General features: G+C 70.6%; 55 protein-coding genes (1 of these 55 only partly in view). 39 read left to right on the plus strand and 16 right to left on the minus strand.

Going from position 1 to position 55,986, the window contains the following annotated elements:
- Positions 1–227 precede the first annotated feature (227 nt).
- The 4 genes from aroC to aroQ are packed head-to-tail and all read left to right on the plus strand — an operon-like array spanning position 228 to position 3,463.
- On the plus strand, positions 228–1,433 hold the full coding sequence (gene aroC, locus A5705_RS04115; protein WP_067881046.1) for a chorismate synthase: 1,206 nt from the start codon (positions 228–230) through the stop codon (positions 1,431–1,433).
- Positions 1,433–1,957: a shikimate kinase gene (locus A5705_RS04120; protein ID WP_068275609.1), complete on the plus strand. Its 525-nt coding sequence runs from the start codon at positions 1,433–1,435 to the stop codon at positions 1,955–1,957. The genes aroC and A5705_RS04120 overlap by 1 nt, the downstream gene beginning before the upstream one ends.
- Positions 1,954–3,042: a 3-dehydroquinate synthase gene (aroB, locus tag A5705_RS04125; RefSeq protein WP_068275612.1), complete on the plus strand. Its 1,089-nt coding sequence runs from the start codon at positions 1,954–1,956 to the stop codon at positions 3,040–3,042. The genes A5705_RS04120 and aroB overlap by 4 nt, the downstream gene beginning before the upstream one ends.
- The gene (gene aroQ / locus A5705_RS04130) at positions 3,035–3,463 is read left to right on the plus strand and encodes a type II 3-dehydroquinate dehydratase (RefSeq protein ID WP_068275616.1); all 429 of its coding nucleotides are present in this window, start codon (positions 3,035–3,037) and stop codon (positions 3,461–3,463) included. The genes aroB and aroQ overlap by 8 nt, the downstream gene beginning before the upstream one ends.
- Here the strand turns inward: aroQ and A5705_RS04135 are convergent.
- Positions 3,460–4,182 carry a B-4DMT family transporter gene (locus tag A5705_RS04135; RefSeq protein WP_197521234.1) on the minus strand — a complete coding sequence of 241 codons (723 nt, stop codon included), beginning with the start codon at positions 4,180–4,182 and terminating at the stop codon, positions 3,460–3,462. The two genes, aroQ and A5705_RS04135, sit on opposite strands and share 4 nt — an antisense overlap.
- 33 nt (positions 4,183–4,215) lie before the next feature.
- Between A5705_RS04135 and A5705_RS04140 the strand changes: the two genes are divergently transcribed.
- The 6 genes from A5705_RS04140 to A5705_RS04165 all read left to right on the plus strand — a co-directional run bounded on the left by A5705_RS04140 (position 4,216) and on the right by A5705_RS04165 (position 10,338).
- Positions 4,216–5,316 carry a Xaa-Pro peptidase family protein gene (locus A5705_RS04140; RefSeq protein WP_068275618.1) on the plus strand — a complete coding sequence of 367 codons (1,101 nt, stop codon included), beginning with the start codon at positions 4,216–4,218 and terminating at the stop codon, positions 5,314–5,316.
- A 120-nt stretch (positions 5,317–5,436) separates the two neighbouring features.
- Positions 5,437–5,958 (plus strand): PE family protein, encoded by a 522-nt coding sequence (locus A5705_RS28945; protein WP_197516995.1) that lies wholly within the window; start codon positions 5,437–5,439, stop codon positions 5,956–5,958.
- A gap of 120 nt (positions 5,959–6,078) precedes the next feature.
- Positions 6,079–6,642, plus strand: coding sequence for an elongation factor P (gene efp / locus A5705_RS04150; RefSeq protein ID WP_067880650.1), 564 nt, complete (start codon positions 6,079–6,081; stop codon positions 6,640–6,642).
- A complete protein-coding gene (nusB, locus tag A5705_RS04155) occupies positions 6,639–7,103 on the plus strand; it encodes a transcription antitermination factor NusB (protein WP_067880652.1) in 465 nt (154 codons plus the stop codon). The genes efp and nusB overlap by 4 nt, the downstream gene beginning before the upstream one ends.
- Positions 7,100–7,498: an antitermination protein NusB gene (locus A5705_RS04160; RefSeq protein ID WP_068275620.1), complete on the plus strand. Its 399-nt coding sequence runs from the start codon at positions 7,100–7,102 to the stop codon at positions 7,496–7,498. The genes nusB and A5705_RS04160 overlap by 4 nt, the downstream gene beginning before the upstream one ends.
- A gap of 5 nt (positions 7,499–7,503) precedes the next feature.
- Positions 7,504–10,338, plus strand: a complete 2,835-nt coding sequence (locus A5705_RS04165) for an aminotransferase class I/II-fold pyridoxal phosphate-dependent enzyme (protein ID WP_068275623.1) — start codon at positions 7,504–7,506, stop codon at positions 10,336–10,338.
- A 5-nt stretch (positions 10,339–10,343) separates the two neighbouring features.
- Here A5705_RS04165 and A5705_RS04170 read toward each other — a convergent pair whose 3' ends face one another.
- Both A5705_RS04170 and A5705_RS04175 read right to left on the minus strand, forming a co-directional pair.
- Positions 10,344–10,550: a hypothetical protein gene (locus A5705_RS04170; protein ID WP_067881048.1), complete on the minus strand. Its 207-nt coding sequence runs from the start codon at positions 10,548–10,550 to the stop codon at positions 10,344–10,346.
- A gap of 17 nt (positions 10,551–10,567) precedes the next feature.
- Positions 10,568–10,876, minus strand: a complete 309-nt coding sequence (locus A5705_RS04175) for a hypothetical protein (protein ID WP_068275626.1) — start codon at positions 10,874–10,876, stop codon at positions 10,568–10,570.
- Between the two features lie 99 nt (positions 10,877–10,975).
- On the opposite strand from A5705_RS04175, the gene A5705_RS04180 reads away from it, so the two are divergent.
- A complete protein-coding gene (locus A5705_RS04180; protein WP_231982361.1) occupies positions 10,976–12,361 on the plus strand; it encodes an ATP-binding protein in 1,386 nt (461 codons plus the stop codon).
- Here A5705_RS04180 and A5705_RS04185 read toward each other — a convergent pair.
- Both A5705_RS04185 and A5705_RS04190 read right to left on the minus strand, forming a co-directional pair.
- On the minus strand, positions 12,343–13,011 hold the full coding sequence (locus A5705_RS04185; protein ID WP_068275630.1) for a response regulator transcription factor: 669 nt from the start codon (positions 13,009–13,011) through the stop codon (positions 12,343–12,345). The genes A5705_RS04180 and A5705_RS04185 overlap by 19 nt on opposite strands.
- A gap of 4 nt (positions 13,012–13,015) precedes the next feature.
- Entirely contained in the window at positions 13,016–13,822 is an 807-nt protein-coding gene (locus A5705_RS04190) for a hypothetical protein (protein WP_068275635.1), read from the minus strand.
- A gap of 346 nt (positions 13,823–14,168) precedes the next feature.
- Here A5705_RS04190 and A5705_RS04195 point away from each other — a divergent pair, with 346 nt between their 5' ends.
- The 7 genes from A5705_RS04195 (at position 14,169) to A5705_RS04225 (ending at position 22,184) form a co-directional block, all read left to right on the plus strand.
- Entirely contained in the window at positions 14,169–15,407 is a 1,239-nt protein-coding gene (locus tag A5705_RS04195; RefSeq protein ID WP_068275813.1) for an MFS transporter, read from the plus strand.
- A gap of 123 nt (positions 15,408–15,530) precedes the next feature.
- Positions 15,531–16,280, plus strand: a complete 750-nt coding sequence (locus tag A5705_RS04200) for a GntR family transcriptional regulator (RefSeq protein WP_067880677.1) — start codon at positions 15,531–15,533, stop codon at positions 16,278–16,280.
- A complete protein-coding gene (locus A5705_RS04205; RefSeq protein WP_066972033.1) occupies positions 16,277–16,504 on the plus strand; it encodes a ferredoxin family protein in 228 nt (75 codons plus the stop codon). The genes A5705_RS04200 and A5705_RS04205 overlap by 4 nt, the downstream gene beginning before the upstream one ends.
- 16 nt (positions 16,505–16,520) lie before the next feature.
- Entirely contained in the window at positions 16,521–17,909 is a 1,389-nt protein-coding gene (locus A5705_RS04210; RefSeq protein WP_067880680.1) for an ABC transporter substrate-binding protein, read from the plus strand.
- Positions 17,906–18,772 (plus strand): ABC transporter permease, encoded by an 867-nt coding sequence (locus tag A5705_RS04215; protein ID WP_067880683.1) that lies wholly within the window; start codon positions 17,906–17,908, stop codon positions 18,770–18,772. The genes A5705_RS04210 and A5705_RS04215 overlap by 4 nt, the downstream gene beginning before the upstream one ends.
- Positions 18,769–19,509: an ABC transporter ATP-binding protein gene (locus A5705_RS04220; RefSeq protein WP_067880687.1), complete on the plus strand. Its 741-nt coding sequence runs from the start codon at positions 18,769–18,771 to the stop codon at positions 19,507–19,509. The genes A5705_RS04215 and A5705_RS04220 overlap by 4 nt, the downstream gene beginning before the upstream one ends.
- Positions 19,506–22,184: a fumarate reductase/succinate dehydrogenase flavoprotein subunit gene (locus A5705_RS04225; RefSeq protein WP_067880690.1), complete on the plus strand. Its 2,679-nt coding sequence runs from the start codon at positions 19,506–19,508 to the stop codon at positions 22,182–22,184. The genes A5705_RS04220 and A5705_RS04225 overlap by 4 nt, the downstream gene beginning before the upstream one ends.
- Positions 22,185–22,190: 6 nt before the next feature.
- Here the strand turns inward: A5705_RS04225 and A5705_RS04230 are convergent, their stop codons facing one another.
- Entirely contained in the window at positions 22,191–22,730 is a 540-nt protein-coding gene (locus A5705_RS04230) for a GNAT family N-acetyltransferase (protein WP_067880693.1), read from the minus strand.
- A gap of 4 nt (positions 22,731–22,734) precedes the next feature.
- Positions 22,735–23,940 carry a serine hydrolase gene (locus A5705_RS04235; RefSeq protein WP_068275638.1) on the minus strand — a complete coding sequence of 402 codons (1,206 nt, stop codon included), beginning with the start codon at positions 23,938–23,940 and terminating at the stop codon, positions 22,735–22,737.
- Between the two features lie 311 nt (positions 23,941–24,251).
- Between A5705_RS04235 and A5705_RS04240 the strand changes: the two genes are divergently transcribed.
- Positions 24,252–24,680, plus strand: a complete 429-nt coding sequence (locus tag A5705_RS04240) for a cellulose-binding domain-containing protein (RefSeq protein WP_068275640.1) — start codon at positions 24,252–24,254, stop codon at positions 24,678–24,680.
- 21 nt (positions 24,681–24,701) lie between these two features.
- Here the strand turns inward: A5705_RS04240 and A5705_RS04245 are convergent, their stop codons facing one another.
- Entirely contained in the window at positions 24,702–25,958 is a 1,257-nt protein-coding gene (locus A5705_RS04245; protein ID WP_068275645.1) for a DUF222 domain-containing protein, read from the minus strand.
- 134 nt (positions 25,959–26,092) lie between these two features.
- On the opposite strand from A5705_RS04245, the gene pyrR reads away from it, so the two are divergent.
- From pyrR to pyrF, 7 genes are all read left to right on the plus strand, one after another.
- Positions 26,093–26,650 (plus strand): bifunctional pyr operon transcriptional regulator/uracil phosphoribosyltransferase PyrR, encoded by a 558-nt coding sequence (pyrR, locus tag A5705_RS04250; RefSeq protein WP_067880702.1) that lies wholly within the window; start codon positions 26,093–26,095, stop codon positions 26,648–26,650.
- Entirely contained in the window at positions 26,647–27,606 is a 960-nt protein-coding gene (locus A5705_RS04255) for an aspartate carbamoyltransferase catalytic subunit (RefSeq protein WP_067880705.1), read from the plus strand. Before pyrR ends, A5705_RS04255 begins: the two co-directional genes overlap by 4 nt.
- Entirely contained in the window at positions 27,603–28,895 is a 1,293-nt protein-coding gene (locus tag A5705_RS04260; RefSeq protein ID WP_067880709.1) for a dihydroorotase, read from the plus strand. The genes A5705_RS04255 and A5705_RS04260 overlap by 4 nt, the downstream gene beginning before the upstream one ends.
- Positions 28,892–29,389, plus strand: a complete 498-nt coding sequence (locus A5705_RS04265; RefSeq protein WP_067880712.1) for a transporter — start codon at positions 28,892–28,894, stop codon at positions 29,387–29,389. The genes A5705_RS04260 and A5705_RS04265 overlap by 4 nt, the downstream gene beginning before the upstream one ends.
- On the plus strand, positions 29,386–30,507 hold the full coding sequence (carA, locus tag A5705_RS04270; RefSeq protein ID WP_068275649.1) for a glutamine-hydrolyzing carbamoyl-phosphate synthase small subunit: 1,122 nt from the start codon (positions 29,386–29,388) through the stop codon (positions 30,505–30,507). The genes A5705_RS04265 and carA overlap by 4 nt, the downstream gene beginning before the upstream one ends.
- Before the next feature lie 97 nt (positions 30,508–30,604).
- Positions 30,605–33,982: a carbamoyl-phosphate synthase large subunit gene (gene carB / locus A5705_RS04275; protein ID WP_067880717.1), complete on the plus strand. Its 3,378-nt coding sequence runs from the start codon at positions 30,605–30,607 to the stop codon at positions 33,980–33,982.
- On the plus strand, positions 33,979–34,806 hold the full coding sequence (pyrF, locus tag A5705_RS04280) for an orotidine-5'-phosphate decarboxylase (protein WP_067880720.1): 828 nt from the start codon (positions 33,979–33,981) through the stop codon (positions 34,804–34,806). The genes carB and pyrF overlap by 4 nt, the downstream gene beginning before the upstream one ends.
- A gap of 5 nt (positions 34,807–34,811) precedes the next feature.
- Here the strand turns inward: pyrF and A5705_RS04285 are convergent, their stop codons facing one another.
- Positions 34,812–35,234, minus strand: coding sequence for a molybdopterin-binding protein (locus A5705_RS04285; protein WP_067880723.1), 423 nt, complete (start codon positions 35,232–35,234; stop codon positions 34,812–34,814).
- A gap of 424 nt (positions 35,235–35,658) precedes the next feature.
- Between A5705_RS04285 and mihF the strand changes: the two genes are divergently transcribed.
- The 5 genes from mihF to metK all read left to right on the plus strand — a co-directional run bounded on the left by mihF (position 35,659) and on the right by metK (position 39,622).
- The gene (gene mihF / locus A5705_RS04290) at positions 35,659–35,976 is read left to right on the plus strand and encodes an integration host factor, actinobacterial type (protein ID WP_067880726.1); all 318 of its coding nucleotides are present in this window, start codon (positions 35,659–35,661) and stop codon (positions 35,974–35,976) included.
- 58 nt (positions 35,977–36,034) lie between these two features.
- Positions 36,035–36,658 (plus strand): guanylate kinase, encoded by a 624-nt coding sequence (gmk, locus tag A5705_RS04295; RefSeq protein ID WP_197516996.1) that lies wholly within the window; start codon positions 36,035–36,037, stop codon positions 36,656–36,658.
- A 67-nt stretch (positions 36,659–36,725) separates the two neighbouring features.
- Positions 36,726–37,049, plus strand: a complete 324-nt coding sequence (gene rpoZ / locus A5705_RS04300) for a DNA-directed RNA polymerase subunit omega (RefSeq protein ID WP_067880732.1) — start codon at positions 36,726–36,728, stop codon at positions 37,047–37,049.
- A gap of 14 nt (positions 37,050–37,063) precedes the next feature.
- Complete coding sequence (gene coaBC / locus A5705_RS04305) at positions 37,064–38,341, plus strand: bifunctional phosphopantothenoylcysteine decarboxylase/phosphopantothenate--cysteine ligase CoaBC (RefSeq protein ID WP_068275654.1); 1,278 nt, start codon at positions 37,064–37,066, stop codon at positions 38,339–38,341.
- 69 nt (positions 38,342–38,410) lie between these two features.
- Positions 38,411–39,622 (plus strand): methionine adenosyltransferase, encoded by a 1,212-nt coding sequence (gene metK, locus A5705_RS04310; RefSeq protein ID WP_067880738.1) that lies wholly within the window; start codon positions 38,411–38,413, stop codon positions 39,620–39,622.
- A gap of 12 nt (positions 39,623–39,634) precedes the next feature.
- Here metK and A5705_RS04315 read toward each other — a convergent pair whose 3' ends face one another.
- Together A5705_RS04315 and A5705_RS04320 are read right to left on the minus strand one after the other, a co-directional pair.
- Positions 39,635–41,113 carry an NAD(P)/FAD-dependent oxidoreductase gene (locus tag A5705_RS04315; RefSeq protein ID WP_067880741.1) on the minus strand — a complete coding sequence of 493 codons (1,479 nt, stop codon included), beginning with the start codon at positions 41,111–41,113 and terminating at the stop codon, positions 39,635–39,637.
- On the minus strand, positions 41,110–42,498 hold the full coding sequence (locus A5705_RS04320; RefSeq protein WP_067880744.1) for a cytochrome P450: 1,389 nt from the start codon (positions 42,496–42,498) through the stop codon (positions 41,110–41,112). The genes A5705_RS04315 and A5705_RS04320 overlap by 4 nt, the downstream gene beginning before the upstream one ends.
- Before the next feature lie 75 nt (positions 42,499–42,573).
- On the opposite strand from A5705_RS04320, the gene A5705_RS04325 reads away from it, so the two are divergent.
- On the plus strand, positions 42,574–43,602 hold the full coding sequence (locus A5705_RS04325; protein WP_067880747.1) for an AraC family transcriptional regulator: 1,029 nt from the start codon (positions 42,574–42,576) through the stop codon (positions 43,600–43,602).
- Positions 43,603–43,606: 4 nt separating this feature from the next.
- Here the strand turns inward: A5705_RS04325 and A5705_RS04330 are convergent, their stop codons facing one another.
- Together A5705_RS04330 and A5705_RS04335 are read right to left on the minus strand one after the other, a co-directional pair.
- Positions 43,607–44,569 (minus strand): alpha/beta hydrolase, encoded by a 963-nt coding sequence (locus A5705_RS04330; RefSeq protein WP_067880750.1) that lies wholly within the window; start codon positions 44,567–44,569, stop codon positions 43,607–43,609.
- A gap of 22 nt (positions 44,570–44,591) precedes the next feature.
- Positions 44,592–45,548 carry an alpha/beta hydrolase gene (locus A5705_RS04335; RefSeq protein WP_067880753.1) on the minus strand — a complete coding sequence of 319 codons (957 nt, stop codon included), beginning with the start codon at positions 45,546–45,548 and terminating at the stop codon, positions 44,592–44,594.
- Here A5705_RS04335 and A5705_RS04340 point away from each other — a divergent pair.
- From A5705_RS04340 to A5705_RS04350, 3 genes are all read left to right on the plus strand, one after another.
- Positions 45,547–46,302 (plus strand): lysoplasmalogenase, encoded by a 756-nt coding sequence (locus tag A5705_RS04340; protein WP_067880756.1) that lies wholly within the window; start codon positions 45,547–45,549, stop codon positions 46,300–46,302. The genes A5705_RS04335 and A5705_RS04340 overlap by 2 nt on opposite strands.
- A 63-nt stretch (positions 46,303–46,365) precedes the next feature.
- The gene (locus A5705_RS04345; RefSeq protein WP_068275816.1) at positions 46,366–48,309 is read left to right on the plus strand and encodes a primosomal protein N'; all 1,944 of its coding nucleotides are present in this window, start codon (positions 46,366–46,368) and stop codon (positions 48,307–48,309) included.
- A gap of 123 nt (positions 48,310–48,432) precedes the next feature.
- Entirely contained in the window at positions 48,433–48,921 is a 489-nt protein-coding gene (locus A5705_RS04350) for a MarR family transcriptional regulator (RefSeq protein WP_067880759.1), read from the plus strand.
- A 9-nt stretch (positions 48,922–48,930) separates the two neighbouring features.
- Here the strand turns inward: A5705_RS04350 and A5705_RS04355 are convergent, their stop codons facing one another.
- Positions 48,931–49,758 (minus strand): class I SAM-dependent methyltransferase, encoded by an 828-nt coding sequence (locus A5705_RS04355; RefSeq protein ID WP_068275657.1) that lies wholly within the window; start codon positions 49,756–49,758, stop codon positions 48,931–48,933.
- A 223-nt stretch (positions 49,759–49,981) separates the two neighbouring features.
- Between A5705_RS04355 and fmt the strand changes: the two genes are divergently transcribed.
- From fmt to ribD, 4 genes are all read left to right on the plus strand, one after another.
- On the plus strand, positions 49,982–50,914 hold the full coding sequence (fmt, locus tag A5705_RS04360; RefSeq protein WP_067881056.1) for a methionyl-tRNA formyltransferase: 933 nt from the start codon (positions 49,982–49,984) through the stop codon (positions 50,912–50,914).
- Complete coding sequence (locus tag A5705_RS04365) at positions 50,911–52,284, plus strand: RsmB/NOP family class I SAM-dependent RNA methyltransferase (protein ID WP_068275660.1); 1,374 nt, start codon at positions 50,911–50,913, stop codon at positions 52,282–52,284. The genes fmt and A5705_RS04365 overlap by 4 nt, the downstream gene beginning before the upstream one ends.
- 88 nt (positions 52,285–52,372) lie before the next feature.
- Entirely contained in the window at positions 52,373–53,062 is a 690-nt protein-coding gene (gene rpe, locus A5705_RS04370) for a ribulose-phosphate 3-epimerase (protein ID WP_067880768.1), read from the plus strand.
- Positions 53,059–54,099 carry a bifunctional diaminohydroxyphosphoribosylaminopyrimidine deaminase/5-amino-6-(5-phosphoribosylamino)uracil reductase RibD gene (gene ribD / locus A5705_RS04375; RefSeq protein WP_067880770.1) on the plus strand — a complete coding sequence of 347 codons (1,041 nt, stop codon included), beginning with the start codon at positions 53,059–53,061 and terminating at the stop codon, positions 54,097–54,099. The genes rpe and ribD overlap by 4 nt, the downstream gene beginning before the upstream one ends.
- A gap of 28 nt (positions 54,100–54,127) precedes the next feature.
- On the opposite strand, the gene A5705_RS04380 is transcribed toward ribD, so the two are convergent.
- Together A5705_RS04380 and A5705_RS04385 are read right to left on the minus strand one after the other, a co-directional pair.
- A complete protein-coding gene (locus A5705_RS04380; protein WP_067880773.1) occupies positions 54,128–55,813 on the minus strand; it encodes an MFS transporter in 1,686 nt (561 codons plus the stop codon).
- Positions 55,810–55,986: the end of an LppX_LprAFG lipoprotein gene (locus tag A5705_RS04385; RefSeq protein ID WP_067880777.1), read on the minus strand. Its footprint extends 537 nt past the window's final position; the window shows 177 of its 714 coding nt (coding positions 538–714); its start codon lies beyond the right edge, outside the window; it ends in the stop codon at positions 55,810–55,812. Before A5705_RS04385 ends, A5705_RS04380 begins: the two co-directional genes overlap by 4 nt.

Below are 55,986 nucleotides of genomic sequence, written 5' to 3' on the forward strand. Positions count from 1 at the left end.
CCAACTCCGACGACGCCCGCGTTACGGCCGCGCCCTGACAGACCAGATCGAAAAGCTGACGTTTGACCGACCTCGCAGTCGGATGACCACGCGGCATAGCAACCTCCAAAATCAGTGGATGTTGCGTTGACCGTATGAATCCGCGCGAGTAGGTCGCACGCTCACGTCGATCTCAATGCGACCTCTCGGATTTAAGTCCCCACTTGAGCCCGTGGGAGAATGACCGGGTGTTGCGCTGGATCACCGCCGGAGAATCCCATGGCCGCGCGCTGGTGGCCGTGGTGGAAGGCATGGTCGCCGGCGTGGGGGTCACCTCCACCGACATCGCCGACCAGCTGGCCCGGCGCCGCCTCGGCTACGGCCGCGGCGCGCGGATGAAGTTCGAGCGCGACGCGGTGACCATCCTGTCCGGCATACGCCACGGCGTCACGCTCGGCGGGCCCATCGCCGTCGAGATCGGCAACACCGAGTGGCCGAAGTGGGAAACCGTGATGGCCACCGACCCGGTCGACCCGGCGCAACTGGAACACAGCGCGCGCAACGAACCGCTCACCCGGCCGCGGCCCGGCCACGCCGACTACGCCGGCATGCTCAAGTACGGCTTCGACGACGCCCGGCCGGTCCTGGAGCGGGCCAGCGCGCGGGAGACGGCCGCGCGCGTCGCGGCCGGGACCGTCGCCCGGTCGTTCCTGCGCCAGGCGCTGGGCGTCGAGGTGCTCTCGCACGTCGTCGCGATCGGCCCGTCGGCGCCGTACGACGGCCCGCCGCCGCGCGTCGAGGACCTGCCCGCCATCGACGACAGCCCCGTGCGGGCGTTCGACAAGGCAGCCGAGGCGGCAATGATCGCCGAGATCGAGGCGGCCAAGAAGGACGGCGACACCCTCGGCGGCGTGGTCGAGGTCGTCGCGCTGGGCGTGCCGGTGGGGCTGGGGTCGTTCACCAGCGGCGACAACCGGCTGGACAGCCAGCTGGCCGCCGCCGTCATGGGCATCCAGGCGATCAAGGGCGTCGAGATCGGCGACGGCTTCGAGACCGCGCGCCGCCGCGGCAGCCGGGCGCACGACGAGATGTACCCGGGGCCCGACGGCGTCGTCCGCTCGACCAACCGGGCCGGCGGGCTGGAAGGTGGCATGACCAACGGGCAGCCGCTGCGGGTGCGGGCCGCGATGAAGCCCATCTCCACCGTGCCCCGGGCGCTGGCCACCGTCGACATGGCGACCGGCGACGAGGCCGTCGCGATCCACCAGCGCTCGGACGTGTGCGCGGTGCCGGCCGCCGGGGTCGTCGTCGAGACGATGGTGGCGCTGGTGTTGGCCCGCGCGGCGCTGGAGAAGTTCGGCGGCGACTCGCTGGCCGAAACCCGCCGCAACATCGAGTCCTACCGGCGCGCGGTCGCCGACCGGGAAGCGCCGGCCGCGCGCGGTACCGCGTGATGGCGCCCAAGGCGGTGCTCGTCGGGCTGCCCGGCTCGGGCAAGTCCACCATCGGGCGGCGGCTGGCCAAGGCCCTCGGCGTCGGCCTGCTCGACACCGACGCCGCCATCGAGCAGCGCACCGGCCGCACCATCGCCGACATCTTCGCCGCCGACGGGGAGCCGGAGTTCCGCCGCATCGAGGAGGAGGTGGTGCGCGCGGCCCTGGTGGAGCACGACGGCGTCGTCTCGCTCGGCGGCGGCGCCGTCACCACCGCCGGCGTGCGCGACGCGCTGGCCGGCCACACCGTCGTCTACCTGGAGATCGGCGCCCGCGAGGGGGTGCGGCGCACCGGCGGCGGCGCCGTGCGGCCCCAGCTGGCCGGGCCCGACCGCGCCGAGAAGTACCGCGCCCTGCTGACCGAGCGGGCCCCACTGTACCGGCGTGTCGCGACCATCCGGGTCGACACCAACCGCCGCAACCCCGGGGCGGTGGTCCGCCAGATCGTGTCGCGTCTGCAGGCGCCCAGCGAGGCCGCCCGGTGACCGACGACAGCGGACCCGTCACCGTGCACGTGGCCGTCGACGAGCCGTACCCGGTGATCATCGGCACCGGGCTGACCGGCGAGCTGGAACGCGTGCTGGCCGGCCGGCACCGGGTCGCGATCCTGCATCAACCGGTGCTGGCCGACACCGCCGAGGCCATCCGAAACGGGTTGGCCGACAAGGGGATTGACGCGCACCGCATCGAGATCCCGGACGCCGAGGCCGGCAAGGACCTGCCCGTGGTGGGGTTCATCTGGGAAGTGCTGGGCCGCATCGGAATCGGCCGCAAGGACGCCCTGGTCAGCCTCGGCGGCGGCGCGGCCACCGACGTCGCCGGCTTCGCGGCGGCCACCTGGCTGCGCGGCGTCGACATCGTCCACGTGCCCACCACCCTGCTCGGCATGGTCGACGCGGCCGTCGGCGGCAAGACCGGCATCAACACCGAGGCGGGCAAGAACCTGGTCGGGGCGTTTCACCAGCCACTGGCGGTCCTAATCGACCTGGCGACGCTGAAAACCCTGCCGCGCAACGAACTCGTCGCCGGCATGGCCGAGGTGGTCAAGGCGGGGTTCATCGCCGACCCGGTGATCCTGGACCTCATCGAGGCCGACCCGCAGGCCGCGCTGGACCCGCAGGGGAAGGTGCTGCCGGAGCTGATCCGGCGCGCGATCGCGGTCAAGGCCGAGGTCGTGGCCGCCGACGAGAGGGAGTCGGAGCTGCGCGAAATCCTGAACTACGGCCACACGTTGGGGCACGCCATCGAGCGCCGGGAGCGCTACCGCTGGCGGCACGGCGCCGCGGTGTCGGTGGGCCTGGTGTTCGCCGCCGAGCTGGCCCGGCTCGCCGGCCGGCTAGACGACGCTACCGCGGCGCGCCACCGCGCCATCCTCACCTCGCTCGGCCTGCCGGTCAGCTACGACGCCGACGCGCTGCCGCAGTTGCTGGAATACATGGCCGGCGACAAGAAGACCCGCGCCGGCGTGCTGCGGTTCGTCGTCCTGGACGGGCTCGCAAAGCCGGGCCGGCTGACCGGACCGGACCCCGCGCTGCTGGCGGCGGCCTACGCGGCGGTGGCCCATGAGTAAGACCGTGCAGGTCATCAACGGCCCCAACCTGGGCCGGCTGGGCAGGCGCGAGCCCGACGTCTACGGGGACACCACGCACGACCAGCTGGCCGCGCTGATCGAACGCGAGGCCACCGCGCTCGGGCTCAAAGCGGTTGTGCGGCAAAGCGATAACGAGGCGGAGCTGCTGGACTGGATCCATGCGGCCGCCGACTCCGGCGAGCCGGTGATCCTCAACGCCGGCGGCCTGACCCACACTTCGGTGGCGCTGCGCGACGCGTGCACCGAGCTGAGCGCGCCCCTGATCGAGGTGCACATCTCCAATGTGCATGCGCGCGAGGAGTTCCGGCGCCACTCCTACATCAGCCCGGTCGCGACCGGCGTGATCGTCGGGCTGGGGATCCAGGGCTACCTGCTGGCCCTGCGCTACCTGTCCGGCTAGCCCTTTTCCGGCTCCTCGCCCGGCTTGCCGTGCCTGGCGTCGTCGGTGCGGATCACCTCGGTCTTGGCGTCGTCGCCGGCGGTCGGGATGGCTTCGGAACGCGTCTCCCGCCCGGCGGTCGGGATGGTTTCCGTCGGCGCATCGCGTTCCGCGGTCGCGACCGACCCGGTGCGCTCCTCGGCCCGTGCCCCCGCGGCCGTCTGCGCGGGGATCTCGCCGGTGGGCGTCTCGTCGCCGCGGACGGCGGAGAAGACGTCGGTGTCGGCGCGCTCGTCGTCCGCGCCGCGCGGGCGGGGCGGCGGGTTGCGGTCGACGCGCCAGCGGCCCACCGCCACCCCGACGATCCCGGGCACGAAGACGAGCAGCGCGGTGAACGCCGCGAACGTCGTCACCTCGTTGATCAGCCCCCCGGTGTACAGGCCCTGGTAGAACAGCGCGATGAGCCAGCACACCGCGCCGCTGACGATGCCCGCGAACAGGCCGGCCAGCAGCCAGGTCATCGCCAGGTCCTGGCGGCGGTCCGGGTCCGGCTGCGCCTTGGCGTCGGCCCGGCCGTCCAGCACGCCCCAGATCACGACGCCGATCACGTACAAGATCAGCAGCACGACGCTGATCAGTCCCGCCTGCGTCTGCCACGCGTTGATGAGCGCACCTTGGAGCAGTCGAAGTACCACCATGGCCGCGGCGAACACCAATCCGCGCAGCATCCACGTCCTCATGGAGGAAAAGCGTAGCGAGTACCGTCAAGGGTCGTGACACATTCCCAGCGTCGAGACAATCTGAGAGCGCAAATCGGGGCCGCCGGCCTGGACGCGATGCTGATCACGGACCTGATCAACGTTCGCTACCTGTCGGGTTTCTCCGGGTCGAACGGCGCGTTGCTGGTTTTTGCCGACGAGCGCGGCCCCGTGCTGGCCACCGATGGCCGCTACCGGACGCAGGCGGCCGAGCAGGCACCCGATCTGGAGGTCGCCATCGAGCGGGCCGTCGGGCGCTACCTGGTCGGCCGGGCCGCCGAGGCGGCGGTCGGCAAGCTGGGCTTCGAGAGCAACGTGGTGACCGTCGACGGCTTCGACGCGCTGACCGGCGAGCTGGCCGAGCGCGGCGCGAACACCGAGCTGGTGCGGGCCGCGGGGACGGTCGAGGCGCTGCGCGAGGTCAAGGACGCCGGCGAGGTGGCGCTGCTGCGGCTGGCCTGCGAGGCGGCCGACGCCGCGCTGGCCGACCTGGTGGAGCGCGGCGGCCTGCGGCCCGGCCGGACCGAACGCGAGGTCAGCCGCGAGCTGGAGTCGCTGATGCTCGACCACGGCGCGGACGCGATCTCGTTCGACACCATCGTGGCCGCCGGGCCGAACTCGGCCATCCCGCACCACCGCCCGACCGACGCGATGCTGGCCGACGGCGACTTCGTCAAGATCGACTTCGGCGCCCTGGTCGCGGGCTACCACTCCGACATGACCCGCACGTTCGTGCTGGGCAGGGCCGCCGAGTGGCAGCTGGAGATCTATCAGCTGGTCGCCGAGGCGCAGCGGGCCGGCCGGGAGGCGCTGGAGCCCGGCGCCGACCTGCGCGACGTGGACGCCGCCGCCCGCCGGCTGATCGCCGACGCCGGCTACGGCGAGCAGTTCGGCCACGGTCTGGGACACGGGGTGGGCCTGCAGATCCACGAAGCGCCGGGAATAGGGGCCACGTCGGCCGGAACGCTGCTCGCCGGCTCCGTGGTGACCGTGGAACCCGGCGTCTACCTGCCCGGCCGCGGCGGTGTCCGCATCGAGGACACGCTGTTCGTGGCGGACGGCCGGCTCCCCGAACTGCTGACCCGATACCCGAAGGAGCTGGCCATTCTGACTTGACGGCGGATCCCGGGCCCCCGCCGGTGCTGAGGCGCACTGCGAATGCCCAAAAGTTAGCTTCCTGTTAAGTCGCGTCCGCGTAGCCGCGCGCTATGCTCACCGGATGAACGGGCCGACATGTTGAACCTGATCGCGACACCGGAATTAATCTCAAGTGCCGCAACCGATTTGGGCACTATCGGCGCGAACCTCAGCGCGGCGCACACGGCGGCGGCCGCCCCGACCCTTGCGTTGAACCCGGCCGCCGCCGACGAGGTCTCGGTCACCGTCGCGCACCTCTTCTCCCGGCATGCCCAGGAATATCAGGGGTGGGCCGGGCAGGCGGCGGCGTTTCAGGAACAGTTCGTCCAGCACCTGAGCGCGGGCGCCGGCTCGTATGCTTCCGCCGAGGCGGGCAACGCCGCGGCGCTGCAGCCCCTGGCCGCGAGCGCGGGCCCGATCGCCAACGTCATCGCCACCGTGGGGGGCGAGATTCAGAGTTTCCTCGACAACGCCCTCGCTTCATTCACCCAGTTGCTCAGTTCGTTGTCGGGCTTCTTGCTTCCGCTGATCCGCGAGGCGATCGCCTTGTCGGCCGCGTTGTTTTTCGTCTTCGTTCTTCCCACGATAGAAATCGCGCTCAACATTCTTGTGGCCCTCTAGGGAGGGCGGACGCGAGGCCGTCGGCGGCCGCGGCACGGGTAATCTCTACGGGGTGCCCAGGTCTGGGCAGGCAATCCCGGTTCCGGTGGAACCGGCCATCCCGTAGGAGATACACCGACCGTGGCAAGTACTGCCGACTTCAAGAACGGACTGGTGCTGGTGATCGACGGCCAGCTGTGGCAGATCGTCGAATTCCAGCACGTCAAACCCGGCAAGGGGCCGGCCTTCGTGCGCACCAAGCTCAAGAACGTCGTGTCGGGCAAGGTGGTCGACAAGACCTACAACGCGGGCGTCAAGGTCGAGACCGCCACGGTCGACCGCCGCGACACCACCTACCTGTACCGCGACGGCTCGGACTTCGTCTTCATGGACAGCCAGGACTACGAGCAGCACCACCTGCCTGAGTCCCTGGTCGGCGACGCCTCGCGGTTCCTGCTGGAGAGCCTGCCGGTGCAGGTGGCGTTCCACAACGGCGCGCCGCTGTACATCGAGTTGCCGGTGTCCGTCGAGCTGGAGGTCACCCACACCGAGCCGGGCCTGCAGGGCGACCGGTCGAGCGCCGGCACCAAGCCCGCCACGCTGGAGACCGGCGCGGAGATCCAGGTGCCGCTGTTCATCAACACCGGGGACAAGCTGAAGGTGGACACCCGGGACGGCAGCTACCTGGGCCGCGTCAACGCGTGAGCCGGGCCGCCAAGGGACGACATCAGGCGCGCAAGCGCGCCGTCGACCTGCTGTTCGAGGCGGAGGCCCGCGGCCTGAGCCCCGCGGAGGTGGTCGACGTGCGCGCCGCCCTGGCCGACGCGAACCAGGACGTCGCGCCGCTGCACCCGTACACGGCCGCGGCGGCCCGGGGGGTCAGCGAGCACGCCGCCCACATCGACGACCTGATCAGCTCGCACCTGCAGGGCTGGGCGCTGGACCGGCTGCCCGCGGTGGACCGGGCCGTCCTGCGGGTCGCGGTGTGGGAGCTGCTCTACGCCGACGACGTGCCGGAGCCGGTCGCCGTCGACGAGGCCGTGCAGCTGGCCAAGGAGCTGTCCACCGACGAGTCACCGGGCTTCGTGAACGGCGTGCTGGGCCAGGTGATGCTGGTGACGCCGCAGATCCGGGCGGCCGCCCGCGCGGTCCGCGACGAGTCATGACGCGGCTGGAGCTGCGCGTCGCCGTCGCCGCGTTCCTGGCGGCGACGGTGGTGCTGGGTGCCGTGGTGTGCGCCGCCTACGGGTGGACCATCGCCGCGTCGGCGCTGGCGATCTACGCGCTGGGCGTGGGCGCCTGGCTGTACCACTCGATCGAACGGCTGATCGTGGCCCGCCGCATCAGCACCGTCCGCTCGGCGGCCAGGCCGCTGCAGCCGCTGCTGCCGGTGATGGCCGCCATCATGGGCCTGACGCAGGCGGTGGTGCGGTCACTGACCGACGTCACCGAGCTGCCGGCCCGCAGCCGGGAGCTGCCGGTGCTGCGCTGGATGGACGCGACGCGGCCGAATCGGCGAACTCTGAACGGCGACGACGGAGGGGACGAGCGGGCACAATAGTCCAGATGGATCGAGACAGCGCCCGTCCGCGCCGGCTTCGTGTGTCGGCGCTGGCGGCAGTGGCCAACCCGTCCTACACGCGCCTGGACACGTGGAACCTGCTCGACGACGCCTGCCGTCACCTCGGCGAGGTCAGTCGCGCCGGGCTGGACATCGAACACGATGTGTGTCGGGTGCGGCGGCTGATGGATCGGCTCCGCGCTTACGAGCGGTACTGGCTATACCCGGGCGCAGCGAATCTGGCGAAGTTCCGCGGTCTCCTCGACAAGCTCTTGCCGTTGCGGCTGGCAGAGGAGGTGTCGCTGGCCGTGCGGCTGCTTAGTGAGTATGGCGACCGCGCAGGGCTTTTCGACACCTCGGCGCCGCTGGCCGAGCAGGAGCTGGTGGCGCAGGCCAAGCGGCAGCAGTTCTACACGGTGCTGCTCGCCGACGACGCCCCGGAGAACGCGCCCGACAGCCTGGCCGAGTGCCTGCGCGCCCTGCGCGACCCGTCCGACGGCGTGCAATACGAGCTGCTGGTGGTTCCCAGCATCGAGGACGCCATCACCGCGGTCGCGCTGAACGGAGAGATTCAGGCGGCGATCATCCGCCACGACCTGCCGCTGCGGTCGCGCGACCGGGTGCCGCTGATGAACACGCTGCTCGGTGCCGCCGAACACGACGACGTGCTGGCGACGGACCACCAGGACTGGGTGGAATGCGCCGAATGGATGCGGGAGCTGCGGCCACACATCGACCTCTACCTGCTCACCGACGAGTCGATCGCGGCGGAGACCGAGGACGAACCCGACGTCTACGACCGCACGTTCTACCGGCTCAACGACGTCACCGACCTGAACAGCACCGTCCTGGCGGGCCTGCGAAACCGTTTCGGCACACCGTTTTTCGACGCCCTGTGCGCCTACGCGGCGGCCCCGGTCGGCCAGTTCCACGCGCTGCCCGTCGCGCGCGGCGCCAGCATCTTCAACTCCAAGTCCCTGCAGGACATGGGCGAGTTCTACGGCCGCAACATCTTCATGGCCGAGACGTCGACCACCTCCGGCGGGCTGGACTCGCTGCTGGACCCGCACGGCAACATCAAGAAGGCGATGGACAAGGCGGCCGTGACCTGGAACGCCAGGCGCACGTATTTCGTCACCAACGGCACGTCGACGGCCAACAAGATCGTCGTGCAGGCCCTGACCCGCCCGGGCGACATCGTCCTCATCGACCGCAACTGCCACAAGTCACACCACTACGGCCTGGTGCTCGCCGGGGCCTACCCGCTGTACCTGGACGCCTACCCGCTGCCCGAGTATGCGATCTACGGGGCCGTGCCGCTGCGCACGATCAAGCAGGCGCTGCTGGACCTCGAGGCCGCCGGCCAGCTGGACCGGGTGCGCATGCTGCTGCTGACCAACTGCACCTTCGACGGCGTCGTCTACAACCCCCGGCAGGTGATGGAGGAGGTGCTGGCGATCAAGCCCGACATCTGTTTCCTGTGGGACGAGGCGTGGTACGCGTTCGCCACCGCGGTGCCGTGGGCGCGGCAGCGCACCGCGATGGTGTCCGCCGATCGCCTCGAGCAGATGCTGGCGTCACCGGAATACGCCGCGGAATACCGCGATTGGGCGGCATCCATGGAAGGGGTGGACCGGTCCGAGTGGGTCGAGCGGCGGCTGCTTCCCGACCCCGCCCGGGCGCGGGTGCGGGTGTATGCGACGCACTCCACGCACAAGTCGCTCTCGGCGTTCCGGCAGGCGTCGATGGTCCACGTCCGCGACCAGGATTTCCGGGCTCTGACCCGCGACGCGTTCGCCGAAGCATTTCTGACCCACACCTCGACCTCACCCAACCAGCAGCTGCTGGCGTCGCTGGACCTGGCGCGCCGCCAGGTCGACATCGAGGGCTTCGAGCTGGTCCGCAACACGTACAACATGGCGCTGGTGTTCCGGCACCGGGTCCGCAAGGACCGGCTGATCGGCAAGTGGTTCCGCATCCTCGACGAGTCCGACCTGGTGCCCGACGAATTCCGCGCCTCGTCGGTCAGCTCCTACCGCCAGGTCCGCCAGGGCGCGCTGGCCGAGTGGAACGAGGCGTGGCGCTCCGACCAGTTCGTGCTCGACGCCACGCGGGTCACCCTGTTCATCGGTAAGACCGGAATGAACGGCTACGACTTCCGCGAGAAGATCCTGATGGACCGCTTCGGTATTCAGATCAACAAGACCTCCATCAACAGCGTGTTGCTGATCTTCACCATCGGGGTCACCTGGTCGAGCGTGCACTACCTGCTCGACGTGCTGCGCCGCATCGCCACCGACTTCGAGCGCACCGAAAGCATCAGCGGCAAGGAGGATCGCGCCCTGCAACGGCGCCGGGTCGAGGAGATCACCGAGGACCTGCCGCACCTGCCCGACTTCAGCGAATTCGACGTCGCCTTCCGCACGGTCGACGCGTGCAAGTTCGGCGACATGCGGTCGGCCTTCTACGCCGGATACGAGGAGTCCGACCGCGAGCACGTCCTGATCGGCATGGCCGGGCGGCGGCTGGCCGAGGGCAGGACGCTGGTGTCCACCACGTTCGTGGTGCCCTACCCGCCCGGTTTCCCGGTGCTGGTCCCGGGCCAGGTGGTGAGCAAGGAGATCGTCTACTTCCTGGCCCAGCTGGACGTCAAGGAGATCCACGGGTACAACCCCGACCTCGGGCTGTCGGTCTTCACCGATGCCGCGCTGGCGCGGATGGAGGCCCAGCGCAACGCGGCTACGGCCGCGGTCGGCTCGGCGTTCCCGGCCTTCGAGCTGCCGGCCGACGCTTCGGCGCTCAACGGCGACGCCGCGCAGCCGGCCGCCGAACGCGCCTGACGGCGCTATCCGGTGACGGCGGGGAAGTCCGACAGGCCCTGCCGGATTCCGCGGGCGATCGCGTCCTTCTTGACGGGGCTTGCGGTCGGCGCCGCCTGCTGGCAGCTGCAGCTCAGCGTGCTGAACACGCTGGGGTCCGCGGCCGCCGACGCCGATGCGACGACGCCGGCGCCGACGGCGGCGGCCAGTGCGATCAGGATTTTGGTGGTCAAATTCGGCAAGCTGGGTATCACGGCGTCTCCTCGGCGCGGCTCGGCGCATCTTCGGCGTCGATCACCGTCGGCCACGCCGGCTCGGGACTGATGCCGACGACGCAGTCGTCGGATTGATGAAGGCTGCTGATCAGCAGCGCCTGGCAGTTGTCGGCGCCGTCGCGATGACAGGCGTAGAGGTAGCTGCCGGAGACCCGCCGGTCGATGTGCGCGGGCGCCAGGTACAGCGCGGCGTTGTCCATCCAGCCCATCGTGGAATCCTCGACGGCGATGGGCAGTTCGCCCGGAAGATCGGCGAGTACGCGGCGCAATTCCTCGACGTTCATGGCGCCCCAAGGCTAGGAGCGGGTCGCTGAGAAGCCGCTGAGAAACCCGCTGACCTGCGCGGTTTCCCGGCCCGCCCGCGGCTTGGAAGAATCGGGGACGTGCGGTGGTCTGCCGTGTGGCCGGTTCGGCGAAGCTTGGGCATCTCCGCTCGCTCGGCCGCGGTGTCCGCGGTCGTCGTCCTGCTGGCGCTGACGCTCGCCGGCGCGGGGCTGGACGCGCTGCTGTACCGGACGTTGCTGGGCGGCGTCGACGACGCCGCCGCGGGCCGGGTCCGCAGCCTCGCGGCGGCCCTGCGGTCGGGCACCGTCGACGACATCGACAGCGCGTTGCTGACCACCGGCCAGCGCATCGTCGCGATCCAGGTGATCGGCCCCGACGGCAGGGTGCTGGTGCGGTCCGGCTCCGCGCCGAAAACACCGCTGGTGCCCCCGGGCCAGTTCGACTTTCGGTTGCGCAGCGCCCTGCCCGACGACGCGGTGGCGGGCGACGACATGCGGGTCAGCGGTCAACGGGTCGCGACCCCGTCCGGTGACTACACGGTGATCGTCGGAGGGGGCAGCGAGGCGGTCGAGGCGACCGCGTGGGCCGTCGCGCTGCTGCTGGCGTGCGGCGCGCCGATCGTCGTCGGGGTGGCGGCGGGCGCGAGCTACTGGCTCGTCCGCCGCTCGCTGAACTCGGTGGACGCGATCCGCAGCCGGGTGGCCGAAATCTCCACCTCCGACCTGGCCGAAAGGGTTCCGGTGCCCAACAGCCGCGACGAAATCGCGGCCCTGGCGGTCACCATGAACGAGATGCTGTCCCGCCTGGAAGCCGGCCACCGCGCGCAACAACGGTTCCTCGGCGACGCCTCCCACGAACTGCGCAGCCCGCTGGCCACCATCATCTCCGGGCTCGAGGTCGGTGAGGCGCACCCCGAACTGCTCAACGCGGAGCTGACCGTCGACACCCTGCTGCCCGAGGCGCACCGCATGCGCACGCTCATCGAGGATCTGTTCCTGCTGGCCCGGGCGGACGAACGAAACCTGGTGCGGCACAAGGAGGAGATGGCCCTCGATGACCTTGCCGAGGTCGAGGCCGCCCGCGCGCGGCGGGCGACGGGGTGCGCGGTCCACACCGACATCCGCCCGGCGCGGCTGACCGGCGACCCGGCCGCCGTGTCCCGGATGATCCGCAACCTGGTGGACAACGCCGTCCGCCACGCCAACTCGAGCGTCGCGATCGAGGTCGGCAGCAGAAACGGAACCGCCACGCTCACCGTCAGCGACGACGGCCCCGGCATCGCCCCGGCCGAACGGACCCGCGTGTTCGAGCGCTTCGTGCGCCTGGACGCCGACCGCTCGCGCAGCGGCGGCGGCGGGGCCGGCCTGGGCCTGGCGATCGTCGCGGAGATCGTAGCCGCGCACGGCGGCACCATCACCATCGACGACCGGCCCGGCGGCGGAACCAGGATGATCGTGCAGCTCCCTCAGCACAACAGCCGGTAGCCGACGCCCCGGACCGTCTCGATGGTGTTGGTGCCGAACGGGACGTCGATCTTGCGGCGCACGTATCCCACATACACCTCGACGACGTTGTCCGGGCCCTGATGGTGCTCGTCCCACACGTTGCGCAGGATCTCGGCCTTCGTCACCACCACGTCCTTGTTCCGCATGAGGAACTCCAGCACCCCGTACTCGCGGGGGGTCAGCGCGATCGGGGTCGAGCCGCGCTGGACGGTGTGCCGGGCGGGATCGAGCAGCAGCGATCCGGCCGTCAGCACCGCCGGCCGCTCGGGGGCGCCGCGCCGCACCAGCGCCCGCAGGCGCGCCACCAGCACGCGGAACGAAAACGGTTTGGTCAGATAGTCATCCGCCCCGAGGTCGAACGCATCGGTCTCGTCGAACTCGCCGTCTTTGGCGGTCAGCATCAGCACCGGCGTCCACACTTCCCGCGCCCGCATCCGGCGCAGCACCTCGTATCCGTTGTGGCCGGGCAACATGATGTCGAGGACCACGACGTCGAAGCCGTTCTCCGTCGCCCGCTGCAGGCCCTCGATGCCGGTGCCGGCGGTCACCACGGCGAAGCCCTCGGCCTTCAGCCCCATGGCCAGCGTCGCGGACAGTCGCGGCTCGTCCTCGACGATCAGGACTCGCATATCGTCACGCTACGTCGTGCGCGGCCTCCGCCTGGCCCGGGTGACGTCCGGGGCGCTGCGGCAGGACGATCACCAGCGCCACGATGATCGCCGCGATGACCGCCGAGGCCAGGGGGCGGCTCAGCGCCAGCCCGCCGTCGGCGACGGGCTTGTCGAGGAAGTCCCCCACGGTCGCGCCCAGTGGCCTCGTCAGGATGAACGCGACCCAGAACAATGTCACCCGCGAGACCGAGGTCCAGAAATACAGGGCCGCGACCACGGCCAGAGCCGCGGTGAATACCAGCGCACCGCGTTCATAACCGAATCCGCGGGTATCGGCGAGCCAATCGCCGAGCGCGGTACCCAGCGTCTGCGAAAACGTGATGGTCGTCCAGTAGAACGCCTCCACCTTCGGCGTCGAGACGGTGCTGACCGATACCGTTCCCTCCGACCAGCGCCAGACCCCCAAGGTGGTCAGGAGGCAAGCCAATAGCAGCAGCGATCCGCCGGTGTAGCCGATCCCCAGCGATCGGTCGGCGAAATCGGCCAAAGCTGTGCCGAACGTCGTCGAGGCCACGATCGTCGCCCAGTACAGGGCCGCGTGGAAACGCTTGGCGAGGATCTGCGCGGCAACCAGCGCCACCAGCGTGACACCGAAAAGCGCGACGCCAACCAGATACCCCCAATTCTTGTGCGTATCAGCGTGGAAGACGCTCATCGTGAGGGCGTCGCCACCCGTCTCGCCCAGAGTCGTCGCCAAGATTTTGATCACCCAAAAGCCCAGCGTGACCGCGGGCACCTTGGTCAGAGCTTGGTTTGCAGCCTCAGTCATCACACAGTGATCTTCCAGTGTCGTTGTCGTGCATGTCTACGGGAGCCGCGCTGAGAAAACGCTGAGACCGATCAATGAGGTGTCCGGTAACGGATCGGCCACGAATTGCCTGTGCATCACCTTTGAATTTTCGCCCCCGGCGACGGTTGCGGGCAGGCCATGACGTCGAACTCCATTACACCACCAAAACAAAAGGCGTGCAATAGTTTTCACGGTGAACGCGGAATCCGGTCGTGACACTGCTGTTAGCCGCTGGTTAAGAATTGCCTTAGCGTTCAATAAGTTTCACCGCCGCTACGGTCGCCGCTGCGCCCGGTGGCTGCAAATGCTGTGCCACTATGGGTGCATGCTGACGGGGGTGGGCACCAGGTTCGAACTCGGCGCGGGGGCGCGGTGGGCGATCATGGCCATCTCGTTGGGGGTGACGGCAAGCTCGTTCCTGTTCATCAATGGCGTTGCCTTCCTTATCCCTTCGCTGCAGGGTCGTGGCATCCCGCTGGCCGAGGCCGCGCTGCTGGCGTCCATGCCCAGTTGGGGCATGGTGGTCACGCTGGTGCTGTGGGGTTATGTGCTGGACCACGTCGGCGAGCGGATCGTGCTCACCGCAGGCTCGGCACTCACCGCGGCCGCGGCTTACGCTGCGGCGTCGGCCCATTCGCTGCCGATGACCGGTGTCTTTCTCTTCATAGGCGGGATGTCCGCGGCGAGTTGCAACACGGCCGGCGGGCGGCTGGTGTCCGCCTGGTTCCCCGCGCGGCAACGCGGGCTGGCGATGGGAATCCGCCAGACCGCGCAGCCGCTGGGAATCGCTTTGGGCGCGTTGATCATTCCCGAACTCTCCGAACGCGGCCCGCACCGCGCGCTGATGTTCCTCGCGGCGATGTGCACCCTGGCGGCGGTGGCCAGCGCGATCGGGATCGTCGATCCGCCCCGCAAACCCCGCGCGGCGGCCGCCCGCGCGGAACTCGCCAGCCCGTATCGCGGTTCGTTGGTGCTGTGGCGGATCCACGCGGTGGCCGGCCTGCTGATGATGCCCCAGACCGTGACCGTCACCTTCATGCTGGTGTGGCTGATCAACCGGCACGGCTGGTCGGTGGCGGCCGCGGGCGCCGTGGTCACGCTCACCCAACTGCTTGGCGCGGTGGGGCGAATCGCGGTGGGCCGCTGGTCCGACCGCGTGGGCTTGCGGATGCGTCCGGTGCGCACCATCGCGATCGCCGCCGCGCTGGCCCTGTTCCTGCTCGCCGTCACCGACGGCACCGGTTCGGGCTACGACGTGTTGCTCATGATCGCCGTGTCGGTGCTCGCGGTGCTCGACAACGGGCTGGAGGCCACCGCGATCACCGAGGTCGCCGGGCCCTACTGGAGCGGGCGCGCGCTGGGGCTGCAGAACACCACCCAGCGGCTGACGGCCGCCGCCGGGCCGCCGCTGTTCGGCGCGCTGATCATGGCGGCCCACTACCCGGCGGCCTGGGCGCTGTGCGCGCTGTTCCCGTTGGCGGCGGTGCCGCTGGTGCCGGCCGACCCCGAGCATTCGGCTCAGCCGGATCGCAAAGACGAATCTCTCGTCGGGGTGGCGCAATAGCGCTAGGGGCGCGGGTTTTTGCTGGTCGGCCCGCAAGGGTGCCCGGCGCAATACCCTGACCTGCCCCGACGGCCCCGGCTCGGCCGCCCGGAGGGGGCCGGTGAGCCGCGTTAGCGTGACGGCGTGGCGCACCCGATACCGATTCACGGGCCGCGGGCCGACCGGGCCCGCCGTGTCGCCGACGTGCTACGCCACCAGATCCACGCCGGCGCCTACCCCGACGGGCTGCCGGACGAACGCGAGTTGGCCACCGAATTCTCGGTGTCGCGCAACACCGTTCGCGAGGCCCTCGGCGTCCTGAAACACGAGGGGTTGATCGACCGCGGGCCCAAGGTGGGCACCCACGTCGCCCAGCGCAAGTACCCGCACGGACTCGACGCGCTGCTGGGGCTGAAGGAAACCTTCAAGGACCTCGGCGAAGTGCGCAACGAGGTGCGCGCCGCCATGTCGGTGACCGCCCCGCCCTCGGTCGCCCGCCGACTGCGGCTGCAACCGGGGGAGCCGGCGGTGTTCGTGGAGCGCCTGCGCTACCTGGGCGACCTGCCGCTCAGCCTCGACCTCACCTATCTGGTCCCGGATATCGGCAGCCAGATCCTGGACCAAGCGTTGGAGAACTCCCTGGAAAAGGAAGACATCTTCGCGCTCATCGAACAGGTGAGCGGGCGGCCGCTGGGCTCGGCGGCGCTGGCGCTGGAGGCCATCCCCGCCGACGCGCACTCCGCGGCCACTTTGCAGGTGCCCGACGGGGCGGCGCTGCTCATGCTGGAGCGGCTCACCAGCCTCGACGACGGCAGGCCCGTCGACCTGGAATACATCCGGATGCGCGGCGATCGAATCACCATGCGCGGGAGCCTGATAAGGAGCAAGCCATGACGCTCGTCAACAACCGCGCCGATGTGCCGGTCACCATCGACGAGTCGCTGTGCATCGACGGTTGCACGCTCTGTGTCGAGGTCTGCCCGCTGGATGCGCTGGCCATCAACCCGGACACCGGCAAGGCCTTCATGCATGTCGACGAGTGCTGGTACTGCGGGCCGTGCGCGGCCCGCTGTCCCACCGGCGCCGTCACCGTCAACATGCCGTATCTCTTGCGCTGAAACACAAAGGCCCACAATGAAAAAGCACGTCCCCCGGCTGCTTTCGGTCCTCGTCCTCGTCGTCGCGACGGTGTCCGGCTGCTCGCTCGAGTCCCTGTCCCAGTCCTCCGGCGTGGTCAACGTCGTGGTCGGCTACCAGTCCAAGACCATCAACACCGTCACGGCCGGCACGCTGCTGCGCGCGCAGGGCTACCTGGAGCGCCGGCTGGCCGACATCACCACCCGCACGGGGACCAGGTACGCGGTGCGCTGGCAGGACTACGACACCGGCGCCCCGATCACCGCGCAGATGCTCGCCGAGAAGATCGACATCGGCTCGATGGGCGACTACCCGATGCTGATCAACGGATCCAAGACGCAGGCGAACCCGCTGGCGCGCACCGAGATGGTGTCGATCACCGGCTACAACCCCAAAGGTGCGCTGAACATGGTTGTCGTGGCGCCGGATTCGCCGGCGACCACGTTGGCCGACCTGGCCGGTGCGAGGGTGTCGGCCAGCGTCGGCTCGGCCGGCCACGGCACGCTGGTGCGCGCCCTGAGCAAGGGCGGTGTCGCCGGCGTGGAGGTGCTGAACCAGCAGCCGCAGGTCGGCGCCTCCGCGCTGGAATCCGGTCAGGTGCAGGGCCTTTCGCAATTCGTCGCCTGGCCCGGGCTGCTGGTCTACCAGGGCAAGGCCAAGTTGCTCTACGACGGCGCCGAGCTGAACCTGCCCACCCTGCACGGCGTGGTGGTGCGGCGCAACTATGCGGCGGCGCACCCGGAGGTGCTCGGCGCCTTCCTGCAGGCGCAGCTGGACGCCACCGATTTCCTCAACGAACGGCCGCTGGAGGCCGCCCGCATCGTCGCCCAGGCGAGCGGGCTGCCGCAGGAGGTGGTGTACCTCTACAACGGACCCGGCGGCACGTCGTTCGACGCCACGCTGAAGCCGTCGCTGATCGATGCGCTGAAAAGCGATGTGCCCTACCTGAAATCGATCGGCGACTTCGCCGACCTCGACGTCGCAAAGTTCGCCGTCGACGAGCCGCTGCGCGCCGTGTTCGCCGCCCGCGGGCTGGACTACGACGCGGTGCGGGCGCGCGCCGCCAACCCGTCGACCCTGCGCGGTGACCCGGCTCTGGCGAGCGAGCTGTGGCTGGACGGCTCGGACGCGACGCAGACGATCGCGGATCCCACCGGCCTGCTGCAGGCGATCCGGGACGCGACCGCCCGCGGCGCCAGGGTCCGGGCGGCCTACGTCCCGGACGCCGAGCTGGGCACCCGGTGGTTCGCCGACAAGGCCGTCTGGGTGCGCGACGGGCAGGCGTATCACCCGTTCGCCACGGTGGCGGGCGCTCGTCGTTACGTCGCCGCACATCAAGGCAGCGTCGCCGTGGATTACCAACAAGCACTGGGAGGTTCGGTATGACCGCCGAGTTGAGCGAACTGGTTGCCGGGCCCGGCCTGCCCGCGCCCGCCACGGTGCCGGGGGCCGCCCCGCGACGACCGGTGTCGCCGTGGCGATCGCGGGTCGTGCGGCTGGTGTCGGTGGCCGCCGCCGTCGGACTGTGGCAGCTACTCACCGCCGGCAAGGTGCGGCTGCTGCTGCGATTCGACACGCTGCCCACCGTCACGCAGATCGTGCACGCGCTGCAGCGGCGGCTGGGCGCCTACGACTACTGGCTCGACCTGGCTCAGTCATTGCTGCGCATCCTCACCGGCTTCGGGCTGGCCGCGGTGGTCGGCGTGGCGACCGGTGTGCTGCTGGGCCGCTCGCGGGTGTTCGCCGACGTGCTCGGCCCGCTGACCGAGCTGGCCAGACCCGTCCCCGCGATCGCGCTGGTGCCGGTGGCGATCCTGTTGTTCCCCACCGACGAGGCCGGCATCGTGTTCATCACCTTCCTGGCGGCCTACTTCCCGATCATGGTCAGCACCCGGCACGCGGTGCGCGCGCTGCCCACGCTGTGGGAGGACTCGGTGCGCACCCTGGGCGGCGGCCGGTGGGCAGTGCTGAGCCAGGTGGTGCTGCCCGGCATCCTGCCCGGGGTGTTCGGCGGGCTGTCGGTCGGCATGGGGGTGGCGTGGATCTGCGTGATCTCCGCCGAGATGATCTCGGGCCGTCTCGGCGTCGGCTACCGCACCTGGCAGGACTACACCGTGCTGGCGTACCCCAAGGTATTCGTCGGCATCATCACCATCGGCGTGCTGGGGCTCGTGACGTCGGCGGCCGTCGAGCTGGTGGGCCGCCGCGTGACCCGGTGGCTGCCGCGCGCGGAGGAGAACCAGCGATGACCGTCGGAATGAGCCTCGAACTGGACCGGGTTCGCCTGTCCTACACCGGAAAACCCGTGATCGACGGGCTGAGCCTGGCCGTGCGGCCGGGAGAGATCCTGGTGCTCACCGGGCCGTCGGGCTGCGGCAAGTCCACGGTGCTGCGGGCCCTGGCAGGCCTGCTGTCGCCCGACGACGGCCGGGTGCTGGCCGACGGCCTGCCGGTGACCACCACCTCCGGCGACCGCGGCATGGTGTTCCAGGACAACGCGCTGCTGCCGTGGCGCACGGTGCGGTCCAACATCGAACTGGCGCTGCGGCTGCGCGGCGAGCCGCGCGCCACCCGGCGCGCCGCGGCCGAACGCTGGATCGACGAGCTCGGACTCGCCGGCTTCGGGCACTACCTGCCCAAGAGTCTGTCCGGCGGGATGCGCCAGCGCGTCCAGCTGGCGCGCGGCCTGGCCGGGGCGCCGCGCGCGGTGCTGATGGACGAGCCGTTCGGGGCGCTGGACAGCCGGACCCGCGCCGCCATGCAGCGGCTGCTGATCGACACCTGGCGCACCCATCCCACCACGATCGTGTTCGTCACCCACGACGTCGACGAGGCGCTGGTGCTGGGGGACCGGGTCGTCGTGCTGGGCCGGGCGGGCGAACCGGCGCGCGCGTCGCTGGACGTGCCCGATCCCCGCGGCGAAGGACCGCGTGCGGAATTGCGCGCGGAAATCATTGCCGCACTGACTGATTCGGTGGCCGCATGATGGACATCCCGGATCCGGCCGTTCCGCTTCGCCTGGACTGCGACGTGCTGGTCATCGGGGGCGGCACCGCAGGCACCATGGCGGCGCTGTCGGCCGCCGAGCGCGGGGCACAGGTGCTGCTGCTGGAGAAGGCCCACGTCCGGCACTCCGGTGCGCTGGCGATGGGCATGGACGGCGTCAACAACGCCGTCATCCCCGGCAAGGCCGAGCCTGAGGACTACGTCGCCGAGATCACCCGCGCCAACGACGGAATCGTCAACCAGCGCACCGTGTATCAGACCGCCAGCCGCGGCTTTGCGATGGTGCAGCGCCTCGAGCGCTACGGGGTGAAGTTCGAGAAGGACGAGCACGGCGAATACGCGGTGCGCCGGGTGCACCGCTCGGGCTCCTACGTCCTGCCCATGCCCGAGGGCAAGGACGTCAAGAAGGCGCTGTACCGCGTGTTGCGGCAACGATCGATGCGGGAGAAGATCCGCATCGAGAACCGGCTGATGCCGGTGCGGGTCCTGACCGATGACGGTCGCGCGGTGGGCGCCGCGGCCCTGCACACCCGCACCGGTGAATTCGTCGCGGTCGGAGCCAAGGCGGTGATCCTGGCGACCGGCGCGTGCGGGCGACTCGGCCTGCCGGCGTCGGGCTACCTGTACGGCACCTACGAGAACCCGACCAACGCCGGCGACGGGTACGCGATGGCCTACCACGCCGGCGCGGAGCTGTCGGGAATCGAGTGCTTCCAGGTCAATCCGCTGATCAAGGATTACAACGGGCCGGCCTGCGCCTATGTGGCCAACCCGTTCGGCGGCTACCAGGTCAACGCGCACGGCGAGCGGTTCGTCGACTCCGACTACTGGTCGGGGCAGATGATGGCCGAGGTGAAAAGCGAGATCGACTCCGCCCGCGGGCCGATCTACCTCAAGGTGTCGCACCTGCCCGACGAAACGCTGACCGCGCTGGAGAACATCCTGCACACCACCGAACGCCCGACCCGCGGCACCTTCCATGCCAACCGGGGCCACGACTACCGCACCCACGACGTGGAGATGCACATCTCCGAGATCGGCCTGTGCAGCGGCCATTCCGCGTCCGGGGTGTGGGTCGACGAGCACGCCCGCACCACGGTGCCGGGCCTGTACGCCGCGGGGGACCTGGCCTGCGTGCCGCACAACTACATGATCGGGGCGTTCGTGTTCGGCGACCTCGCCGGCACCCACGCCGCCGCGTCGCTGCCCGATGTCGTTGCCCCGCAAGCACTCCCGGAAGACCAGTTGTGCGCCTCGCACGAGCTGATCTACCGCCCGCTGCAGCACCCGGACGGGCCCCCGCAACCGCAGGTCGAATACAAGCTGCGGCGCTTCGTCAACGACTATGTGGCGCCGCCGAAGACGGCGGCCAAGCTGTCGATCGCGGTGCGTACCTTCGACCGGATGCGCGACGAGATCGCCGCGATGGGCGCCCGGAACCCGCACGAGCTGATGCGCGCCGTCGAGGTGTCGTTCATCCGCGACTGCGCCGAGATGGCCGCCCGATCCTCGCTCACCCGCACCGAATCGCGTTGGGGCCTCTACCACGATCGCGCCGACCTACCCGTGCGCGACGACCACCGGTGGGGTTATCACCTCAACCTGCGCAAGGGGCCCAACGGCGAGATGGCGTTCCTCAAGCGGCCCGTCGCACCCTATTTCGTGCCCGTCCCGGAGCTGGACGGTCTGCCCCCCGTCGACCAGACCGTGCAGGAGGTGGAGCAGCCGCCGCTCGTCGGCGGCCAGGCCCCGGCCACCGCCGGCTCCCGGATTCCCTCGGCCGCACCGGCTTTCGAGCCGCCGTCGCCGCGCATCGCCGAGGTGCTGGCCCTGGAGGAGCCTACGATCGCCGACCTGGAGCCGTATCTGGCCGACCCCGATCCCGGCGTGCGGCGCACCGCGGTGGCCACGCTGACCGAGCACATTCCCGACGGCTACGCCCCGGCCCTGTTCGCGGCGCTGGACGACGCCGACGCCGCGGTGCGACGCACCGGCGCCGAAGGCATCCGCGAACTGGTGGAGGTGCTGCCGGACCCCGCCGGCGCCCGCGCCCGCCTGGGCTCCCGCGACGCGGTGGTGCGCGCCGCCGCGGTTCACGTGCTGGCCGCGCGCCGGGCCGGCGATGCGGCCGAATACCGCCGCGCGCTGGCCGATCCGGAGCACCGGGTGCGGATCGAGGCGGTGCGGGCGCTGGTGTCGGTCGACGACGTGGCCGGGGTCGTCAAGGCCACGGGCGACGAGAGCCGGGAGGTCCGCATCGCGGCGGTCGCCGGCCTGGCGACGCTGGGTGACGGCGCGGGGACGGTGAGCGCTCTGCTCGCCGACCCCGACCCGCTGGTGCGCGCGGCCGCGCTGGCCGCGCTGGGCGAATTGGGTTGGGGGCCCGGCGATATCGCGGCCGTCGAGGCGGCGCTGCGGGCGCCGGCCTGGCAGGTGCGGGAGGGCGCGGCGAGGGCGCTGTCGGGTGCGGCGGCCGGCGTCGCCGTGCCGCTGCTGGCCGAGGCGCTGGGCGATGCCCATCTCGACGTGCGCAAGGCGGCCGTGCTGAGCCTGACCCGGTTCGCCGGCGAGCCGGTCGCCCGCGATGCGCTGGGCATCGCGCTCAAGGACGGCGACGCCGACGTGCGGGCCTACGCGCGGCGGGCGCTGGAGTAGGGCCGGTCAGCGCAGGATCTTCGCGTACAGCAGGGCGTCCCGGGGCTCGGGCCCGATGGTGGGATAGACGGCGTGGCGGGCCAGCCGCCCCTCCAACTCGAAACCGGCGCGCTCCAGCGACCGCGCCGACCGCTCGTTGTCCGGGCTGCACGTCGCCCAGACGCGATAGACCCTGCGGTCGGCATCCAGCGCGGCGAGCAAAAGATCGAGCACCTCGGACATGTAGCCCTTGCCCCACCACTTGCGGCCGAGGCAGTAACCGATCTCGACCGAGTGCGGCACCGGGCGCCGGCAGCTGGTCAGCCCGATGACGTCGCCGCTGTGCTTGAGCGTGATGGCCCAGGTCCGCTCGTCGCCGCCGACGTTGAGCTTCTCGGTGATCACCCGCCGCGTCGCCGCCACGTCGGGATGCGGCGCCCACAGCAGGTACTTGGTGACCTCGGCGTCGCGGGCGACCCGTTGGAAGAGCGCGCCCGCGTCGTCCAGCGTCGGCGGGCGCAGCACCAGCCGCGGGCCGGTCATGCGGTCGGGCGGGTAGTCCACCATCGCGCTACAGGCCGAGCGCCTGATAGGTGCGGCGGACAAACTTCGGTTGCGCCGTGCGGAGTTTCGCAAGCGACGTGTTGCCCGCGACGGCGGTGGCGGCGTCCACGGTCAGATCGGGCAGGTTCTGGATCAGATACAGCAGGATCAGGTCGTCCGACGGGTCGGCCTGCCACCACGTCCCGTAGGCGCCGGGCCAGCTGAACGTCCCGGGCCCGCCCGGCCCGAACAGCGGGGCCGACTTCGCCGGGTCGGTCACCACCGACAGGTTCAGTCCGAAGCCGCGGCCCACCCAGTACGGCGCCCCGAGGAAGTTGTGCCGCTTCTGCTCGTCGGTGAGCCGGTCGGTCCGCATCAGCCGGGCGGACTCGGGGGAGAGCACTCGCACGCCGTCGACCTCCCCGTCGCCGAGCAGCATCCGCACGAACCGCAGGTAGTCGTCGGCGGTCGACCACAACCCGCCGCCGGCGTTGCAGAACGAGGGCGGCTTGATGTGCGGTGGGCCCATGACGCCGTGCTGCAATTCGTGGTCGTCGGTGAGCCGGTACATGGTGGCGGCGCGCCGGCGGGTTTCGGGGGAGACGAAAAAGCCGGTGTCGGGCATGCCGGCCGGCCCCAGCACCCGTTCGTCGAGAACCTGGTGGAACGGCTTGCCGTCGATGCGAGCAGCGATGACGCCCAACAGGTCTATCGCGTGGCTGTAGGTGACCTTCTCGCCGGGTTGATGCACCAGCGGCAGCTTGGCGAGCTCGGCCAGCCAGGCGTCGGGGCCCTGGTGGAACGGCAGCCGCATGTATGCCTTGGCGATCGGCCCGGACACCGAGAACGCGTAGGCCAGGCCGCTGGTGTGGGTGAGCAGGTCCTCGATCAGGATGGCGCGGCCCAGCGGGTGCGTCCGGTCCAGCGGACCGTGCGGGTCGTCGAGCACCCGCACGCCTGCCAATTCGGGCGCCCAGCGCACGACCGGGTCCTTGAGCGCCAGCTTGCCCTCGTCGACCAGGCTCATCACCGCCGCGACCGTGACGGGCTTGGTCATCGACGCGATGCGGAACAGCGTGTCCCGCTGCATCGGCAGGCCCGCGTCGATGTCGCGGTAACCGATCTCGTTGACCTGCAGGAGTTCTCCGCGCTGCCAGACCATAGTCACCGCGCCGGCGAGGAGGCCGGCGTCGCACACCTCGCGGATGGAGGCCTGATTAACGTCCAGATTCATCGGGTTCAGGGTAGTGGGCGGGCCGGCAAGGCCGCGCACGCGTCAGCTGTTGCGGCGGGCGTGCAGCACTGCGCCGGTGAAAGCATCCGGGGCTTCCTGGGGCACGTTGTGCCCGGCCCGCACCGGGCGTACGTCGAGCAGGGCGGGGAAAGAGCACTATCGCGAACGCTTGGCATCCCCTCGTCGTGTTCGGGCCGACTTCCGCCTCCGGCGAGCCAAAATTTCATGACGGTTTCGGTTGAGCAAAGGTACTGCAGCGTACCCGCGCTGCGCGGGCCGATATCGTTCGTTTGGCTTTAGTGTTGGCTGCCATGGCCGCACTGAGCAATCGCGTGAAGCGCTGGCGCACAGCGCTCTACGCCACCGTGTCGGCGTTGATGGTCGCCAGCCTCGGACTCGTGATGACGCCGGTGGCTCACGCGGCCGCGGCCGCGGCGACGTTGTCGGTCGAACATACGTGGCAGACGGGCTTCATCGCCAACTTCACCGTCACCAACGCGAGCATGGCGCCGCTCAGCGATTGGAAGCTTGAATTCGACTTGCCGGCGGGAGAATCCGTCCTGCACACGTGGAACAGCAGCTTCACGCAATACGGCACGCACGTTGTTCTCACCCCCGCAAACTGGAATCGCGTGATTGCACCCGGTGGTTCGGCCACGGGCGGTTTCCGGGGCGCGCTGAGCGGTACCTACTCGCCGCCCGTGAACTGCGTGCTCAACGGGCAATACCGTTGCGGCTAGCGGCGGTGTGCCTCCGCCGGCTCAAGCCGCGTGGTACTCGACGAGCGCGACGATGATCCTGGCTTCCATCTCGCTGTCGAATACCTCGATCGTTCCCGGCGGCGGCGGTGCGCCCGAGCGGTAGCGCGCGCCGGTGGGTGTGGTGAATTCGGCCGTGTGAGTGCCGGTTTCATCGACCGCGGCCGTGACTCGCCAGCCGGGCGCTTCCTTGACGTAGTTACAGCGCTCACACGATCCGAGCCCGTTCGCCCCGCTGGTCGCACCGCCGCGGTGGTGCGGACGGGCGTGGTCGTGGTGGCGGATCGGGGCGTCGCAGTAGGGGGTGCGACAACGCTGATCGCGCAGGCCGATGAAGGCGGCCAGCCCCTTCGGGAAGCAACGCGACCGCGACTCCATGGCGACCAGCGACCCCGAGCGGGGATGCCGATAGAGCCGCCGCAGCGTCGCCCTCGACCGCTCGTCGCCGACCGCGTCGCCCACCAGGTGGCGGGCCACGGCGGCCGGTATCGGGCCGTACCCGTCGACCGCGGCCGCCTCGTCGTCGTGACCCAGCAGCGTCCCGTCGGACATCACCAGGTTCACCGCTATCGGCTGCGCGACGTCGGCGGGCCGGCCCGTGACGCGCTCGACCAGCGCGTCGGCCATCACCTGTCCGCGGGTGCGGCCGTCGAACGTGGTGTCCGCGGCGCGCTTGAGCGCCGCGTACACCGAGACGCCCTTGGCCACCGGCAGGAGCGCCGTCACATAGCTCATGGTGTCGGGCGCCGGCCGAATCGTCACCGTGCGCTCGGATTCGGCCCTGGCCGCGCGCTCGACCACCGCCTGAGGGTCGAGCCGGTAGGCGATCGCCCGCGCCGCCGCCACGATCCGCGCGTCGCCCATGCCGTCCAGCTTGGACCCGTCGGCGCACAGCTCGGCATCCAGCGCGCGCCGGTCCTCGACGTCCAGGCAGGCGCTTTCGCGCACGATCAGGGTGGCCCGCCACTCGGACAGCCGCCCGGATTCCAGCGCGGCCAGCGTGTGCGGCATCTCGTGTACCACCGCTTTGGCGAAGCCGAGATGCCGTCCGCCCCGGGCCGGCGCGTCGCGCCGTGCCAGGGCGATTTCGCTGGCCAGGCCGCGGCCGCGCTGCGCGGCCGGCACCCCGGCCGCGGCCTCGTTGGCGCGGCGCAGCGCCTCCAGCTGCACCGACACGCGCGCCTGCTCCGCGGCGGCGGCCGACTTGAGCGTCTCCAGCTCGGCGATCCGCGCGATCAGCGCGGCCTCGGATTCGAACATGCTTTCGATACTAGCCGGGGCCGCCGACACGTCCACCTTCCTGCCGGCCACTGCGGCGGAAGTGCTACGCTGCCGGGCAGTCGACATCCTTTAACGATCCGTCCAGAGAGGCGGAGAAGGAGGTCAAGTCTCGTATGTGCGCCGCGAACGACGCGGGCCGCGAATTGATGTCGGCGGCCGACGTGGGCCGCACCATTTCCCGGATCGCGCACCAGATCATCGAAAAGACCGCGCTGGACGGCCCCGACGCGCCACGGGTGGTGCTGCTGGGCATCCCGACGCGCGGCGTCACCCTCGCCAAGCGCCTGGCCGCCAACATCGGCGAATACAGCGGCGTGGACATCCCCCACGGCGCGCTCGACATCACCCTCTACCGGGACGACCTGATGCAAAAGCCGCCCCGCCCGCTGGAGGCCACCTCCATCCCGGCCGGCGGCGTCGACGACGCGCTGGTGATCCTCGTGGACGACGTGCTCTACTCCGGGCGCTCGGTGCGCTCGGCGCTGGATGCGCTGCGCGACGTCGGGCGGCCGCGGGCGGTGCAGCTGGCGGTCCTGGTCGACCGCGGTCACCGCGAGCTGCCGCTGCGCGCCGACTACGTGGGCAAGAACGTGCCGACGTCGCGCAGCGAGAGCGTGCACGTGCTGCTGGGCGAACACGACGGCCGCGACGGGGTGGTGATCGCCAAATGAGCGCGCGCCACCTGCTGGCCGCCGGCGACCTGAGCCGCGACGAGGCCGTCGCCATCCTCGACGACGCCGACCGGTTCGCGCAGGCCCTGGTGGGCCGCGACATCAAGAAACTGCCGACGCTGCGTGGCCGCACCGTCGTCACGATGTTCTACGAGAACTCGACCCGCACCCGGGTGTCCTTCGAGGTGGCCGGCAAGTGGATGAGCGCCGACGTGATCAACGTCAGCGCGGCCGGATCGTCGGTGGGCAAGGGCGAGTCGCTGCGCGACACCGCGCTGACGCTGCGGGCCGCCGGCGCCGACGCGCTGATCATCCGGCACCCGGCGTCCGGGGCCGCGCACCTGCTCGCCGAATGGACTTCGGCTGCGACGGCAGCCACTGGCCCAGCGCCGTCGGTGATCAACGCCGGCGACGGCACCCACGAGCACCCGACGCAGGCGCTGCTCGACGCGCTGACCATCCGCCAGCGCCTCGGAGACATCGAGGGCAGGCGCGTCGTGATCGTCGGCGACATCCTGCACAGCCGGGTCGCCCGGTCCAACGTCATGCTGCTGGCCACTCTGGGCGCCGAGGTGGTGCTGGTGGCGCCGCCGACCCTGTTGCCGGTGGGGGTCGACGGCTGGCCTGCGACCGTGTCGTATGACTTCGACGCCGAGCTGCCGGCCGCCGACGCGGTGCTGATGTTGCGGGTGCAGGCCGAGCGGATGAACGGCGGCTTCTTCCCGTCGGTGCGCGAGTACTCGGTGCGCTACGGGCTGTCCGAGCGGCGCCAGGCGATGCTGCCGGGCCACGCCGTGGTGCTGCACCCGGGGCCGATGGTGCGCGGCATGGAGATCTCATCCACGGTCGCCGACTCGTCACAATCGGCTGTGCTGCAACAGGTTTCGAACGGGGTGCATGTGCGGATGGCGGTGCTGTTCCATGTGCTCGTGGGGACGGAGGAAATCGCGGCATGAGCGTGCTGATCCGCGGTGTGCGCCCCTACGGCGAAGGCGACCGGGTCGACGTCCTGGTCGATGACGGGCAGATCGCCGACATGGGGCCGGACCTGGCGATCCCGGACACGGCCGACGTCATCGACGCGACGGACCAGATCCTGCTGCCCGGGTTCGTCGACCTGCACACCCACCTGCGCGAGCCCGGCCGCGAGTACGCCGAGGACATCGAAACCGGTTCGGCTGCAGCAGCTTTGGGCGGCTACACGGCGGTGTTCGCGATGGCCAACACCAACCCGGTCGCCGACAGCCCGGTGGTCACCGACCACGTCTGGCACCGCGGTCAGCAGGTCGGCCTCGTCGATGTGCATCCCGTCGGCGCCGTCACCGTCGGGCTGGCCGGGGCCGAGCTGACCGAGATGGGCATGATGGCCGACGGCGCCGCGCAGGTGCGGATGTTCTCCGACGACGGGGTGTGCGTGCACGACCCGCTGATCATGCGCCGCGCCCTGGAGTACGCCACCGGCCTGGGGGTGCTGATCGCCCAGCACGCCGAGGAGCCGCGGCTGACCGTCGGCGCCGTCGCCCACGAGGGACCGACGGCCGCCCGGTTGGGGCTGGCGGGGTGGCCGCGAGCCGCCGAGGAGTCGATCGTGGCCCGCGACGCGCTGCTGGCCCGCGACGCCGGCGCCCGGGTGCACATCTGCCACGCCTCCACGGCCGGCACGGTCGAGATCCTGAAATGGGCCAGGGAGCAAGGTATTTCGATCACCGCCGAGGTGACGCCGCACCACCTGCTGCTCGACGACAGCCGGCTGGCCGGCTACGCGGGCGTCAACCGGGTCAACCCGCCGCTGCGCGAGGCCGCCGACGCGCTCGCGCTGCGTCAGGCGCTGGTAGACGGGGTGATCGACTGTGTGGCCACCGACCACGCCCCGCACGCCGAGCACGAGAAGTGCGTCGAGTTCTCCGCGGCGCGCCCCGGCATGCTGGGGCTGCAGACCGCGCTGTCGGTGGTGGTGCACACGATGGTGGCGCCCGGGCTGTTGACGTGGCGCGACGTGGCGCGGGTGATGAGCGAGAATCCCGCCCGCATCGTCGGCCTGCCCGACCACGGGCGGCCGCTGGAGGTGGGGGAGCCGGCCAACCTGACCGTGGTGGACCCGGACGCCACCTGGACGGTCACCGGGTCGGACCTGGCCAGCCGGTCGGCCAACACGCCGTATGAGTCGATGACGCTGCCCGCCACCGTGACCGCCACCCTGCTGCGCGGGAGGGTCACCGCCCGGGATCAGAAGAGCCCGGCATGAACTCCGGCACGCTGGTGGGGTCGCTGATCTTCGCGGCCGTGCTGGTGGTGGTGATCGCGGTGCTCATCCAGCTGATGATGCGGGGCTGGCAGCGCCGCTCGCAGCGGCAGACCGAGCTGATCGGCGACCTGCCCGACGTGCCCGACAAGGTGGGCACCGCGAGCGTCACCACCCGCGGGCTCTATTGCGGCTGCACGATGGCGCCCTCCTGGAACGAGCGCATCACGGCCGGTGACCTGGGGTACCGCAGCAAGGCGGTGCTCACCCGCTACCCCGAGGGCATCCTGCTGGAACGCGTTCGCGCCAAACCTATTTGGATCCCGCGGGAGTCGATCACGGCCATCCGCGTGGAGCGCGGCATGGCCGGCAAGGTGGTCGCCCGCATCGGGATCCTGGCGATCCGGTGGCGGCTGCCGTCGGGCCCCGAGATCGACATCGGGTTTCGGGCGAACCACCGCGAAGAATACGACGCCTGGGTGAAGGAGTCCGCGTGAGTAGTAAGGCCGTACTGGTACTGGAAGACGGCCGGGTCTTCACCGGGACGCCGTTCGGCAAGATCGGCCAAACCCTCGGCGAGGCCGTCTTTTCCACCGGCATGTCCGGCTATCAAGAGACGCTCACCGACCCCAGCTACCACCGTCAGATCGTGGTCGCCACCGCGCCGCAGATCGGTAACACCGGCTGGAACGGCGAGGATGCCGAGAGCCGCGGCGACAAGATCTGGGTCGCCGGTTATGCGGTGCGCGACCCGTCGCCGCGCGCCTCGAACTGGCGGGCCACCGGCACGCTGGAGGACGAGCTGGTCCGCCAGAACATCGTGGGGATCGCCGGCATCGACACCCGGGCGGTGGTGCGGCACCTGCGCAGCCGAGGTTCGATGAAGGCCGGCGTCTTCTCCGGCGACTCGTTGGCCGAGCCGGCCGAGCTGGTGGACCGGGTACGAGGCCAGCAGTCGATGCTGGGCGCCGACCTGGCCGGTGAGGTCAGCACAGGTCAGGTCTATGTTGTGGAACCCGAAGGGCCGCAAAGGTTTACCGTCGCCGCGCTAGACCTGGGGATCAAGACCAACACCCCGCGCAATTTCGCCAGGCGCGGCGTCCGCAGCCACGTGCTGCCGTCGTCGGCGACGTTCGACCAGATTGCCGACCTCGAGCCCGACGGCGTGTTCCTGTCCAACGGTCCCGGCGACCCCGCCACCGCCGACCATGTCGTCGCCGTCACGCGGCAAGTCTTGGCGGCCGGGATCCCGTTGTTCGGAATCTGTTTCGGCAACCAGATCCTCGGCCGGGCGCTCGGCCTGTCCACCTACAAGATGGTGTTCGGCCACCGCGGCATCAACATCCCCGTCATCGACCACGCCACCGGGCGGGTGGCGGTGACCGCGCAGAACCATGGCTTCGCGTTGGAGGGGGAGGCCGGGCAGTCCTTCGATACGCCGTTCGGCCCGGCGATCGTCAGCCACACCTGCGCCAACGACGGGGTCGTCGAGGGCGTCAAACTGGCTGACGGCCGGGCGTTTTCGGTGCAATATCACCCGGAGGCCGCCGCCGGCCCGCACGACGCGGAATACCTGTTCGACCAATTCATCGACCTGATGGCGGGCCACCAGTGACTCCACTACTTCTCGCGAGCGTGCGTGTCGGTACGGCGACACGCGGTAATCGGGGTACATCTGCGCACCTTCGCGCCCAGACAGGGAGGGGGCGCTAGTGCCGCGTCGCACCGATCTCAACCACGTGCTGGTGATCGGCTCCGGGCCGATCGTCATCGGGCAGGCCGCCGAGTTCGACTACTCCGGCACCCAGGCGTGCCGGGTGCTGCGCGCCGAGGGGCTGCAGGTCAGCCTGATCAACTCCAACCCGGCCACCATCATGACCGACCCGGAGTACGCCGACCACACCTACGTCGAGCCCATCACCCCGGCGTTCGTCGAGCGGGTGATCGCCCAGCAGGCCGAGCGCGGCAACAAGATCGACGCCCTGCTGGCCACGCTGGGCGGGCAGACGGCGCTGAACACCGCGGTCGCGCTGTACGAGAACGGGGCGCTGGAGCGCTACGACGTCGAACTGATCGGCGCCGACTTCGACGCCATCCAGCGCGGCGAGGACCGGCAGCGGTTCAAGGACATCGTCGCCAAGGTCGGCGGCGAATCCGCCCGCAGCCGAGTATGTTTCACCATGGAAGAGGTCCGCGAGACGGTCGCCGAACTCGGCCTGCCGGTCGTGGTGCGGCCGAGCTTCACGATGGGCGGGCTGGGTTCGGGGATGGCCGACTCCGCCGAGGCCGTCGAGCGGATGGCCGGCGCCGGGCTGGCCGCCTCGCCCAGCGCCAACGTCCTCATCGAGGAGTCGATCTACGGCTGGAAGGAATTCGAGCTCGAGCTGATGCGCGACGGCAACGACAACGTGGTCGTGGTGTGCTCGATCGAGAACGTCGACCCGATGGGCGTGCACACCGGCGACTCGGTCACCGTCGCGCCGGCCATGACGCTCACCGACCGGGAGTACCAGCGGATGCGCGATCTGGGCATCGCGATCCTGCGCGAGGTCGGGGTGGACACCGGGGGCTGCAACATCCAGTTCGCCGTCAACCCGAGCGACGGGCGGCTGATCGTCGTCGAGATGAACCCGCGGGTGTCGCGGTCCAGCGCGCTGGCGTCCAAGGCCACCGGCTTCCCGATCGCCAAGATCGCCGCCAAGCTGGCCATCGGCTACACCCTGGACGAGATCGTCAACGACATCACCAAGGAGACCCCGGCCTGCTTCGAACCGACGCTGGACTACGTCGTCGTCAAGGCGCCGCGGTTCGCGTTCGAGAAATTCCCCGGCGCCGACCCGACGCTGACCACCACCATGAAATCCGTCGGTGAGGCGATGTCGTTGGGCCGCAACTTCGTCGAGGCGCTCGGCAAGGTGATGCGGTCGCTGGAGACCGGGCGCGCCGGCTTCTGGACCAAGCCGGACGACGACGGGGACGTCGACGAGGTCCTGACCCGGCTGCGGACCCCGACCGAGGGCCGGCTCTACGACATCGAGCTGGCGCTGCGGCTGGGCGCGTCGGTCGAGCGGGTCGCGGCGGCCAGCGGAGTCGACCCGTGGTTCGTCGCGCAGATCGGCGAGCTGGTCGAGCTGCGCGCCGAGGTGTGCGGTGCACCCGTCCTCGAGGCCGACCTGCTGCGCCAGGCCAAGCACCACGGCCTGTCGGACCGCCAGATCGCCGCCCTGCGTCCGGAATTGGCGGGGGAGGACGGGGTGCGCTCGCTGCGCGAGCGGCTTGGCATCCACCCGGTGTACAAGACCGTCGACACCTGCGCGGCGGAGTTCGAGGCCAAGACGCCGTATCACTACAGCAGCTACGAGCTGGACCCGGCCGCCGAGACGGAGGTGGCCCCGCAGGGCGAGAAGCCCAAGGTGCTGATCCTGGGATCCGGGCCCAACCGGATCGGCCAGGGCATCGAATTCGACTACAGCTGCGTGCACGCTGCAACGACGTTGAGCGAAGCCGGTTTCGAGACCGTCATGGTCAACTGCAACCCCGAGACGGTGTCCACCGACTACGACACCGCCGACCGGCTCTATTTCGAGCCGCTGACCTTCGAGGACGTCCTCGAGGTGTTCCGCGCGGAGACGCTGTCGGGCGCGGGCGGCCCGGGGGTCGCGGGAGTGATCGTGCAACTCGGCGGCCAAACCCCGCTCGGGCTGGCGCAGCGGCTGTTCGACGCCGGGGTTCCGATCGTGGGCACCCCGCCGGAGGCCATCGACCTGGCCGAGGATCGCGGCGCCTTCGGCGACGTGCTGGCCACGGCCGGACTCCCCGCGCCGAAGTACGGCACCGCAACCACTTTCGCGCAGGCCCGCCGCATCGCCGACGAGATCGGCTATCCGGTGCTGGTGCGCCCGTCGTACGTGCTGGGCGGGCGGGGCATGGAGATCGTCTACGACGAGGAGACGCTGCAGGGCTACATCACCCGCGCCACGGCACTGTCGCCCGAACACCCGGTGCTGGTCGACCGCTTCCTCGAGGACGCGGTGGAGATCGACGTCGACGCGCTGTGCGACGGCGCCGAGGTGTACATCGGCGGCATCATGGAGCACATCGAGGAGGCCGGCATCCACTCCGGGGACTCCGCGTGCGCGCTGCCGCCCGTCACGTTGGGCCGCAGTGACATCGAGAAGGTGCGCCGCGCCACGGAGGCCATCGCGCACGGCATCGGCGTCGTGGGGCTGCTCAACGTGCAGTACGCGCTCAAGGACGACGTGCTCTACGTGCTGGAGGCCAACCCGCGGGCCAGCCGCACCGTCCCGTTCGTCTCCAAGGCCACCGCCGTCCCGCTCGCCAAGGCGTGCGCGCGAATCATGTTGGGCACCAGTATCTCCCAGCTGCGCGACGAGGGAATGCTGGCGCGCGAGGGTGACGGTGCCCACGCGCCGCCGCAGGCTCCGATCGCCGTCAAGGAGGCCGTGCTGCCGTTTCACCGCTTCCGCGGCCTCGACGGGGCCGCCATCGACTCGCTGCTCGGTCCGGAGATGAAATCGACGGGCGAGGTGATGGGCATCGACCGCGACTTCGGCACCGCCTTCGCCAAGAGCCAGACCGCCGCCTACGGGTCACTGCCGGCCGAGGGAACGATATTCGTGTCGGTGGCCAACCGGGACAAGCGATCACTGGTGTTCCCGGTCAAGCGGCTGGCCGACCTGGGCTTTCGCGTGCTGGCCACCGAGGGCACCGCGGAGATGTTGCGCCGCAACGGGATTCCCTGCGACGAGGTGCGCAAGCACTTCGAGCCGCCGCAGCCCGGACGCCCCGCGATGTCCGCGGTCGACGCGATCAAGGCCGGCGAGGTCGACATCGTGATCAACACGCCGTTCGGCAACTCCGGCCCGCGCATCGACGGCTACGAAATCCGTTCGGCCGCGGTGTCGGTCAACATTCCGTGCGTCACGACGGTGCAGGGCGCGTCGGCGGCCGTGCAGGGCATCGAGGCGGGGATCCGCGGCGACATCGGCGTGCGGTCCCTGCAGGAGCTGCACAGCGCAATCGGTGCGCACAGCGCCGGGGCGATTCAGCCCCCGGGCAACCCCCGATGACCGGCTTCGGCGCGCGGCTGGCCGCGGCCAAGGACAGTCGCGGGCCGCTGTGCCTGGGCATCGACCCGCACCCCGAGTTGCTGCGGGCCTGGGACCTGCCGGTCACCGCCGACGGGCTGGCCGCGTTCTGCGACGTCTGCGTCGAGGCGTTCGCCGGATTCGCCGTCGTCAAGCCCCAGGTCGCGTTCTTCGAGGCGTACGGGGCCGCCGGGTACGCGGTGCTGGAACGCACCATCGCCGCGCTGCGTTCGGCCGGGGTGCTGGTGCTCGCCGACGCCAAGCGGGGCGACATCGGGACGACCATGGCGGCCTACGCCGCCGCGTGGGCCGGTGATTCGCCGCTGGCCGCCGACGCGGTGACCGCCTCGCCGTATCTGGGGTTCGGCTCCCTGCGGCCGCTGCTGGAGGCCGCCGCCGCCACCGACCGTGGTGTGTTCGTGCTGGCCGCGACCTCCAACCCGGAGGGCGGCACGGTGCAGCGCGCGACGTTCGACGGCCGGATGGTGTCCCAGCTGATCGTCGACCAGGCGGCGGTGGTCAACCGATCCGCCACGGGGTCCGGGCCGGGTTACGTCGGCGTGGTCCTCGGCGCGACGGTGTTCGGGGCGCCGGACGTGAGCGAGCTGGGCGGACCGGTGCTGGTGCCCGGCGTGGGGGCGCAGGGCGGGCGCCCCGAGGCGCTTGGCGGCCTGGGCGGCGCGAAGCCGGGGCAGCTGCTGCCGGCCGTGGCGCGCGAGGTGCTCAAGGCCGGCCCCGGCGTGGCGGACCTGCGCGCGGCCGGCGAGCGGATGCGGGACGCCGTCGCGTACCTGGGAGCGCTTTAAGCCGCTCAGTCCGCGGCTACCGGCTCTCCCGGCCGCGCCGTCTCGACGATCACGGTGGTGGCCTTGACGACGGCCACGGCCACGCTGCCGGGCTGCAGGTGCAGCTCCTCGGCGGCCTCGGTGCTCATCAGCGAGACGACGGTGTGGGGACCGCACTGCATCTCGACCTGGGTCATCACCTTGTCGCTGATCACCCTGGTGACCAGGCCGACGAACCGGTTGCGGGCCGAGCTGCCGATGCTGAGCGGTTCGGGCGGCGGATTGGGTGCGTTGGAACGCGAGAACTCGGCCAGATCCTTGCTGGCGATGACTTTGCGGCCGGCCGCGTCGTGGCTGACCGACAGGGTGCCCTGGTTGATCCACCGCCGGACGGTGTCGTCGCTGACTCCGAGCAGCTCAGCCGCCTGACGGATGCGCAGGTTCGGCACGGCTCGATGGTAACCCGCCGACCTGGCGGCGGGCGCCGGGCGCGACACGCGCGACACGCCACGGAAAAATGCGTGATCCCCCGCACCTCGACCGCGGGCCGCGCACCGCGGGCATCCGTGGCGCTCGCGGCGGCGCCGGGCGGCATCCGCCCTCAGACGTAAAACCGCAGTTCAAAAGGCATATCGCCGGGCTTGCGGCGCCGATTTCGCGCCGGAATGGGCAGCTCGTCCGGCCGGTCTCCGCGACGCCCCGCGGACCGCGCAACCGCCTCGGCCGCGCGGCGCACGCTGCACATTTGCACAATTAACCAGGGGGGCGGGTTAGATTTCGTCAGGAAGGCTGAGTACGGTCATCTCCGCTGGCTGAAGTACCCGGCAGAGACAAAACGAGATCGATTGACGATTGATCAGATACGGAGGAATCGTGGCCCTTCCCCAGTTGACCGACGAGCAGCGCGCGGCCGCTTTGGAGAAGGCGGCTGCCGCTCGTCGCGCGCGAGCAGAGCTCAAAGACCGCCTCAAGCGGGGCGGCACCAATCTTTCCCAGGTGCTCAAGGACGCCGAGAGCGACGAAGTCCTGGGCAAGATGAAGGTGTCTGCGCTTCTCGAGGCGTTGCCGAAGGTGGGCAAGGTCAAGGCGCAGGAAATCATGACCGAGCTCGAGATCGCCCCCACCCGCCGCCTGCGCGGCCTCGGCGACCGGCAGCGCAAGGCCCTGCTGGAAAAGTTCGGCTCCGCCTAGCCTGCCGACGATGCAGGCCGAAAGGCCTGAAGAGGCAGGCACACCGGCACAGCCGCCGGTGAGCGCCGGAGAGGGGCCGGACGTCGCACGGGCATGCCCCGAGCCAACCGGCAAGGGGCGTGTGGTCGTGCTGTCCGGTCCCTCGGCGGTCGGCAAGTCAACCGTGGTCCGATGTCTGCGCGAGCGGATCCCGAACCTGCACTTCAGTGTCTCGGCCACGACCCGGGCCCCGCGGCCCGGCGAGGTCGACGGGGTCGACTACCACTTCGTCACCCCCGCCCGCTTCCAGCAGCTGATCGACGACGGCGCCCTGCTGGAATGGGCCGAGATCCATGGCGGGCTGCACCGGTCGGGCACCCTGGCCGCGCCTGTGCGGTCCGCCACCGAGTCGGGGCTCCCGGTGCTCATCGAGGTGGACCTCGCCGGCGCCAGGGCGGTGAAGAAGGCGATGCCCGAGGCCGTCACGGTGTTCCTGGCCCCGCCCAGCTGGGAGGACCTAAAGGCCAGGCTGGTCGGCCGCGGCACCGAGACACCGGAGGCCATCCGCCGTCGCCTCGACACCGCCCGCGTCGAAATGGCGGCCCAGGACGACTTCGACGAGGTGGTGGTCAACAGTCGATTGGAGTCTGCGTGCGCCGAATTGGTATCCTTGCTGGTGGGAACTGCGCCGGGCCCGGCATGAACTGCCTGGCCGGACCAGCAGCCAGACCAGATTCCATCGACTCCAATCCGCCAGGAGATAGACCTACGTGAGCATTCCCCAGTCCGACGCGTCGCTGACCGCCGTGGACCAGTTCGATCCGTCGGCAGGCGGACAGGCCGCCTACGACACCCCGCTGGGCATCACCAACCCGCCCATCGACGATCTGCTGGACCGCGTGTCCAGCAAGTACGCCCTGGTGATCTACGCCGCCAAGCGGGCCCGCCAGATCAACGACTACTACAACCAGCTCGGCGAGGGCATCCTCGAATACGTCGGCCCGCTCGTCGAGCCCGGGCTGCAGGAAAAGCCACTGTCCATCGCGCTGCGTGAGATCCACGCCGACCTGCTCGAACACACCGAGGGCGAATAGCAGCCGGGCGCGCTGTGGACGGCAAGCGGACCCCCAACCAGGTCGCCAAACAGGTCGTAGTCGGCGTCTCCGGCGGCATCGCCGCCTACAAGGCGTGCACGGTGGTTCGCCAGCTCGCCGAGGCCGGCCACGAGGTCCGTGTCATTCCCACCGAATCCGCGCTGCGATTCGTCGGGGCGGCCACCTTCGAGGCGCTGTCGGGTCACCCGGTGCGCACCGGTGTCTTCGACGACGTCCCGGAGGTTCCCCACGTCCAGATCGGCAAGCGGGCCGACCTGGTCGTGGTGGCGCCGGCCACCGCCGACCTGCTGGCCCGGGCGGTGCACGGCCGCGCCGACGACCTGCTGACCGCGACCCTGCTGACCGCCCGGTGCCCCGTGCTGTTCGCGCCGGCGATGCACACCGAGATGTGGTTACACCCGGCCACCGTCGACAACGTGGCCACGCTGCGGCGCCGCGGGGCCGTGGTGCTGGAGCCCGCATCCGGGCGGCTCACCGGCACCGACAGCGGTGCGGGGCGGCTGCCGGAGGCCGAGGAGATCACCACGCTGGCCCACCTGCTGCTGGACCGCCCTGACGCGCTGCCCTATGACCTCGCCGGCTGGAGGCTGCTGGTGACCGCCGGCGGCACCCGCGAACCGATCGACCCGGTGCGCTTCATCGGCAACCGCAGCTCCGGCAAGCAGGGCTATGCGGTGGCGCGGGTCGCCGCGCAGCGCGGCGCCGACGTCACGCTGATCGCCGGGCACACCGCCGGCCTGATCGACCCCGCGGGCGTCAACGTGGTGCAGGTCAGCTCGGCGACGCAACTCGCAGAGGCGGTGTCCAAGCACGCGCCCGAGGCCGACGTGCTGGTGATGGCGGCGGCCGTCGCCGACTTCCGGCCGGCACAGGTCGCCGCCGCGAAGATCAAGAAGGGCCCGGACGAACGGGACGAAGCGCCGACGATCCAATTGCTCCGCAACGACGACGTGCTGGCCGGCACGGTGCGGGCGCGGGCCCACGGGCAGCTGCCCAACATGCGCGCAATCGTGGGATTTGCCGCCGAGACCGGCGACGCCAACGGCGACGTGCTGTTCCACGCCCGGGACAAGTTGCGGCGCAAGGGATGTGACCTGCTGGTCGTCAATGCCGTCGGCGACAACAAGGCGTTCGAGGTGGACAGCAACGACGGGTGGCTGCTGGCTTCCGACGGCACCGAGTCGGCGCTGCCGCACGGCTCGAAGACGGTGATGGCCAGTCGTATCGTGGACGCGATCGTCGCGTTTTTGCACGGCGAGGGCGGCGGGTAGCGGTCCCGGTTTGCGCCGCGATGCCAGCCGATATGATTCGGCTGACTAACTATTGGAAGGATTGAGGCTGTGAGCGAAAAGGGTCGGCTGTTTACCAGTGAGTCGGTGACCGAGGGGCATCCCGACAAGATCTGTGACGCGATCAGCGACTCGGTCCTCGACGCGCTGCTGGCGGAGGACCCGCGCTCACGGGTGGCGGTCGAGACGCTGGTGACCACCGGCCAGGTGCACGTGGTGGGCGAGGTGACGACGACGGCCAAGGAGGCGTTCGCCGACATCACCAACACGGTTCGCGAGCGCATCCTCGAGATCGGTTACGACTCCTCGGACAAGGGCTTCGACGGGGCGTCGTGCGGGGTGAACATCGGCATCGGCGCGCAGTCGCCCGACATCGCCCAGGGTGTGGACACCGCCTACGAGGCCCGGGTCGAGGGCGAGCGGGACCCGCTGGACGCGCAGGGCGCCGGCGACCAGGGGCTGATGTTCGGCTACGCGATCGCCGACACGCCCGAACTGATGCCGCTGCCTATCGCGCTGGCCCACCGCCTGTCCCGGCGGCTGACCGAGGTGCGCAAGAACGGCGTGCTGCCCTACCTGCGCCCGGACGGCAAGACGCAGGTCACCATCGAATACGAGGACAACGTCCCGGTCCGGCTGGACACCGTGGTGATCTCCACCCAGCACGCGGCCGACATCGACCTGGAGCACACCCTGACCCCCGACCTTCGGGAAAAGGTGGTCAACACCGTCCTCGACGACCTGGCGCACGACACGCTGGACACCTCCTCGACGCGGCTGCTTTTCAACCCGACCGGCAAGTTCGTCCTGGGCGGCCCGATGGGCGACGCGGGGCTGACCGGCCGCAAGATCATCGTCGACACCTACGGCGGCTGGGCCCGCCACGGCGGCGGCGCGTTCTCCGGCAAGGATCCGTCCAAGGTGGACCGCTCGGCCGCCTACGCGATGCGCTGGGTGGCCAAGAACATCGTCGCGGCGGGGCTGGCCGAACGGGTGGAGGTGCAGGTGGCCTACGCCATCGGCAAGGCCGCACCGGTCGGCCTGTTCGTCGAGACGTTCGGCACCGCGACGGTCGACCCGGTCAAGATCGAGAAGATCGTGCCCGAGGTGTTCGACCTGCGCCCCGGCGCGATCATCCGCGACCTGGACCTGCTGCGCCCGATCTACGCCCAGACCGCCGCGTACGGGCACTTCGGCCGCACCGACATCGAGCTGCCCTGGGAGCAGCTCAACATGGTCGACGAGCTCAAGCGCGCCGTCTGAGGGCGCAGGTGGCTAGGCGGTGAACCGGTAGTCGTCGAGGTCGAACCGCCGGCTGCGCCAGTAGGTCTCCAGCGTGGTCGCCGGGCGTAGCGGCACGTCGCCGTTCTTGTCGAAGTAGTAGCTGTTGGCCAGCTTGCAGCTGTCCTGCCAGAAGATCTGCCGGTGCCGCTTGCGCATCATCTCGGCGAAGTACCGCTCGTTGGCCTCCTTGGTCACCTCGACGCGCGTCGCGGCGACGCGCCGGGCCCGTTTGAGGCACCGCACGATGTGGTGCGTCTGGGTCTCGATCAACGCGAAATACGAAGAGCCGACGTACCCGTACGGCCCGAAGACGGTGAACATGTTGGGAAAGCCGGGAACTGAAACCCCCTCGTAGGCCTGCAGCCGGTGCTCGTCCCAAAACCGGCTCAGGGACACCCCGCCGGCGCCGGTGACCGCGAACGTGGGGACGTTGTCGGTGTCCATCACCTTGAAGCCGGTGGCCAGGATCAACACGTCGACCTCGTGCGCCTCGCCGTCGGTGGTGGCGACCGCGTCGGGCGTGACCTTGTCGATCGGCTCGGTGACCAGCCGGACGTTGTCGCGGTTGAAGGTGGCCAGGTAGTCGTTGTGGAAGCCGGGCCGCTTGCAGCCCACGGCGTAGCGGGGGGTGAGTTGCTCACGCACCGTCGGGTCGGTGACCTGCTTTCGCAAATAGGCGAGCCCGGCCGACCTCATCCGCTCGGCCAGCGGGAAGACCGTGAAGTACTGGGCAGCGATGGTGAAGCTCAGCTCGACGAAGGCCTGGCTGAGCAGCCGCTGCACGACCTTGCCGCCGGGTATCCGCATCGCCCAGCGGATCGGCGCCGGCAGTGGCACGTCGAACTTGGGGAAGCACCAGATCGGGGTGCGCTGAAACACCGTGAGCTGGGAGACGATCGGCGCGATCTCGGGGATCACCTGCACGGCCGAGGCGCCGGTGCCGATGATCGCGACGCGCTTGCCGGTCAGGTCCTGGCCGTGGTCCCACCGCGCGGTGTGCATGGTGATGCCGGCGAAGGAGTCCACGCCGTCGATGTCGGGCAGGTTCGGCACGGTCAGCACGCCGCACGCGCTGACCAGGAACCGGGCGGTCATCACCCCGCCGGGGTCGGTCTGCACGCGCCACAACGCGTGCTCGTCGTCGAACTCGGCGGACAGCACCTTGGTGTTGAAGCGGATCCGCGACCGGATGCCGTATTTGTCGACGCAATGCTCGGCGTAGGCCTTGAGCTCGCGGCCGGGCGCGTAGGTTCGCGACCAGCGCGGGCTCTGTTCGAAGGAGTACTGGTAGGAGAACGACGGAATGTCCACGGCGATACCGGGATACGTGTTCCAGTGCCACGTCCCGCCGACGCCGTCGCCGGCCTCGAGCACCAGGTAGTTGGACAGCCCGGCCTGGTCGAGCTTGATCGCGGCGCCGATGCCGGAGAATCCCGCGCCGACGATGAGGGTGTGGTAGTCGGGTCTCATGGGCGGCTCGTTCCGATCATGTGCAGCCCGTGCCTGGGCCGCAACGTCAACGTTGCCTCCGGTTCGACCGGGTGGCCTGGGGCGAGGTCGAAGACGTGCCGTTGGCTCATGATCGCCGTGATCAGCACCATCTCCATCAACGCGAAGCTCTGCCCGATGCAGATCCGCCGGCCGCCGCCGAACGGCAGGTACGCCGACCGCGGCCGCGCCCGGTCGGGGACGAGAAACCGATTGGGGTCGAAGGCTTCCGGGTCGCGCCACCAGCGCGCGTCATGGTGGATGTGGTGGATCGGGATCACGACGGTGGTGCCGGGTCGGATGTGGTGGTTGCCGATGACGTCGTCGGCCACCGCCCTGCGCGCGATCACCCACACCGCGGAGAAGTAGCGCTGCGACTCCTGCAGGCACGCCGACGTCCACGGCAGCCGGCCCAGGTCGTCGGCGGTGGGCCGGCGGCCGCCCAGCACGTCGTCGACCTCGGCGAGCATCCGCTCGCGGGCCGCGGCGTTGCCGGCCATCAGGTACCAGAACCACGACATGGCGTTGGCGGTGGTCTCGTGGCCCGCGAGCATGAAGGTGAGGGCTTCGTCGCGGACCCGGCGGCGTGGCCACCGGCCGCCGTCCGCGCGCAGCAACACGTTGAGGAAGTCGGCGGATTCGGTGGGGTGCGCCAGGCGGTGGTCGATGATGGCGTTGACCGCCGCGTCGAGCGTCAGCACGATTTCCTGCATGTCGCGCAGCGGCGGCGGCATGCGGACTCCCGAGAACACGCACCGGTTCAGGGCGTCGTAGACCGGGCGCGGCATCAGGCCCCAGAGCGCGAGCCGCTCCAGCTTCTCCGCGTGCCGCATCCCGCGCGTCGCCAGGTCGTTCATGCTGTGCACCAGCGGCCCGAAGTCCTGGCTGAACAGGGAATTGGCGACCACGCGCAGGGTCGCCTCGACCATCGTCTCGTGCATGTCGAATCGTCGTCCCGCGGCCAGGCCGTCGGCGATGTCGGTGATCGGATCGATCATCAGGCCGACGATCTCGTTGAGGTGCCGCCGCGCGAACGTGGGGTTCAGCAGACCGCGGTGGGTGGCCCAGGAGTCGCCCTCGTCGGTGAGGAGATTGACCCCCGCGGTGGCCCGGATCGGCTCGTACTCATCGGACTTGACGTAGCGCAGCCGCGCCGAGTGCAGCACGTGGTCCACGTAATCGGGATGGCTGATCGACACGAAACGTCTTCCACCGCAGCGGAACCGGACAATGTCGCTGCCCCGGGCCCGGCCCAGGAACCCGTCGCCGACGTCGAAGCCGACGGTGAGGGCCTCGCGCGTCATGGTCCACGCGCTGAGGCGCTTGGCGGGTGTTCCGGGTAGCCGCTCCACGGTGAGGGTCGCCATGCGTCAACTGTAGGGGCGAGGCGCCCGGTCCATAATGAGAGAATCGGACAGCGAGTTGGGACTTTAGGACAGGCCATGCGGCAGCGGCTCCCGATCGAGGTGAGCCACCCGGTCTACGCGACGCGGGTGCTGTGCGAGGTCGCCAACGATCGGGGGGTTCCGACCCGCGACGTTCTCGCGGGCACCGCGATCGACCCGGCCCAGCTCACCGATCCCGACGCTGTGGTGAGCGCGCTCGACGAAATCCGGGCCGTGCGCCGGTTGCTGGCCCGGCTCCCCGACGAGGCCGGCCTCGGCGTCGACGTCGGCAGCCGGTTCACGCTGACCCACATGGGGCTGTTCGGGTTCGCCGTGATGTCATGCGGCACACTGCGCGAGCTGTTCTCCATGGCGATGCGCTACTTCGCCCTGACCATGCTGCACATCGACCTCAAGCTGTTCGAAACCGCCGACGACTGCGTGATCGAGATCGGCGCGGCGCACCTGCCGGAGGATGTGCGGGGCTTCTTCATCGAACGCGACATCGCCGGAATCATCTCCACCACGGTGACATTCACGCTGCCCGTGGCCGAGAAGTACGCGCAGGAGGTGTCGGCCGAGCTGGCGGTCAACGAGGCGCTGCTGCGGCCGGTGCTGGCGCTGGTACCCGTGCACGATGTCGCGTTCGGGCGGGCGCACAACCGGTTGCACTTCCCGCGGGCCATGTTCGACGAGCCCCTGCCGCAGGCCGACCGCCACACGATGGAGCTGTGCATGGCGCAGTGTGACGTGCTGATGCAGAACAGCGAGCGCCGCCAGGGCATCACCGCGCTGGTGCGCAGCAAGCTGTTTCGGGATTCGGGCGTGTTCCCCACGCTGTCCGACGTCGCGGCGGAGCTCGACATCCACCCGCGGACGCTGCGCCGCCGGCTCGCCGAGGAGGACACGTCGTTCCGTGCGCTGTTGAACGAGGCGCGTTCGACGGTGGCCGTCGACCTGCTCCGCAACGTCGGCCTGACGGTGGAGGAGGTGTCCACCCGCCTGGGCTACACGGAGGTCTCGACGTTCTCGCACGCGTTCAGGCGCTGGTACGGCGTTGCGCCCAGCGCATATTCGCGACGCTGAATCTTCAGCCGTGCAGCGCCTTCCGCAACGCGGCCAGCCCGCGGTTGGTGGCCTCGGCGGCGGCCGGAATCACCAGGGCGAAGCTGGCGTAGCCGTGCACCATGTTCGGCTCGTTACTCAGTTCGGCGGGCACGCCCGCGGCGTTGAGCAGCTCGGCGTAGACGGACCCGTCGTCGCGCAGCGGGTCGTGTTCGGCGATCCCGATGAAGGCGGGCGGCAAGCCGGACAGGTCGTCGGCGTTGGCCGGGGCCAGCGTGGTCGGCAGGGCCTTCGGGTCGGTGATGTCCAGGTTCGGCAGGTACCAGGACAGGAAGGCGTCGATCACGTCGCGATCCAGGATGGGCGCATACGCGTTCTCGGTGTGCGACGGCAGCGACAGATCGGCGGTGACCGTTGGGTACCACAGCAACTGGAACTTCAGCGTCGGTCCGCAGTTATCGCGGGCCAGGTGCGCCATGACGGCGGCGAGGTTGCCGCCGGCCGAGTCACCCGCCACCGCGATGCGGTCCGGGTCGCCGCCCAGCTCGGCGGCGTTCTCGGCGACCCACTGCAGCGCGGCCCAGCAGTCGTTCACCCCCGCGGGGAATGGGTGTTCGGGGGCCAGCCGGTAGTCGACGGACACGACGATGGCCTCGGCGCCGACGGCGTGCGCGCGGGCGACGGGGTCGTGGGTCTCCAGGTCGCCGAGGCAGAATCCGCCGCCGTGGTAGAAGACGACGATGGGCAGCGCCTCGCGATCGCTGGCGGGCCGGTAGATCCGCACGGGAATGTCGGTCAACTCGCCGTAACCGATCGTCCGCTCTTCGGTGCGCATATCCGGAAGCAGTTCGGGGGGCACCTTGAGCTGGCGCAGCCTCGAGCGCGCGACCTCGACACCGTCGGCGGCGTTGAAGGTGACCGTGAAGGCGTCGAGCAGCGTCTTCAGCGTCGGATCGATGGTCGGTCGAGCGAGGGTCGGCTCAATCATTAGTACAAAATACGCCTGGCGTTCATCTGTGCAGCGCATTCCGCAACGCCGCGAGCCCGCGCTCCATGGCGGATGTGGCCGCCGGCACGACGCCGGCGTAGCCGAGGTAGCCGTGCACCATGGTCTCGGCGTTGTGCACCTCGACCGGGACGCCCGCGTCGGCCAGCAACTCGCCGTACCGGATGCCGTCGTCGCGCAGCGGGTCATGACCGGCGACGCCGATGTAGGCCGACGGCAGGCCGGTCAGGTCCTTCGCCCGCCCCGGCGCCATGCCCGGCGGCGGATCCGACGGGTCGACTTCGCCTGCGTACCAACGCGAGAACGCGGCGACGGCCCTGGTGTCCAGGATCGGCGCGGTCGCGTTCTCGGTGAACGACGGCAGCGACGGGTCCCAGAGCGTGGAGGGATACCACAACAGCTGGAACGCGATCGGCGGCCCGCCGCCATCGCGGGCCCGCTGGGCGGTCGACGCGGCGATCGTCCCGCCGGCCGAATCGCCGGCGACCGCGATCCGCGTGGTGTCGGCACCGAGCTCGGATCCGTGCTCGGTGACCCACAGCGTTGCGGCCCAAGCGTCTTCGACGGCGGCGGGGTAGGGGTGCTCGGGTGCCAGCCGGTAGTCGACGGACACCACGATCGCCTCTGCGGCGACCGCGTGCTGGCGGGCCGTGCCGTCGTGGGTGTCGAGGTCGCCCACGACGAAGCCGCCGCCGTGGAAGAACAGCACCACGGGCGCGGCCGGCCCCGGATCGGCTGAGGGCCAATAGATCCGGGTGCCGAGGGGGCCGCCCGGCCCCGGGATGGTCCGGTCCTCGACCCGCAGCTCGGGGTGCAGTGGGCGGCGGGGCAGGTTCCGGAACCGTTGCCGCGCCGCGTCGACACCATCGTCCGTTGATAGCCGGAAGGGAACCGCATCCAGTACCTTCTGCAAGATGGGGTCGATACCAGGGTTTTCCTCCGCCGTGTCCAAGCTGGGCATGGAAGTACCGTACGCACCTCGCCTGGTGTCCGGCGGCTGGGTGGTGGCCGGGTGGGCGGGCCTCGCGTACGGCGTCTACCTGACCGTGCTCGCGTTGCGCTCGCCGCCGGGAACGAGTTTGACGGGGCACTGGGTCCTGCAGCCGGCGTTCAAGGCGTCGATGGCGGTGCTGCTGACCGTCGCCGCGGTGGCGCACCCCATCGTCCGCGAGCGGCGCTGGCTGATGCCGGCGCTGCTGTTGTCGGCCGTCGGCGACTGGCTGTTGGCCATCCCGTGGTGGACGATGTCATTCGGCTTGGGGCTGGCGGCATTCCTGTTGGCGCACTTGTGTTTCCTGGGCGCACTGATTCCCCTGGCCCGCGCGTCGCGGCCGCGCCTGGCCGCGGTCGTCCTGATGTGCCTCGTCTCGGTGTCGTTGTTGCTGTGGTTGTGGCCCCACCTGATCCGCGACAAGCTGACCGTTCCGGTGGCGCTCTACATGATCGTGCTGACCGCGATGGTGTGCGCGGCCCTGCTGGCCGATTTGCCGACGATCTGGACCGCGGTGGGTGCGGTGTGTTTCGCGGCGTCGGACGCCATGATCGCGATCGGCCGGTTCGTCCTGTACAACGACGCGCTTGCGGTGCCGATCTGGTGGCTCTACGCCGCCGCCCAGGTCCTGATCACGGCGGGATTCTTCTTCGGCCGCGAGGAGCCCGACTACGAGTACGAGGGCGACTACGACGATTACGAGCCCGGGCCTGACGAAGGCTAGTTGTCGGTTCCCTTGGCCAGCAAGGTAACTCCCGAGGTCGAACCGATCGCGCGGGTGCTGCCCATGCTCTCGGTGCCGCACCTGGACCGCGAGTTCGACTACCTGGTGCCCGCCGAGCAGTCCGACGACGCGCAGCCCGGGGTGCGGGTGCGGGTGCGGTTCCACGGCCGGCTGGTCGACGCGTTCGTGCTGGAACGCCGCAACGACACCGATCACAGCGGCAAGCTGGGCTGGCTGGACCGCGTCGTGTCGGCCGAACCGGTCCTCACGCCGGAGATTCGCCGACTGGTCGACGCGGTGGCGGCGCGCTACGCCGGGACCAGGCCCGACGTGTTGCGGCTGGCGGTGCCGCCCCGGCACGCCAGGGTGGAGCGGGAACCGGCGGGCGTCCTCGCGCTGCCGGTGGTCGCGCCCGTCGACCCGTCGCGCTGGGAGGCCTACGGCCGCGGCGGGCAGTTCCTTGCCGCGCTGGCCGAGTCGCGCGCCGCCCGGGCCGTCTGGCAGGCGCTGCCGGGCGAGCCGTGGGCGGACCGCTTCGCCGAGGCGGCCGCGCAAACCGTCCGGGCGGGGCGGGCGGCGCTGGCGATCGTGCCCGACCAACGGGACCTGGACACGCTGTGGTGCGCCGCGACCGCCCACATCGACCCGGAGTGCGTGGTGGCGCTGTCGGCGGGACTGGGCCCGGCCGCGCGCTATCGGCGTTGGCTCGTGGCGCTGCGCGGCACCGCGCGGCTGGTGATCGGCACCCGCAGCGCGGTTTTCGCGCCGCTGTCCGACCTGGGCCTCGTCATGGTGTGGGCCGACGCCGATGACAGCCTCGCCGAACCGAGGGCGCCGTACCCGCACGCCCGCGAGGTCGGGATGCTGCGCGCGCACCAGGCGCGTTGCGCGGCGCTGATCGGCGGGTTCGCTCGGACGGCCGAGGCCCAGGCGCTGGTGCGCAGCGGATGGGCGCATGACATCGTCGCGGTGCGGCCGGTGGTGCGCGCCCGCACCCCGCGGGTCGTCGCCCTCGACGACAGCGGCTACGCCGAGGAGCGCGACCCGGCCGCGCGCACCGCGCGGATTCCGTCCATCGCGCTGCGCGCCGCCCGCTCGTCGCTGGAGGCGGGTGCGCCGGTGCTGGTGCAGGTGCCCCGGCGCGGGTACGTCCCGTCGCTGGCGTGCGGGCGCTGCCGCACCATCGCGCGGTGCCGGTACTGCACGGGCCCGCTGGCGCTGCAGGAGCGTGGACCGGGTGCGGTGTGCCGCTGGTGCGGACGAGCCGAACCCCAGTTACGTTGCGCGCGTTGCGGATCCGAAGCGGTGCGCGCGGTCGTTGTGGGGGCCAGGCGCACCGCCGAGGAGCTCGGCCGCGCCTTCGCCGGGACGCCGGTCGTCACCTCGGCGGGCGACGCCGTCGTCTCGGAGGTGGCCGCCCGCCCGGCGCTGGTGGTCGCGACGCCGGGCGCCGAACCCCGCGCGGAGGCCGGGTACGGCGCGGCGCTGCTGCTGGACACCTGGGCGCTGCTGGGCCGCCAAGACCTGCGCGCCGCCGAGGACGCGCTCTGGCGCTGGATGAGCGCCGCGGCGCTGGTGCGTGCGCGCGGCGACGGCGGCGTCGTGCTGGTGGTCGCCGAATCAACAATTCCCACAGTGCAATCGCTGATCCGTTGGGACCCGGTGGGGCATGCGGATGCCGATCTGACGGCGCGCGCCGAGGTCGGCCTGCCACCCAGCGTGCACATGGCGGCCATCGACGGCGGGGCCGAAGCGGTGGCGGCGCTCCTGGAGGAGGCGCGGTTGCCCGACGGGGCCGATGTGCTGGGTCCCGTCGACCTGCCGCCGGGCGTGCGCCGGCCCCCGGGGACGCCCGCGGACGTGCCGGCGATCAGGATGCTGGTGCGCGTGCCCCGCGAGCACGGCCTGGCGCTGGCCGCGTCGCTGCGCCGCGGCGTCGGGGTGCTCAGCGCCCGGCAGAACCACGAGCCGGTGCGGGTGCAGATCGACCCGCTGCACATCGGTTAGCGGCCGGCCGGGCAAACCGTTCCCTGCGGCGATAGTATGTCTAGGAAACTATCCCGGATCTCGATACTAGAAGGCTGTTACACTTTCTACTCTCCAGCTCTGATGGCCCGAAGGGAAGGCGCGATGGCGGCGGACAACGCGACCACGGCTGACGAGTCACTGGACGTGATCACCGATGCGTTGCTGACGGCCTCGCGTTTGCTGGTGGCGATCTCGGCCCGCTCGATCGGGCAGGTCGACGAATCCATCACCATTCCGCAGTTCCGGACCCTGGTGATCCTGTCCAACCGCGGCCCCGTCAACCTGGCCACGCTGGCCGGCCTGCTCGGCGTGCAACCCTCGGCCACCGGCCGGATGGTCGACCGGCTAGTCGCCGCCGGACTGATCGACCGCCTCCCGCACCCGACCTCCCGCCGCGAACTGCTGGCCGCGCCGACCAAGCGCGGACGCGAGATCGTCCGGCGGGTCACGGCGTACCGGCGCGCCGAGATCGCCGCGATCGTGGAGAAGATGCCGGCGCCGGAACGTCATGGGCTGGTGCGGGCCCTGACCGCGTTCACCGCCGCCGGCGGCGAGCCCGACGTCCACGTGGACGCGGACCTCGACGTGTAGCCGCCCGACTCACCCCTTTTCAGCGGTGACCAGCAGGTACTCCCACTGCATGGCGCCGTCGGCCAGGTACTGGTGTGCCAGCTCGACGAGTTGCGCGTCGAGCTCGGTGGACAGGATGCGGTTGTGGCCGATGTTCGCGTACGCCTCGATGGTCGGGCCGTAGTGATCCTTGAAGTACCGGTGCACGGCCTCGGCGCTGTCGAACCGGTTCACCGGCAGGTTGCCCCGCACCGTCGTGACGCGGCCGACCCGGTCGCCCAGCAGCCCGGCGACGTAACCCTCGCGCCCCCACATCGCCGCCGGGGCCACCGCCGGTGACAGGCTCGGGCGGTACGGCCGCAGGGTGGCCAGCATCCGGCCGAAGAATCCCTCCGGGGTCCAACTGATCACGCCGATCGTTCCGCCCGGCCGGCAAACCCGGATCAGCTCGTCGGCCGCACGCCGGTGGTCGGGCGCGAACTGCACGCCGATCGCCGAGACGACGGCGTCGAACTCACCGTCGCCGAACGGCAGCGCGTGCGCGTTGGCTTCCCGATAGTCCAGCACCAACCCCTGCGCCGCGGCCCGCGCCTGCGACCGCTGCAGCAACTCGGGGGTGAGGTCGGTGGAGACGACGTCGGCGCCGGTCCTGGCCGCGGGCAGTGAGATGTTGCCGGACCCTGCGGCGACATCGAGCACCCGCACGCCAGGGCCGATGCCGGTTGCGGCCACCAGTACCGGCCCCAGCGGGGCCATCACCTCCTCGGCCATCAGGGCGTAGTCGCCCAGCGCCCACATCGCGCGATGCGTCGCCGCGACGTCGTCGGGAACGGTGCTGTCGAGGGCGTCGAGAGTCATGAGACCTCCTGCGATAGGAACGGACTGGCTGCCCGACCTCGTCGTCGTGGGCGTCACGGGTTGAGGGACCCGCGACCATTTCCGTCAGAAACAATAGCTATTGGCAATAGTAAGCTGGCGCAACTGTATGAAAGCTGGGCGTGTCCTGCGGAGATCCGGTGCTTGCTCGCCCAGGTCCGTGCGTCGGCCCGATCACGAGCGGCCCGCTCCCTAGACTGTGCCGGTGCGTCTCGTCTTCGCCGGCACTCCCGAACCCGCGTTGCCCGCGCTGCGTCGCCTCATCGATTCGCCGCGGCACGATGTGGTCGCGGTGCTCACCAGGCCCGACGCCGCCTCGGGCCGGCGCGGCAGGCCGGAGCCGTCCCCGGTGGCGCGTGAGGCGCTCGATCGCGGCATCCCGGTGCTGCGGCCGGCGCGGCCCAACTCGCCGGAATTCGTGGCCGAGCTGGCGGACTTCGCGCCGGACTGCTGCCCGGTGGTGGCCTATGGCGCGCTGCTGCGCGACGAGCTGCTCGCCGTCCCCCCGCACGGCTGGATAAACCTGCACTTCTCGCTGCTGCCGGCCTGGCGCGGCGCCGCGCCGGTGCAGGCCGCGATCGCCGCGGGCGACGCGATCACCGGCGCGACCACCTTCCGGATCGAGCCGAGCCTGGACTCCGGACCGGTGTACGGGGTGGTCACCGAGGCGATCCGGCCCACCGATACCGCGGGGGATCTGCTTGAGCGGCTGGCGATTTCGGGGGGCGAGCTGCTGTCCGCCACGCTGGACGGCATCGCCGACGGCACCCTGACGCCACGGCCGCAGCCGGCCGACGGGATCAGCATCGCGCCCAAGATCTCCGTGGAGGAGGCCAGAGTGCGCTGGGACCTGCCGGCGCCCGTGGTGGAGCGCCGCATCCGGGCCGTCACCCCCAACCCGGGCGCCTGGACGCTGATCGGTGACCTGCGCGTCAAGCTCGGGCCCGTGCGGATCGAGCCAGGGTCGCCAGAACCTCTGGGGCCCGGCGTGATTCACGTCGACCGCAACGGCGTGTGGGTCGGCACCGGCTCGGAACCGGTGCGGCTGGGTCAGATCCAGCCGCCCGGCAAGAAGCTCATGAACGCCGCCGACTGGGCCCGCGGCGCGCGGCTCGACGCCGCCGCGCGGGCCTCATGAGCGGCAAACCTCAGCGGCGGCGCAAGCCGCTGGACCCGGCGCGCGCGGCCGCGTTCGAGGTGTTGCGCGCCGTCAGCGAGCGCGACGCGTACGCGAACCTGGCCCTGCCCGCGCTGCTGCGTCAGCGCGGAATCGGCGGCCGCGACGCCGCTTTCGCCACCGAGCTGACCTACGGCACCTGCCGCACCCGCGGGCTGCTCGACGCGATCATCGGCGCGGCCGCCGGGCGCCCGCCGGCGGCCATCGACTCGGTGCTGCTCGACCTGCTCCGCCTCGGTGCCTACCAGTTGCTGCGCACCCGGGTGGGCACCCACGCCGCGGTGTCCACCACGGTGGAACAGGCCGGAATCGAATTCGACTCGGCCCGAGCCGGTTTCGTCAACGGTGTGCTGCGGACGATCGCGGGCCGAGACGAGAAGTCCTGGGTCGACGAGCTGGCGCCCGACGCCGCGCGGGATCCCATCGGGCACGCCGCGTTCGTGCACGCGCACCCGCGCTGGATCGCTCAGGCCTTCGCCGACGCGCTCGGCGCGGCCGCGGGGGAACTCGATGCGGTTCTGGCCGGCGACGACGAACGGCCCCAGGTGCACCTGGCGGCGCGCCCAGGTGTGCTGACCGCCGCCGAACTGGCCGACGCGGTCGGTGGCACCGTCGGCCGTTATTCGCCGTACGCGGTGTACCTGCCGGGCGGGGATCCCGGGCGGCTGGCGCCCGTGCGCGACGGCTCGGCGCTGGTCCAGGACGAGGGCAGCCAGCTGGTGGCCCGGGCGCTGACGCTGGCCCCGGTCGACGGCGACACCGGCCGGTGGTTGGACCTGTGCGCCGGCCCCGGCGGCAAGACCGCGTTGCTGGCGGCGCTGGGTCTGGACTCCGGGGCCCGCGTCACGGCGGTGGAGCCCGCCCCGCGCCGCGCCGACCTGGTCGCGGAGAACACCCGCGGCCTGCCCGTCGAGGTGCTGCGCGTCGACGGTCGGGAGACCGGCCTGGAGCCCGGCTTCGACCGGGTGCTCGTCGACGCGCCCTGCACCGGGCTGGGGGCATTACGGCGCCGGCCGGAGGCCCGCTGGCGGCGCCAGCCGGCCGACGTGCCGCCGCTGGCCAAGTTGCAACGCGAGCTGCTGGCGGCCGCGATCGCGCTGACCCGTCCCGGCGGCGTGGTGCTCTATGCGACCTGTTCGCCCCACCTTGCGGAAACCGTCGGGGTGGTGGGCGACGCGCTGCGCCGGCAGCCGGTGGAGGCGCTGGACACCCGGCCGCTTTTCGAGCCCGTCACCGAGGGATTGGGGCCGGGGCCCTACTCGCAGCTGTGGCCGCACCGGCACGGCACCGATGCGATGTTCGCGGCCGCGCTGCGCCGCGTGACGGCGTAGCGCGACCGCGACTCAGACGACCCGGCCGCGGCCGCGCTGCGCCGCGCCTGAGGTGAGTCCGGCCGCCGGGCTCAGTAGTGTGGCGCACATGCCCGGCCACACCGGTAGACCGCTGATCGCGCCGTCGATCCTCTCCGCCGATTTCGCCCGACTCGCCGACGAAGCGGCCGCCGTGAACGGCGCCGACTGGTTGCACGTCGATGTGATGGACAACCACTTCGTCCCGAACCTGACCATCGGGTTGCCGGTGGTGGAGGCGCTGCTGGCCAGCACCGCCATCCCGATGGACTGCCATCTGATGATCGAGGATCCGGATCGGTGGGCGCCGCCGTACGCCGAAGCGGGCGCCTACAACGTCACCTTCCACGCCGAGGCGACCGGCAATCCCGTCGGGGTGGCCCGCGACATCCGCGCCGCCGGCGCCAAGGCCGGGATCAGCGTGAAACCGGGGACCCCGCTGGAGCCCTACCTGGAAATCCTCCCGCACTTCGACACCCTGCTCATCATGTCGGTCGAGCCCGGCTTCGGCGGCCAGAGCTTCATCCCCGACGTGCTCGGGAAGGTCCGCACCGCCCGCAAGATGATCGACGCCGGGGAGCTGACGATCCTGGTGGAAATCGACGGCGGCATCAACGCGGACACCATCGAGCAGTCCGCCGAAGCCGGCGTCGACTGCTTCGTCGCCGGGTCGGCGGTGTACGGGGCGGAGAACCCGGAGGCCGCGGTCGAGGCGTTGCGGCGGCAGGCCGCCGCCGCGTCCGCGCACCTGCGCGCATGAACCAGCCCACGAACCAGCCCCAGTCGGTCGACAGCCTCGAGGCGGCGATGCGCCTGGCGATCGAACACTCCTACCAGGTCAAGGGCACCACGTACCCGAACCCCCCGGTCGGGGCCGTCATCGTGGACCCGCAGGGTCGCGTCGTCGGCGTCGGTGCCACCGAGCCGGCCGGGGGCGATCACGCCGAGGTGTTGGCCCTGCGGCGGGCCGGCGGCCTCGCGGCCGGCGGCATCGCGTTCGTCACCCTCGAGCCGTGCAATCACTTCGGCAAGACGCCGCCGTGCGTCAACGCCCTGATCGAAGCCAGGGTGGGCACGGTCATCTACGCGGTCCCCGACCCGAACGCGATCGCGGGCGGGGGCGCGGGCCGGCTGCAGGCGGCCGGCATCCAGGTGCGGTCCGGGGTGCTGGCCGACCAGGTGGCCGCCGGGCCGCTGCGGGAGTGGCTGCACAAGGTGCGGACGGGCCTGCCGCATGTGACGTGGAAGTACGCCAGCAGCATCGACGGCCGCAGCGCCGCCGCCGACGGCAGCAGCCAGTGGATCTCCAGCGAGGCCTCCCGGTTGGACCTGCATCGCCGCCGCGCCCTCGCCGACGCGATCGTGGTCGGCACCGGCACCGTGCTGGCCGACGATCCGGCGTTGACCGCCCGGCGCGCCGACGGCTCGCTGGCGGACCGCCAGCCGCTGCGGGTGGTGGTGGGGATGCGCGAAATACCTTCGGAGGCAAAGGTTCTCAACGACGACTCACGCACCATGGTGATCCGCACCCACGATCCGATGGAGGTGATCCGGGCGCTGTCGGACCGCACCGACGTGCTGCTGGAGGGCGGCCCCACCCTGGCCGGCGCCTTCCTGCGGGCCGGTGCGGTCAACCGCATCCTGGCCTACGTCGCGCCGATACTGCTGGGCGGCCCCATCACGGCCGTCGGCGACGTCGGGGTGCCCACCATGACGCGCGCCCTGCGCTGGCAGTTCGACGGGATCGACCGGGCCGGCCCGGACGTGGTGCTCAGCCTGGTTCCGCACGGCGGTTAGCGCCGGCGACTCGCGATCGCCGCGAAGCTCAGGGCGCGGGGACGACCGCGGGTTCTTGCTCGGGCACTTCCGGTTCCTCGGCGTGCTCGGTCCGGCCGCTGATGAGCAGGCCCAGCAGCGCTCCCACCACGCAGACCCCCGCGGTGATGGTGAAGATCTCGCCGTACATGGCCGCGAACGAGGGGAGGACGTTCTGCGCCTGGGCGATGGCCCGGTCCGGCTTGCTCATGCCGCTGGGCAGGGCTGTGTTCTTCTCGTTGAGGATCTGGTAGAAGCGGTAGAGCCCCCAGGCGCTGAGCGCGGCCACACCGATCAGCATGCCGGTCATCCGGGACACCACCACCGCCGCCGAGGCGATGCCATGCTCGGCCGCGGGCACGACGCGCAGCGCGGCCGACGTCAGCGGCCCGATCACCAACCCGAGCCCCAAACCGGCGATCAACAGATCATTGTTGACCGCGACGCCGCCGAGCTTCAGGCCGTTGTCCACAGCGGGCACCGAGAACAAGCCGAAGAAACTGTGCTGGTAGTGCATCAGGTCCACCGGCCAGTGCGCGATCAGCAGGTAGCCGCCGGCGGCGATCAGCAGCCCGACCAGGGCAACAGCGCGGTCGCCGACCCGGGTGGCGATGAAGCCCCCGAGCAGCGCGCCCACCGGCAGCGCGATCAGGAACGACGTCAGCATCGCGGCCGCCTTGGTCTGGTCCAGGCCCAGCACGCCCTGACCGAACAGTTCGACGTCGACCAGCGTCACCATCAGCGCGGCGCCGGCGGCGAACGACGCGCCCATCGCGGCCAAAAACGGCCGGAACTGCACTCCCGCCGGGTTGATCAGCCGGGTCCGGGCGAAGCGTTCCCAGAGCAGGAAGATGACCGCGAAGACGGCCGCGGCGATCACCAGGGGCAACCCGTAACTGGGCAGCGCCTCCTGACCGTTCGGGTTCGGGTTGTACAGGCCGATCACCGCGAGACCGAGGGTGATGGCCAGCAGCAGGCCGCCGACCACGTCGATCTTCTCCGGCGCCTCGCTGCGGTCGTGCGGCGGCAGGCTGATCTGGATCAGCGCCATCGCGACCAGGGTCAGCGGGACGTTGATCCAGAACACGTCGCGCCAGTCGCGGAACAGCCAGACGATGAAGATGCCGTACAGCGGGCCCAGCACGCTGCCGAGTTCCTGCGCGGCGCCGATGCCGCCGAGCACGGCGGCGCGGTTGCGCTGCGCCCACAGATCGGCGCCCAGGGCCAGGGTCACCGGCAGCAGCGCGCCGCTGGCGATGCCCTGGATGGTGCGGCCGGCGACCAGCACGTGCAGCGTCTGCACGTGGAAGTTCTGTATCGGGTAGCCGAGAATCACCAGGTCCCGGAGCGGGTGGCCGAAGATCTCCACATTCATGCCGGCCACGTCGAAATTGCCGATCGCCACCGACAGCGCGGTGACCACCGAGCCGACCATGAACGTCGCCAGGCTGACCTGAAGCAGCCGCTTGCGGCCGAACCGGTCGGACGCCTTGCCCAGCAGCGGCATGGCCGCGATGTAGCCCAGCAGGTACATCGTGACGATCGGGGTGATCCGCTGCAGCTGGTTAATCGGAATGCCGACGTCGTGCATGATGTCGCGCATGATCGTGACCACGACGTAGGCGTCGAGGGCACCCAGCAGCACCGCCAGGCTGCCGGCTCCGATCGCGACCCGACGTCCCGCCAGCCTGCTCATGAGGCCGCGGGCTTGTTGATCTGCACCGGCTGGTTCCAGTTCGACAACGCCATCTGGACACTGTTGCCCGGGCTTTGTTGGAGCTGCACCTGGGCCAGCTGGTGATCACCGTTTTCCACGATCCACACCGTGGCCGGCACCGGTTTGGTCGCCTTGAAGGGGGACGCGATCTT

Source organism: Mycobacterium sp. E787, from assembly GCF_001668725.1.
Lineage (GTDB): Bacteria > Actinomycetota > Actinomycetes > Mycobacteriales > Mycobacteriaceae > Mycobacterium.

Bases quoted from the DNA above. Each gene is read 5' to 3' on its own strand.
- A5705_RS04120 (WP_068275609.1), top strand. From the start codon at position 1,433: ATGGCGCCCAAGGCGGTGCTCGTCGGGCTGCCCGGCTCGGGCAAGTCC.
- aroQ (WP_068275616.1), top strand. From the start codon at position 3,035: ATGAGTAAGACCGTGCAGGTCATCAACGGCCCCAACCTGGGCCGGCTG.
- A5705_RS04135 (WP_197521234.1), bottom strand. From the start codon at position 4,182: ATGAGGACGTGGATGCTGCGCGGATTGGTGTTCGCCGCGGCCATGGTG.
- A5705_RS04160 (WP_068275620.1), top strand. From the start codon at position 7,100: ATGACGCGGCTGGAGCTGCGCGTCGCCGTCGCCGCGTTCCTGGCGGCG.
- A5705_RS04165 (WP_068275623.1), top strand. From the start codon at position 7,504: ATGGATCGAGACAGCGCCCGTCCGCGCCGGCTTCGTGTGTCGGCGCTG.
- A5705_RS04175 (WP_068275626.1), bottom strand. From the start codon at position 10,876: ATGAACGTCGAGGAATTGCGCCGCGTACTCGCCGATCTTCCGGGCGAA.
- A5705_RS04185 (WP_068275630.1), bottom strand. From the start codon at position 13,011: ATGCGAGTCCTGATCGTCGAGGACGAGCCGCGACTGTCCGCGACGCTG.
- A5705_RS04190 (WP_068275635.1), bottom strand. From the start codon at position 13,822: ATGACTGAGGCTGCAAACCAAGCTCTGACCAAGGTGCCCGCGGTCACG.
- A5705_RS04195 (WP_068275813.1), top strand. From the start codon at position 14,169: ATGCTGACGGGGGTGGGCACCAGGTTCGAACTCGGCGCGGGGGCGCGG.
- A5705_RS04205 (WP_066972033.1), top strand. From the start codon at position 16,277: ATGACGCTCGTCAACAACCGCGCCGATGTGCCGGTCACCATCGACGAG.
- A5705_RS04210 (WP_067880680.1), top strand. From the start codon at position 16,521: ATGAAAAAGCACGTCCCCCGGCTGCTTTCGGTCCTCGTCCTCGTCGTC.
- A5705_RS04215 (WP_067880683.1), top strand. From the start codon at position 17,906: ATGACCGCCGAGTTGAGCGAACTGGTTGCCGGGCCCGGCCTGCCCGCG.
- A5705_RS04220 (WP_067880687.1), top strand. From the start codon at position 18,769: ATGACCGTCGGAATGAGCCTCGAACTGGACCGGGTTCGCCTGTCCTAC.
- A5705_RS04225 (WP_067880690.1), top strand. From the start codon at position 19,506: ATGATGGACATCCCGGATCCGGCCGTTCCGCTTCGCCTGGACTGCGAC.
- A5705_RS04230 (WP_067880693.1), bottom strand. From the start codon at position 22,730: ATGGTGGACTACCCGCCCGACCGCATGACCGGCCCGCGGCTGGTGCTG.
- A5705_RS04235 (WP_068275638.1), bottom strand. From the start codon at position 23,940: ATGAATCTGGACGTTAATCAGGCCTCCATCCGCGAGGTGTGCGACGCC.
- A5705_RS04240 (WP_068275640.1), top strand. From the start codon at position 24,252: ATGGCCGCACTGAGCAATCGCGTGAAGCGCTGGCGCACAGCGCTCTAC.
- A5705_RS04245 (WP_068275645.1), bottom strand. From the start codon at position 25,958: ATGTTCGAATCCGAGGCCGCGCTGATCGCGCGGATCGCCGAGCTGGAG.
- pyrR (WP_067880702.1), top strand. From the start codon at position 26,093: ATGTGCGCCGCGAACGACGCGGGCCGCGAATTGATGTCGGCGGCCGAC.
- A5705_RS04255 (WP_067880705.1), top strand. From the start codon at position 26,647: ATGAGCGCGCGCCACCTGCTGGCCGCCGGCGACCTGAGCCGCGACGAG.
- A5705_RS04260 (WP_067880709.1), top strand. From the start codon at position 27,603: ATGAGCGTGCTGATCCGCGGTGTGCGCCCCTACGGCGAAGGCGACCGG.
- A5705_RS04265 (WP_067880712.1), top strand. From the start codon at position 28,892: ATGAACTCCGGCACGCTGGTGGGGTCGCTGATCTTCGCGGCCGTGCTG.
- pyrF (WP_067880720.1), top strand. From the start codon at position 33,979: ATGACCGGCTTCGGCGCGCGGCTGGCCGCGGCCAAGGACAGTCGCGGG.
- A5705_RS04315 (WP_067880741.1), bottom strand. From the start codon at position 41,113: ATGAGACCCGACTACCACACCCTCATCGTCGGCGCGGGATTCTCCGGC.
- A5705_RS04320 (WP_067880744.1), bottom strand. From the start codon at position 42,498: ATGGCGACCCTCACCGTGGAGCGGCTACCCGGAACACCCGCCAAGCGC.
- A5705_RS04325 (WP_067880747.1), top strand. From the start codon at position 42,574: ATGCGGCAGCGGCTCCCGATCGAGGTGAGCCACCCGGTCTACGCGACG.
- A5705_RS04330 (WP_067880750.1), bottom strand. From the start codon at position 44,569: ATGATTGAGCCGACCCTCGCTCGACCGACCATCGATCCGACGCTGAAG.
- A5705_RS04340 (WP_067880756.1), top strand. From the start codon at position 45,547: ATGGAAGTACCGTACGCACCTCGCCTGGTGTCCGGCGGCTGGGTGGTG.
- A5705_RS04335 (WP_067880753.1), bottom strand. From the start codon at position 45,548: ATGCCCAGCTTGGACACGGCGGAGGAAAACCCTGGTATCGACCCCATC.
- A5705_RS04345 (WP_068275816.1), top strand. From the start codon at position 46,366: ATGCTCTCGGTGCCGCACCTGGACCGCGAGTTCGACTACCTGGTGCCC.
- A5705_RS04350 (WP_067880759.1), top strand. From the start codon at position 48,433: ATGGCGGCGGACAACGCGACCACGGCTGACGAGTCACTGGACGTGATC.
- A5705_RS04355 (WP_068275657.1), bottom strand. From the start codon at position 49,758: ATGACTCTCGACGCCCTCGACAGCACCGTTCCCGACGACGTCGCGGCG.
- A5705_RS04365 (WP_068275660.1), top strand. From the start codon at position 50,911: ATGAGCGGCAAACCTCAGCGGCGGCGCAAGCCGCTGGACCCGGCGCGC.
- rpe (WP_067880768.1), top strand. From the start codon at position 52,373: ATGCCCGGCCACACCGGTAGACCGCTGATCGCGCCGTCGATCCTCTCC.
- ribD (WP_067880770.1), top strand. From the start codon at position 53,059: ATGAACCAGCCCACGAACCAGCCCCAGTCGGTCGACAGCCTCGAGGCG.
- A5705_RS04380 (WP_067880773.1), bottom strand. From the start codon at position 55,813: ATGAGCAGGCTGGCGGGACGTCGGGTCGCGATCGGAGCCGGCAGCCTG.